General features: G+C 45.4%; 54 protein-coding genes and 1 rRNA gene. 33 read left to right on the top strand and 22 right to left on the bottom strand.

Annotation, left to right across the window (positions count from 1 at the left end; translation table 11 throughout):
- Positions 1–7: 7 nt before the first annotated feature.
- The gene (locus AAA938_RS06510) at positions 8–562 is read left to right on the top strand and encodes a gluconate 2-dehydrogenase subunit 3 family protein (RefSeq protein ID WP_338227830.1); all 555 of its coding nucleotides are present in this window, start codon (positions 8–10) and stop codon (positions 560–562) included.
- Between the two features lie 96 nt (positions 563–658).
- On the opposite strand, the gene AAA938_RS06505 is transcribed toward AAA938_RS06510, so the two are convergent.
- Entirely contained in the window at positions 659–1,309 is a 651-nt protein-coding gene (locus AAA938_RS06505) for an MCP four helix bundle domain-containing protein (protein ID WP_338227829.1), read from the bottom strand.
- A gap of 96 nt (positions 1,310–1,405) precedes the next feature.
- Complete coding sequence (locus AAA938_RS06500; protein WP_338227828.1) at positions 1,406–2,272, bottom strand: glycoside hydrolase family 16 protein; 867 nt, start codon at positions 2,270–2,272, stop codon at positions 1,406–1,408.
- A gap of 68 nt (positions 2,273–2,340) precedes the next feature.
- On the opposite strand from AAA938_RS06500, the gene AAA938_RS06495 reads away from it, so the two are divergent.
- A complete protein-coding gene (locus AAA938_RS06495; protein ID WP_338227827.1) occupies positions 2,341–3,504 on the top strand; it encodes a homogentisate 1,2-dioxygenase in 1,164 nt (387 codons plus the stop codon).
- 41 nt (positions 3,505–3,545) lie between these two features.
- Here the strand turns inward: AAA938_RS06495 and AAA938_RS06490 are convergent, their stop codons facing one another.
- Together AAA938_RS06490 and pafA are read right to left on the bottom strand one after the other, a co-directional pair.
- A complete protein-coding gene (locus AAA938_RS06490) occupies positions 3,546–3,956 on the bottom strand; it encodes a transposase (RefSeq protein ID WP_338227826.1) in 411 nt (136 codons plus the stop codon).
- 217 nt (positions 3,957–4,173) lie between these two features.
- Positions 4,174–5,811: an alkaline phosphatase PafA gene (gene pafA, locus AAA938_RS06485; protein WP_338227825.1), complete on the bottom strand. Its 1,638-nt coding sequence runs from the start codon at positions 5,809–5,811 to the stop codon at positions 4,174–4,176.
- Between the two features lie 113 nt (positions 5,812–5,924).
- On the opposite strand from pafA, the gene AAA938_RS06480 reads away from it, so the two are divergent.
- From AAA938_RS06480 to AAA938_RS06430, 11 genes are all read left to right on the top strand, one after another.
- The gene (locus AAA938_RS06480; RefSeq protein ID WP_338227824.1) at positions 5,925–7,655 is read left to right on the top strand and encodes a hypothetical protein; all 1,731 of its coding nucleotides are present in this window, start codon (positions 5,925–5,927) and stop codon (positions 7,653–7,655) included.
- 112 nt (positions 7,656–7,767) lie between these two features.
- On the top strand, positions 7,768–9,600 hold the full coding sequence (locus tag AAA938_RS06475; RefSeq protein ID WP_338227823.1) for an ABC transporter ATP-binding protein: 1,833 nt from the start codon (positions 7,768–7,770) through the stop codon (positions 9,598–9,600).
- Between the two features lie 28 nt (positions 9,601–9,628).
- Positions 9,629–9,997 (top strand): hypothetical protein, encoded by a 369-nt coding sequence (locus AAA938_RS06470; RefSeq protein WP_338227822.1) that lies wholly within the window; start codon positions 9,629–9,631, stop codon positions 9,995–9,997.
- 68 nt (positions 9,998–10,065) lie between these two features.
- Positions 10,066–11,604, top strand: coding sequence for a YifB family Mg chelatase-like AAA ATPase (locus AAA938_RS06465; RefSeq protein WP_338227821.1), 1,539 nt, complete (start codon positions 10,066–10,068; stop codon positions 11,602–11,604).
- A gap of 45 nt (positions 11,605–11,649) precedes the next feature.
- Positions 11,650–11,856, top strand: coding sequence for a hypothetical protein (locus tag AAA938_RS06460; protein WP_338227820.1), 207 nt, complete (start codon positions 11,650–11,652; stop codon positions 11,854–11,856).
- 8 nt (positions 11,857–11,864) lie between these two features.
- A complete protein-coding gene (locus tag AAA938_RS06455; protein WP_338228133.1) occupies positions 11,865–12,014 on the top strand; it encodes an ORF6N domain-containing protein in 150 nt (49 codons plus the stop codon).
- 269 nt (positions 12,015–12,283) lie between these two features.
- Entirely contained in the window at positions 12,284–12,427 is a 144-nt protein-coding gene (locus AAA938_RS06450) for a type II toxin-antitoxin system RelE/ParE family toxin (RefSeq protein ID WP_338228132.1), read from the top strand.
- 1 nt (position 12,428) lies between these two features.
- A complete protein-coding gene (locus tag AAA938_RS06445) occupies positions 12,429–12,728 on the top strand; it encodes a helix-turn-helix domain-containing protein (protein WP_338227819.1) in 300 nt (99 codons plus the stop codon).
- Between the two features lie 14 nt (positions 12,729–12,742).
- Positions 12,743–13,423: a hypothetical protein gene (locus tag AAA938_RS06440; protein ID WP_338227818.1), complete on the top strand. Its 681-nt coding sequence runs from the start codon at positions 12,743–12,745 to the stop codon at positions 13,421–13,423.
- A 156-nt stretch (positions 13,424–13,579) separates the two neighbouring features.
- Positions 13,580–14,908 carry a Zn-dependent hydrolase gene (locus AAA938_RS06435; protein WP_338227817.1) on the top strand — a complete coding sequence of 443 codons (1,329 nt, stop codon included), beginning with the start codon at positions 13,580–13,582 and terminating at the stop codon, positions 14,906–14,908.
- Positions 14,909–14,975: 67 nt separating this feature from the next.
- Positions 14,976–15,719 (top strand): MBL fold metallo-hydrolase, encoded by a 744-nt coding sequence (locus AAA938_RS06430; protein ID WP_338227816.1) that lies wholly within the window; start codon positions 14,976–14,978, stop codon positions 15,717–15,719.
- 28 nt (positions 15,720–15,747) lie between these two features.
- Here the strand turns inward: AAA938_RS06430 and AAA938_RS06425 are convergent, their stop codons facing one another.
- Entirely contained in the window at positions 15,748–16,146 is a 399-nt protein-coding gene (locus AAA938_RS06425; RefSeq protein WP_338227815.1) for a DUF2784 domain-containing protein, read from the bottom strand.
- 232 nt (positions 16,147–16,378) lie between these two features.
- On the opposite strand from AAA938_RS06425, the gene AAA938_RS06420 reads away from it, so the two are divergent.
- A complete protein-coding gene (locus AAA938_RS06420) occupies positions 16,379–17,167 on the top strand; it encodes a DUF3050 domain-containing protein (RefSeq protein ID WP_338227814.1) in 789 nt (262 codons plus the stop codon).
- Between the two features lie 26 nt (positions 17,168–17,193).
- Here the strand turns inward: AAA938_RS06420 and AAA938_RS06415 are convergent, their stop codons facing one another.
- Both AAA938_RS06415 and AAA938_RS06410 read right to left on the bottom strand, forming a co-directional pair.
- A complete protein-coding gene (locus AAA938_RS06415) occupies positions 17,194–18,384 on the bottom strand; it encodes a GTP-binding protein (protein WP_338227813.1) in 1,191 nt (396 codons plus the stop codon).
- A gap of 6 nt (positions 18,385–18,390) precedes the next feature.
- A complete protein-coding gene (locus AAA938_RS06410; protein ID WP_338227812.1) occupies positions 18,391–18,843 on the bottom strand; it encodes a hypothetical protein in 453 nt (150 codons plus the stop codon).
- A gap of 104 nt (positions 18,844–18,947) precedes the next feature.
- Between AAA938_RS06410 and AAA938_RS06405 the strand changes: the two genes are divergently transcribed.
- The 6 genes from AAA938_RS06405 (at position 18,948) to AAA938_RS06380 (ending at position 27,774) form a co-directional block, all read left to right on the top strand.
- A complete protein-coding gene (locus tag AAA938_RS06405) occupies positions 18,948–19,646 on the top strand; it encodes an ABC transporter ATP-binding protein (protein ID WP_338227811.1) in 699 nt (232 codons plus the stop codon).
- Positions 19,647–19,714: 68 nt separating this feature from the next.
- Positions 19,715–21,118: a DUF3526 domain-containing protein gene (locus tag AAA938_RS06400; RefSeq protein ID WP_338227810.1), complete on the top strand. Its 1,404-nt coding sequence runs from the start codon at positions 19,715–19,717 to the stop codon at positions 21,116–21,118.
- A complete protein-coding gene (locus tag AAA938_RS06395) occupies positions 21,115–22,425 on the top strand; it encodes a DUF3526 domain-containing protein (protein ID WP_338227809.1) in 1,311 nt (436 codons plus the stop codon). Before AAA938_RS06400 ends, AAA938_RS06395 begins: the two co-directional genes overlap by 4 nt.
- A 266-nt stretch (positions 22,426–22,691) precedes the next feature.
- Positions 22,692–23,423, top strand: a complete 732-nt coding sequence (locus AAA938_RS06390; RefSeq protein WP_338227808.1) for an MORN repeat-containing protein — start codon at positions 22,692–22,694, stop codon at positions 23,421–23,423.
- Between the two features lie 2 nt (positions 23,424–23,425).
- Positions 23,426–24,904, top strand: coding sequence for a hypothetical protein (locus AAA938_RS06385; RefSeq protein ID WP_338227807.1), 1,479 nt, complete (start codon positions 23,426–23,428; stop codon positions 24,902–24,904).
- Between the two features lie 11 nt (positions 24,905–24,915).
- A complete protein-coding gene (locus AAA938_RS06380; protein ID WP_338227806.1) occupies positions 24,916–27,774 on the top strand; it encodes a CHAT domain-containing protein in 2,859 nt (952 codons plus the stop codon).
- A gap of 67 nt (positions 27,775–27,841) precedes the next feature.
- Here the strand turns inward: AAA938_RS06380 and AAA938_RS06375 are convergent, their stop codons facing one another.
- The 4 genes from AAA938_RS06375 to AAA938_RS06360 form a co-directional block, all read right to left on the bottom strand.
- A complete protein-coding gene (locus tag AAA938_RS06375) occupies positions 27,842–28,675 on the bottom strand; it encodes an MBL fold metallo-hydrolase (protein WP_338227805.1) in 834 nt (277 codons plus the stop codon).
- Positions 28,672–29,067, bottom strand: coding sequence for a PAS domain-containing protein (locus AAA938_RS06370; protein WP_338227804.1), 396 nt, complete (start codon positions 29,065–29,067; stop codon positions 28,672–28,674). Before AAA938_RS06370 ends, AAA938_RS06375 begins: the two co-directional genes overlap by 4 nt.
- Positions 29,068–29,242: 175 nt before the next feature.
- Complete coding sequence (locus AAA938_RS06365; protein ID WP_338227803.1) at positions 29,243–30,568, bottom strand: acetylxylan esterase; 1,326 nt, start codon at positions 30,566–30,568, stop codon at positions 29,243–29,245.
- A 34-nt stretch (positions 30,569–30,602) separates the two neighbouring features.
- Positions 30,603–31,694: a 6-phosphofructokinase gene (locus tag AAA938_RS06360; protein ID WP_338227802.1), complete on the bottom strand. Its 1,092-nt coding sequence runs from the start codon at positions 31,692–31,694 to the stop codon at positions 30,603–30,605.
- A gap of 191 nt (positions 31,695–31,885) precedes the next feature.
- Between AAA938_RS06360 and AAA938_RS06355 the strand changes: the two genes are divergently transcribed.
- Positions 31,886–32,836, top strand: coding sequence for a polyphosphate kinase 2 family protein (locus AAA938_RS06355; RefSeq protein ID WP_338227801.1), 951 nt, complete (start codon positions 31,886–31,888; stop codon positions 32,834–32,836).
- A gap of 203 nt (positions 32,837–33,039) precedes the next feature.
- On the opposite strand, the gene amaB is transcribed toward AAA938_RS06355, so the two are convergent.
- The gene (gene amaB / locus AAA938_RS06350) at positions 33,040–34,584 is read right to left on the bottom strand and encodes an L-piperidine-6-carboxylate dehydrogenase (protein ID WP_338227800.1); all 1,545 of its coding nucleotides are present in this window, start codon (positions 34,582–34,584) and stop codon (positions 33,040–33,042) included.
- A 53-nt stretch (positions 34,585–34,637) separates the two neighbouring features.
- Positions 34,638–35,594: a DUF4421 domain-containing protein gene (locus AAA938_RS06345; RefSeq protein ID WP_338227799.1), complete on the bottom strand. Its 957-nt coding sequence runs from the start codon at positions 35,592–35,594 to the stop codon at positions 34,638–34,640.
- A gap of 335 nt (positions 35,595–35,929) precedes the next feature.
- Here AAA938_RS06345 and AAA938_RS06340 point away from each other — a divergent pair, with 335 nt between their 5' ends.
- Positions 35,930–36,727: a glycosyltransferase family 2 protein gene (locus AAA938_RS06340; protein WP_338227798.1), complete on the top strand. Its 798-nt coding sequence runs from the start codon at positions 35,930–35,932 to the stop codon at positions 36,725–36,727.
- Between the two features lie 71 nt (positions 36,728–36,798).
- Positions 36,799–37,614 (top strand): FkbM family methyltransferase, encoded by an 816-nt coding sequence (locus tag AAA938_RS06335; protein ID WP_338227797.1) that lies wholly within the window; start codon positions 36,799–36,801, stop codon positions 37,612–37,614.
- 6 nt (positions 37,615–37,620) lie between these two features.
- Here the strand turns inward: AAA938_RS06335 and AAA938_RS06330 are convergent, their stop codons facing one another.
- Entirely contained in the window at positions 37,621–38,331 is a 711-nt protein-coding gene (locus AAA938_RS06330; RefSeq protein ID WP_338227796.1) for a glycosyltransferase, read from the bottom strand.
- Between the two features lie 439 nt (positions 38,332–38,770).
- A complete protein-coding gene (locus tag AAA938_RS06325) occupies positions 38,771–39,973 on the bottom strand; it encodes a pyridoxal phosphate-dependent aminotransferase (protein WP_338227795.1) in 1,203 nt (400 codons plus the stop codon).
- 132 nt (positions 39,974–40,105) lie between these two features.
- Here AAA938_RS06325 and AAA938_RS06320 point away from each other — a divergent pair, with 132 nt between their 5' ends.
- Entirely contained in the window at positions 40,106–40,966 is an 861-nt protein-coding gene (locus tag AAA938_RS06320; protein WP_338227794.1) for a toxin-antitoxin system YwqK family antitoxin, read from the top strand.
- Here the strand turns inward: AAA938_RS06320 and AAA938_RS06315 are convergent.
- Positions 40,963–41,490 (bottom strand): lipid-binding SYLF domain-containing protein, encoded by a 528-nt coding sequence (locus AAA938_RS06315; protein ID WP_338227793.1) that lies wholly within the window; start codon positions 41,488–41,490, stop codon positions 40,963–40,965. The two genes, AAA938_RS06320 and AAA938_RS06315, sit on opposite strands and share 4 nt — an antisense overlap.
- A 16-nt stretch (positions 41,491–41,506) precedes the next feature.
- Positions 41,507–41,863, bottom strand: a complete 357-nt coding sequence (locus AAA938_RS06310) for a YraN family protein (RefSeq protein ID WP_338227792.1) — start codon at positions 41,861–41,863, stop codon at positions 41,507–41,509.
- A gap of 83 nt (positions 41,864–41,946) precedes the next feature.
- On the opposite strand from AAA938_RS06310, the gene lipB reads away from it, so the two are divergent.
- From lipB to AAA938_RS06280, 6 genes are all read left to right on the top strand, one after another.
- Positions 41,947–42,672 carry a lipoyl(octanoyl) transferase LipB gene (lipB, locus tag AAA938_RS06305; protein WP_338227791.1) on the top strand — a complete coding sequence of 242 codons (726 nt, stop codon included), beginning with the start codon at positions 41,947–41,949 and terminating at the stop codon, positions 42,670–42,672.
- 140 nt (positions 42,673–42,812) lie between these two features.
- Positions 42,813–43,214, top strand: coding sequence for a hypothetical protein (locus AAA938_RS06300; protein ID WP_338227790.1), 402 nt, complete (start codon positions 42,813–42,815; stop codon positions 43,212–43,214).
- A gap of 11 nt (positions 43,215–43,225) precedes the next feature.
- Entirely contained in the window at positions 43,226–43,975 is a 750-nt protein-coding gene (locus AAA938_RS06295; protein ID WP_338227789.1) for a 3'-5' exonuclease, read from the top strand.
- 48 nt (positions 43,976–44,023) lie between these two features.
- The gene (gene rnr / locus AAA938_RS06290) at positions 44,024–46,231 is read left to right on the top strand and encodes a ribonuclease R (RefSeq protein ID WP_338227788.1); all 2,208 of its coding nucleotides are present in this window, start codon (positions 44,024–44,026) and stop codon (positions 46,229–46,231) included.
- Positions 46,194–47,180 carry a polyprenyl synthetase family protein gene (locus AAA938_RS06285; RefSeq protein ID WP_338227787.1) on the top strand — a complete coding sequence of 329 codons (987 nt, stop codon included), beginning with the start codon at positions 46,194–46,196 and terminating at the stop codon, positions 47,178–47,180. The genes rnr and AAA938_RS06285 overlap by 38 nt, the downstream gene beginning before the upstream one ends.
- A gap of 3 nt (positions 47,181–47,183) precedes the next feature.
- Entirely contained in the window at positions 47,184–47,813 is a 630-nt protein-coding gene (locus AAA938_RS06280) for a rhomboid family intramembrane serine protease (RefSeq protein ID WP_338227786.1), read from the top strand.
- A gap of 66 nt (positions 47,814–47,879) precedes the next feature.
- Here AAA938_RS06280 and AAA938_RS06275 read toward each other — a convergent pair whose 3' ends face one another.
- The 4 genes from AAA938_RS06275 to rplU form a co-directional block, all read right to left on the bottom strand.
- Positions 47,880–48,623, bottom strand: a complete 744-nt coding sequence (locus tag AAA938_RS06275) for a hypothetical protein (protein WP_338227785.1) — start codon at positions 48,621–48,623, stop codon at positions 47,880–47,882.
- A gap of 267 nt (positions 48,624–48,890) precedes the next feature.
- Positions 48,891–51,947, bottom strand: a complete 3,057-nt coding sequence (locus AAA938_RS06270) for a WD40/YVTN/BNR-like repeat-containing protein (RefSeq protein ID WP_420915732.1) — start codon at positions 51,945–51,947, stop codon at positions 48,891–48,893.
- Between the two features lie 153 nt (positions 51,948–52,100).
- Positions 52,101–52,361: a 50S ribosomal protein L27 gene (gene rpmA, locus AAA938_RS06265; RefSeq protein ID WP_338227783.1), complete on the bottom strand. Its 261-nt coding sequence runs from the start codon at positions 52,359–52,361 to the stop codon at positions 52,101–52,103.
- Between the two features lie 36 nt (positions 52,362–52,397).
- On the bottom strand, positions 52,398–52,709 hold the full coding sequence (rplU, locus tag AAA938_RS06260) for a 50S ribosomal protein L21 (RefSeq protein ID WP_338227782.1): 312 nt from the start codon (positions 52,707–52,709) through the stop codon (positions 52,398–52,400).
- 699 nt (positions 52,710–53,408) lie between these two features.
- On the opposite strand from rplU, the gene AAA938_RS06255 reads away from it, so the two are divergent.
- From AAA938_RS06255 to AAA938_RS06245, 3 genes are all read left to right on the top strand, one after another.
- Complete coding sequence (locus AAA938_RS06255; protein WP_338227781.1) at positions 53,409–54,389, top strand: ribonucleoside-diphosphate reductase small subunit; 981 nt, start codon at positions 53,409–53,411, stop codon at positions 54,387–54,389.
- Positions 54,390–54,432: 43 nt separating this feature from the next.
- Positions 54,433–56,829 (top strand): ribonucleoside-diphosphate reductase subunit alpha, encoded by a 2,397-nt coding sequence (locus AAA938_RS06250; protein WP_338227780.1) that lies wholly within the window; start codon positions 54,433–54,435, stop codon positions 56,827–56,829.
- 144 nt (positions 56,830–56,973) lie between these two features.
- On the top strand, positions 56,974–57,345 hold the full coding sequence (locus AAA938_RS06245) for a DinB family protein (RefSeq protein ID WP_338227779.1): 372 nt from the start codon (positions 56,974–56,976) through the stop codon (positions 57,343–57,345).
- Positions 57,346–57,504: 159 nt separating this feature from the next.
- On the opposite strand, the gene rrf is transcribed toward AAA938_RS06245, so the two are convergent.
- Positions 57,505–57,616: ribosomal RNA gene (gene rrf / locus AAA938_RS06240) — 5S ribosomal RNA — on the bottom strand.
- Positions 57,617–57,671: the final 55 nt, after the last annotated feature.

The following is a 57,671-nucleotide window of genomic DNA, read 5'->3' as shown; positions in this document are numbered from 1 at the left end:
GACAGTAATGAACAGAAGAGATGCACTGAAAAGCGTCGCACTGATGATGGGAGGTACGATGATCGGTGCCACCGCTATCTTGACCGGATGTGCTCCCGAGAATCAAATCAAAGACCTAAACTTCAGCCCGGAAGACTTAGCCTTCTTGGATGAAATCGGAGAGACGATCATCCCGACCACAGACACTCCTGGGGCTAAAGCCACCAAAATCGGTGAGTTTATGCAGATGATGGTCAAGGACACCTACGATGCCGAGCAGCAGCAGGCCTTTATCGATGGACTGAACATGATCCGGAAGGAATTCAAAGCTGAAAAAGGAAGTGACTTTATTCAAGCTAGTGCAGAAGATCGCTTGGCTTACCTAAATGGACTTCAGGAACAATTCAAAAACAGTGGAGAAGAGCGCAAGCCGATCATTATCAATATGCTTCGCGACCTGACTGTCCTGGGATATTTCACATCAGAAATCGGAGCAACCCAAGCGCTGCGCTACGTGGAAGTACCCGGCCGGTACGACGGCTGCTTAGACTATCAGAAAGGTGACAAAGCCTGGGCGATTTAATCTCAAAAACAAAAAACCTGCTCCGAAAGAGCAGGTTTTTTTATATAAACTCAATTTGTTAAGAAAAGCAAGAAAAGCCTTGGGATTGGATTAAGGTTAGATCATCCCTTCATTTCTCCTGATGGGTCGGAAAAGGAACAAAAACATGACCACCACAAGAATGATCAAAATAGCCACCTCAAACTGGGCCCATATCTGGGAGCGATTGATCAGGGTCTTGGCTTTGGTAATGATTCTTTCCCCTTCCTGAAGCTGAATATTGCTCAGGTTGTCCAGATCCTTTCGGGCATCACTGATCTTTTTGTCATAGATTCTGACCTGAGCTCTATTTACACCCGATGAATCAGAATAAAGCAACTCATAGCTTTTGATGTTCAGGTCTTGGGTGATGATTTTTTTGAAATCATTCAGATAAGTGGCCTCTTCCGGTGTCAATTTGGTTTGTTCAAACTCTGTCACCACTTCCAAAATCTGAGCTTCAAAGGTGGAAATTTCATTGATGACCTTTGAGTAGTCGTACTCAATATCACAATGGTCTATCAACTTTTGGATTTGGAAGAGCTTTTCGGAAATATCAAAAATGTAGCTTTCTACTACCAAACGATCATTGTACACCTCTGTAAAGGTGGTGCTGATGTTTTTGAAGGACTGTCTTTCCAGAAGGTTTTTGGCATAAAGCATCAAGAGCAGAACGCTGATGATGATAAAGGCTCTGATTTTTCTTCTTTTGGTATAGGAATCTTGCATGAGGTAAGTAATGCTAACAATGGAACTTGGTCTAATTAACGGACAAAAGGAAACATTCCAAAAAATTCCGGACAAATACCACTAAGAGTCCAAGCTTTATTGCCCTGTAGGCATCTTGTCGTAGACTCTCACATAATCAATTTCCATACGCTGAGGCCAGATATCGGGATCTATGCCTTTTTGTCCACCCCAATTTCCCCCAACTGCAATATTCAAGACCAGATGGAAAGGTTGGTCAAAAGGCCACTCCTGATAATCCCCTCCTGTATTTTCAAAAGTAAAGTACCGCTCTCCATCCATGTAGAAGTCGATTTTTTCGGAAGTCCAATCAATAGCATACAGATGAAACTCCGAATTAAAATCAGGAACATTCACTTGAGCTCCTTTGTGGGTGTTTTTGGTGTGATTAAATGCTGCGGTATGGACGGTGCCATGAACCGTCCCCGGATCGTAGCCTACATGCTCCATGATGTCAATCTCTCCGTTTTTAGGCCAGCCACCGTGTCGGTTTTCTTCTGCCAGCATCCAGATAGCCGGCCAAGTGCCTACCCCTTCGGGAAGTTTTGCCCTGACTTCAATATACCCAAATTGCCAAGCAGCCTTGCCTTTAGTGACTAAGCGAGCAGAGCTATACCCTTTGGGATAGTCGGCATCTTTTTTGGCTTCGATGATCAATAGTCCGTTTTCCACTCTGGCATTGTCAAGGTTGCCTTCGGTGTAAAACTGCAACTCATTATTTCCCCATCCATGGTCTCCTACATTGTAGCCCCACTTTTCAGGGTCTGGAAGTCCATTTTGATCAAATTCGTCCGACCAAAGCAGAGTAGCCTTGGTCTGGGAGAAGGCAGGGAAAAAGGCAGTCGAAAACAGCGAAATGAGGATTAGAAAACAGGATTTTTGAAAAGCGGAGGTTGGCACTATAAAACTTTCCAAGCCAGAGCCCAGTTGATCAAAAGAGTACATGATAAGATGAATAGGTCTTTGAGATAAGTGTTAAATTAGCAAGCAAAAGCGAATATAAACCCAAAATCATGGCATACTACTTCAGATTAGGAAAAATACCCCCCAAGCGCCACACCCAATTCAGGCAACCTGACGGCAGTCTTTACAAAGAAGAATTGGTGAGTTCCAAGGGCTTCTCCGGAATCTATTCCAACCTATACCATATCTATAATCCCAACGAGGTCAAATCCATAGGCACTCCAAAGCCCTACAAGTGGGAGCCTGCGGAAGCTTATGGACTCAATCAGACTCACCTCAAGACTTCCGGGGTAGAGACTACCGGCGAAGACTATCTCAGTGCCCGAAGGATGCTGATGATGAACAATGACGTGATGATGGGAATCTGCTCTCCCAAGAATCGAAAAATGGATTACTATTTTAAAAATGCGGATGGAGACGAACTGATTTACATTCATGATGGCGAGGGCATACTGTATTCCCAATTTGGAAAGCTCGAGGTCAAAAAAGGCGACTATGTGGTCATTCCAAGGACTACCATTTACCGCTTTGAGTTTGCAGAAGAGGGACCTCTGCGCTTATTGGTCATTGAGTCCCACGGCCCTATCGAGACGGTAAAACGCTACAGAAACGAAGTTGGGCAGCTCTTGGAGCACTCTCCCTATTGCGAGCGGGACATCAGACCCCCGCATGAGTTGCATATCGAAGATCAAAAGGGCGATTACTTAGTCCAGATCAAAAAGCAGGGCATGCTTCACCAATACCACTACGGGCACAGTCCTTTGGATATCGTGGGTTGGGATGGATACCTCTACCCCTACGCGCTTTCCATCCATGATTTTGAGCCAATTACCGGGCGCATTCATCAGCCACCTCCGGTGCATCAGACATTTCAGGCTTGGGGATTTGTGATTTGTTCCTTTGTGCCTCGCTTGTTTGACTATCATCCTTTGGCTATTCCGGCTCCATATAATCACAGCAATATCGATTCGGATGAGGTTCTTTATTACGCAGAGGGAGAATTTATGAGCCGCAAAGGGATTGACCGGGGATCTTTCACGATCCACATGGGTGGGCTACCTCACGGACCCCATCCGGGAACAGTCGAAAAATCCATCGGAGCAAAGGAAACCAAAGAATATGCAGTCATGCTTGATACCTTTAGGCCCCTGATGCTGACCAAGGACGCCTTGAGCTTTGTGGATGAAAATTACCCCATGAGCTGGACCGAATAATAGCTAGAAAGCCTCTGGATCACCTCCGGAGGCTTTTTTAATTACATACCCAGAAACTTCATCTCCTCTTCCAAGGAAAGCTCCTGATGGATCAATTCCTGGCGCATAATTCCGCTTTTCTCAGTGGAAAGTCGAGTGGCACTCACCGAATGCACATGAAACTCTTCCTCCCAATCCAGATTCACTTCCATTTTACTTTCTTTCAAAGAGTCCTGAATTTTGGATTGAATCTTTTTTAAAATTTCCCTTGCAGATAGAGAATCCGATAAATTGATCAAAAGGTGAATGTGCTCAGGCAAAATATGGTAAGCACAGGGTTGATCGCAGTTTTCTGATAAAAACTCCTCCAATCCATTCTTGATGTCTTTCTTCAATTTCCCCACCAAAAGAGGTGCTTTCAGGCGAGTATAAAAAACAAGATGAATCCAGATTTTCGAGGATGAATAGCTCATAATTAAAAATGAATAGCTCAAATTAATCAACTTCCTGAAAAAAATCCAAGCGCAAAAACCACCGAATGCAAAGAAAACCTAAGTTTTATTCAATAGAAAGTGAGTCTTAAAACAAGTTCAGGAATCAATACCAATTCAAGATGATTTGAAGGCTTGTTGAACGATCGCCAAAAAAAAATCCCGGGCTTTGTACCCGGGATCAAATACTTCTCTTCACTTATTTTCCATCGACAATCTCCTTGATCGGCTGCCCTATAGCCCCATTCGGAAACTTGATTTTCAACAATACCGACAAGGTGGGTGCAATATCCGTTACCGTGGTGTAGGTGGAGCTTGTTCCCGGCTTGATTCCCCAACCATAGAACGCAATCGGCACATGGGTGTCATAGGTATAGCCCGAACCATGAGTGGTTCCTCTTTGTCCTCCCGCAAGCCAAGCCGGCTCCAAGACGAATAGCACATCTCCGGAAGCTTTGTGATTGAATCCCATCTGCAGCAAGTGCTTGCTGCCGAAATTATACTCCATCTTCTTGAGATCGGCAGCTGTATAAGCTTCCTTCACCCCCTTGAATCTCAGCGAATAGTCGGCGATTTCTCGCTGCATGAGTTCGAAATCCATATTTTTCTCTCTGGCCAAATCTTTATTGACGAAAACTTGCTCATTGGAAAAATTCAGGATCCAATTGCCATCCCCATATTTGGCCTGAGCAAAACCACGCAACTGCCCCAAAATCAACCCGGTATTGAAGTTCCCTGCAGGTACTCTTTCACTGACCATATAGCTCGGTACTTCAGCCACAGCATGATCTGCGGAGATAAAGACCAAATATTGTCCTTTGCCGATTTTTTGATCTAGGTAGTCAAAGAAGGCAGCCAAATCCTTGTCCAATCTCAGGTAGTTATCCTCCACTTCGATGGAGGATGGGCCGAATCGATGGCCAATGTAATCCGGGCTGGAGAAGCTCACTGCCAACAAATCAGTGACTCCCCTTTGTCCCAACTTTTCCCCTTCAATGGCTGCATAGGCAAAATCCAAAGTCAGGCTATTGCCATAAGGGGTAGATGCGATGAGTCCATAGTCTCCATTGTTTTTTCTCAGGGAATCAAGCACATACGGAAAAGTAGGCGTGCTTTTTCCAATAAATGGAGCCTCATAATCATTGTTGTCCGGCAGGGAATTGACATAAGACTCGATCGGATACAGAGTATTCCAAGTTTGTCCCAAATAGTAATCCGGTCTCTTTTTGGTATTGAAATCGGCCGCCCATTGAGGCAAGGCCTGGTGATAATAAGTGGAAGTCATCCACTCTCCATTATCACTGTCGTACCAATAAGCATCTCCGGTATGACCGGCCGGAAGACTTGCTCCACGGTCTTTAATAGCTATTCCGACCACTTTGGATCTTTTTGCGGTAGAAAAGCGGAGTTCGTCTGAAATCGTGGTAGAAAGCAGATTTCGGGGACTGATATTTCCATTTCCCGGCGTACCTCCCACATTGGTGACCGTGCTATCCTCTGCGCAGTAAATCGCCCGATTTAGCTGTCTGACATACCAGTTGTTGGCGATGATCCCGTGAGTTGCCGGAGTAGTACCGGTATAAACCGATGCGTGGCCCGGTCCGGTGTAAGTTGGGATGTAATTGTAATGCCCGTTGGTCATCATAAATCCCTGCTCGGTGAACCTCTTGAATCCTCCTTCCCCAAATCGGTCACCAAATCTGTACAGGTATTCCTGTCTCATTTGGTCTACAATGATTCCAACCACTAATTTGGGTTGATCATTCGTTTGTTGGGCTGAAGCAGAAAGTGCAAATAGACTCACAGCAAAAAATACCGCCAAGATCTTGCTTACCATTTCTTGTTGTTTTTTGCCAAAGATAAAGATATCTCCATTTTGGAAGGGTTAAAACTTTGTTAAGGTGATTTTAGCAATGGGGAAAAGGCAAAATAAGGGGTTGATAAAAAATCTTGGGATTCTTTTTTAGCTTTAAGGCGATGCATACTCCAGTCACCTATCGATTGCTTTGCCGAAGTGCATTGGCATTCAGTTTCAGTTTGATTTCCGTTTTTGCTTATTCTCAGGGCTCCTACGTCCCCTACGATCGGGATTACTACCACAAAATCGAACGATACGAAATTCTTCAGGGTCAAAATAATCCCTTTTTCAACACGGGATTCAAACCCTACCGAAGGGATATCATTGCAGGATTTCTGGATAGCTTAGCAGCCAATCCTGAAGTCATTCGGTCCAAAGCCGATCAATTCAATCTGGACTATTTGAGTCAGGACAATTGGGAGTTTTCAGAGCGGGATATCCCCGAATCGAGAAAGCCCTTTCTGAAGAAATTATACCGACGCCCCGGTGATTTTGCCCATTACAATTCGGAGGAATTTGACATTCATCTCAGCCCGGTGATTTACCTGAGCGGAGGTACTGAGACAGACAACAATCAAAATCCGGCCCGGCTTGCCCGAGGGGTAGTTTTGAGGGGTTCTGTAGACAAAAAAGTAGGGTTTTATACCTATTTCACCACTTCGGAAGTATTTTTTCCCTCTTGGGTCAAAGAATACACGGAATACAACGGGGCTGTTCCCGGAGAGGGTTTTTGGAAAGAATATCAGGATAATGGCTACAGCTATTTTTCTGCCTTGGGCCATGTATCCTTTCAGATCACCAAGCATATCGAAGTGCAAGTGGGGCATGACCGGAATTTTGCCGGGGAAGGATACCGCTCCTTCCAGATTTCGGACTTTTCCAATCCCTACATGTTTGTCAAGTTCAATACCAAGGTCTGGAAATTTCAGTTGACCAATGTCTGGTCTCAAATGACTGCGGATGTGTTTTATGACCGTGGCAGACCCACGGATGGAAGATATCCCCAAAAGTATTTTTCCTACAACCGCATGGGCTTCAATGTAGGCAAAAAGATCAATCTGGGCTGGTTTGCCTCGGTGATGACAGACAAGATCAACTTCAACTACTTCAACCCTCTGGTCATGGTCCGCTGGGTGGAGCAGCAGCTTGGCACTCCGGACAAAGTCATGCTCGGAATAGACGGCAAATGGATGGTCACCCCGGGGCTTCAACTCTATGGACAGTTTGCCTTGGATGAGTTTGTCTTTACGGAGTTTTTTGAAATTGATGGAGATGGCTCAAAAAGAAACAAATACGGTGCTCAGGCAGGCTTGAAATACATCAATGCCTTAACTATCAGCAACCTGGATTTTCAGCTGGAATGGAATCAGGCAAGGCCCTACACTTTTCAGGAAAAAGTGGACTACCAGTCCTACTCCAACTGGAGAACTCCCCTCACCCATCCCCGAGGCGCCAATTTCAGGGAGTTTGTCGGAATCATCCGCTACCAACCCCTTCCCCGGCTAGACCTGAATCTTACCGGAATGTATCAGCTATTTGGTGCGGATGAATCCGCAGAGGTCAATTGGGGAGGAGATGTCCTGAAAAACCGGCTGGAAGGAAGCCCTACCGGACTCTTCGGGAATTTTATCGGTCAGGGGGTGGAAAATCAAGTTATCCAGACCAATTTCAATGCCTCCTACATGCTAAAGCACAACTTCTTTGTGGACTTTTCCCACACCTACAGAAGAAGGGCAGCCCAAGACCTCAATGCACCTCAAGCCAGCAATTTCCTGCAGTTTGCTTTCAGATGGAATTTTACAAGGCCTGATTTCAATTACTGATAAGCAATTGAAAGCTTTCAAGAATTAAGCATCCTAAGCCTGAAAGAACCTGAGCAATCATCGCTCCGCTAATTTTCCGTAACTTGCGGCCCAAATAATTTCGGCCTTTTTGATGAACACCTACTTTCGGATCCTTTCCTATGCCCGGCCCTTTGGCAGGTTTGTTCCGATTTACATCTTCTACGCCTTTTTGGCGATAGTCTTTGGCCTGCTCAATTTCACCCTGCTCAAGCCTCTGTTCGACGTCATTTTTGAGCAGGTAGAGCCTCAGTCTCTCGAAAAATACCGCAGCCTTGACTCCTTCAACCTATCCGTAGAGTATTTCACTTCCCTGTTTTACCATAGGTTTTTATTGGTGCAGGATGCCTATGGCAAATTCGGTACACTCGTTTTTGTCTGCATCATCATCGTCATATCGGTATTCCTTTCCAATCTCTTCACCTACCTCTCCGGAGTGGTTTTGGCCAAGGTCAGAGCGACCGTGATTCGGGGCATGCGCATGGACATCTTCCAAAAAGTCAACCGCCTCCACTTGGGCTACTTTTCCAATGAGCGCAAAGGAGACCTGATGTCCAAAATGACCAATGATGTGCAGGAGGTAGAAAACACGATCGTGCAGTCCCTGAGGGTGGTTTTCCGTGAACCGGCCACGATCATTCTCTACTTCGCCGTGTTGTTTTTTATGTCAGTCAAGCTGACCTTGTTTACGATTCTGATCATTCCTATTTCCGGAGCGATTATCGGTGGAATCACCAAAAGGCTGAAAAAGCGAGCTATACAAAGCCAGCAATCTCTGGGCAGAATTGTGAATATCCTCGACGAAACTCTCGGTGGAATGCGGGTGATCAAAGCCTTCAATGCTGAGCGATTTACCGAGGAGAAGTTTGACGGAGAAAATGACTACTACTCCCGGGTCAATGTGAGTATGGCCCGAAAAAACGAGCTGGCCTCTCCCATTTCCCAATTTCTCGGAGTCAGCGTGGTAGCAGGGATTCTGGTCTATGGAGGCAGTCTTGTCCTGAGCGGGGAATCCAGCCTGAGTGCATCGGACTTTATTACCTACATCATCATCTTCACTCAAGTACTCAACCCTGCCAAGGAGATTTCCCGAGCAGTCAGCAGCATCCAAAGGGGAATAGCCTCGGCTGAGCGGATCTTTGAAGTGGTAGATACCCCCGAGCAAATCAACTCCCCGGCTAATCCCAAACCGCTCAGCGCTTTCGAAAAAGAGATTGAATTTCATGGGGTCAGCTTTGCCTATCAGGATCAATTGGTGCTTCAGGATATCAGTTTCCGTTTGGAAAAAGGCAAAACCATCGCTCTGGTAGGTCCATCGGGAGGAGGAAAATCCACTTTGGCTGACTTGGTGCCACGATTCTATGATCCTAGCTCGGGAAGCATCGCGCTGGACGGAACGGATATACGGGATTTTTCTACTTCTCAACTGAGAAACCTCATGGGGATCGTGACCCAGGAATCCATCCTGTTCAATGACACAGTCTTCAACAATATCGCTTTTGGAATTGAGGACGTCACTGAGGAGCAGGTCATCGCCGCAGCCCAAATCGCCAATGCCCATTCTTTCATATCCCAGTTGGAAAACGGCTACCAAACCAATATCGGAGACCGGGGCTCTAAGCTTTCCGGAGGACAAAGACAGAGACTCAGTATCGCTCGTGCCGTATTGAAGAATCCACCTATTCTGATTTTGGATGAAGCCACCTCAGCCTTGGACTCAGAGTCAGAGCAATTGGTACAGGAGGCTTTGACCAAGTTGATGACCAATCGTACTACCCTGGTCATCGCCCATAGACTGAGTACGATCCAGCATGCGGATGAAATTCTGGTCATCGAAAAAGGGAAGATCGTCCAAAAAGGAACCCACTCCGAATTGATGCAAAGAGAAGGCCTCTACCAAAAGCTTTCCAGTATTCAATCCGTTTGAGTAAATTAGAAAAATTTAATTTTGACTTATGAAAAAGCTTTCACTATATCTTCAACTGGCTCTGCTGGTTTATTTCCTGATTTTCTTACTCTTTTTTATATTCTTCGATACGCTGGGAGCCACTTTCAATATGGATCCGATCACACCTCAGTCCATGGTAAAGGTGTTTTTGACCGGGCTGATTGTCTTTTTGGCTGTTTGGGGAGCTACTGCCATGCATGCAAGCAGTCAGGACTCTACCATCAAAAAGATGCAAAATGAAATGAATGGATTGAAGGCCAAGATCTACGATTTTGAACATCCCAAGACCGAGGAACCCAAGAAAACCATTCCTCAAAAGAATCAGGAAGACCCCAGCGGGACGATCAAACCCCGCCAAAATTTTACGGATCAATAAAGATTTAATTTTCGCAAAGTTCTATATTCAGGAAGCCAAATCGGTTTCCTTTTTTATTTGAAAAAGCTATGGTTGCAAAAACTTTTGGAAGCGCAGTCTCAGGCGTAGATGCCAATCTGATCACCATCGAGGTCAATGTGGGACAGGGTACCAGCTTTTTTATGGTAGGCTTACCCGATTCTGCAGTCAAAGAATCCCAGCAGCGAGTAGAATCTGCCCTGAAGTACTTCAATTACCGCATGCCAAGGCAAAAGGTCGTCATCAACTTGGCTCCTGCAGATATTCGAAAAGAGGGATCCGCCTACGATCTCCCTATCGCCATGGGAATCCTTCAAGCCTCCGAGCAGGTCAGTTTCCCGGAATTGGACCGCTACGTGATCATGGGTGAGCTTTCGCTAGACGGCAATCTTCGCCCAATCAAAGGGGTCCTTCCCATCGCTATCGAAGCCCGAAAGCGGGGATTCAAGGGCTTTATCCTTCCGCTGGAAAATGCCAAAGAGGCCTCCATCGTGAACAACATCGACATCATCGGAGTGGAGACCTTGGACCAAGCGGTGGAGTTTCTGCAAGGCAATTTGGACATTGAGCCCTTGGTTACTGATACCCGGGAGATCTTTTATCATTCTTTGGATGAAAATGAATTTGACTTTGCCGATGTGCAGGGTCAGGAAAATATCAAACGGGCCATGGAGATCGCTGCAGCCGGAGGTCACAATGTGATCATGATCGGTCCTCCCGGAGCCGGGAAAACCATGCTCGCCAAGCGATTGCCTTCCATTCTTCCTCCCCTTTCCTTGCAGGAAGCTTTGGAGACCACCAAGATCCATTCCGTAGCCGGAAAATTGGGACGAAATGCCTCTCTACTGGCTCAAAGGCCTTTTCGAAGTCCACACCATACCATCTCTGACGTAGCCTTGGTCGGTGGCGGCGGCAACCCTCAACCCGGAGAAATCTCCTTGGCCCACAATGGGGTATTGTTTCTGGACGAACTTCCGGAGTTCAAGCGGACTGTCCTGGAAGTGATGCGCCAACCCTTGGAAGAAAGGAAAGTGACCATCTCCCGTGCTAAAGTCTCCGTGGACTATCCGGCCAACTTTATGCTGATCGCCAGCATGAATCCCTGCCCTTGTGGCTACTACAACCATCCCGAAAAGGAATGCGTCTGCGGACCAGGCATCGTACAGCGCTACCTCAACAAGGTCAGCGGTCCCCTACTCGACCGGATCGACCTGCATGTGGAAGTGACTCCAGTCAAATTCGACGAAATGACCTCCACCCGCAAGGCCGAATCCAGCAAAGCCATCCGCGAGCGGGTGATTCAGGGTCGGGAAAAGCAAAAAGAACGTTTTCAAAACAACCCCGAAGTCTACTGCAATGCCATGATGCCCTCTCACATGGTCAAGGAAGTCTGCCAGATCAATGAAGCTGGAAAAGCCCTGCTCAAAACCGCCATGGAGCGACTCGGCTTATCTGCCCGAGCCTACGACCGCATCTTGAAGGTCGCCCGAACCATCGCAGATATCGCGGGAAGCGAGGCTATCAAAGTGGAGCATCTGGCCGAGGCAATTCAATACAGAAGCCTGGATCGAGAAGGATGGGCTGGTTAGGAAGTTTTAAAATGGAAAATTTAAGAATCTTAAAATTGTAAAAATATGAACAAAGGTGGATTTTCATGGAAAAGGCTTTCTGGTATTTCAGGAGCAAAAGCAAACGTCTCAAGGAAAATTGGAATACCTTTAACAAAGAGTGGTAGAGATCAAAAAATTGGAAGAGCTGTATCAAAAGGTTGTATGGGTAGCTTGACAATATTCCTAATCTCAATTACAACCTTAATATTTTACATAATTAAAAATTTTTAAGGTTCCAAATTGGAACCTCAAGTTCTTATGGAGGCAGGAGAACTCTACCTCTAGTATTCACTGAACAAGGAATCGCCATGCTTTCAGCCGTTCTCAAAACGGAAGCAAACTCAAAGTATCTACTTAAAAATCAATTGCTAGTACCAGCTGATTTTTAAAAAATAACCTCTCTTTTTAGATTCAACCCATCCTTTTGTACCATTATTCGTTAACTTTACTGCGTGGAGAAAAAAAGAAGGCTGATTTTCTATAAGAACTATTTCGAGGACTTTTTCACCGAACTTCCCGAAAAAGTACAAGGCAAGGTGGATGAAGTACTTTATATGGTTATGGTATTGGATAGAATCCCAGCAAAGTTCTTTTCTCAAATGACTTCCTATGATGGGCTTTACGAAATAAGAATCGAATACAGCAGTAATATTTTAGGATTTTCTGCTGTTTTGATGAAGGTAACCTCATCATTCTCTTCAATGGTTTTCAAAAAAAGTCTCAAAAAACACCTCAAAAAGAAATAGAAAAAGCATTAAGGATAAAAGCTGACTACTTCCGAGAGAAAAATAAACAACGGTAAAATGAAAGAAAAGGAATCAATCAAAACATTTGAACAACACCTTGATAAAAGGTATGGTCATGTTGGGGAAGAAAAAAGGATGGCTTTTGAAGCAAAAGCGAAAGCATTTGCCATTGGAGAGCTTATCAAAGAAGAACGAAGGCTTTCGAAAATGACCCAAGAAGAACTTGCTAAAAAAACAGGAACTAAAAAAAGCTTTATTTCTAGAATTGAAAACGGGAAAAGTGATATACAACTTTCCACCCTATACCGAATTCTTGAACTGGGTCTTGGTAAAAAAATCTCATTAACGATCGAATAGTAACTCAAAAGAAATTGCCCCACCCCACCGAATTTTTTTCCAAGGAATTTATCCTAAAACTTTACCGAGAGCTTCGGGATGCAGATACGCAGACCAAAGTCCAATTCACACTGGATTACATAGATACTGTAAGAGAGGATTTTGCTCCTGAGTTAGTTGAGTATATGACAAAGACCCAACTTGCAACTATCTATTTTGACCATCAGGAATACGAAAAGGCTCTACCGATTTTGGAAGAAATCAATCAGCTGGAAATTCCAGAAAACACGAACGGGAGTCACCTCTATTCCCTATTGCTCATTCAAACTCACCGTCTTCTCAAAAATTTTTCACAAGCATTTATCTTGTTAGAAGAGAACCTCATTTCCAAAAATGAAGAAATTCATGCCTTTGAGACATTGGATTTTTTAAAGGAATATGCCCAACTATGCAAAGATGCAAATTGGACTTTTGACCCCACTTTTGAAGCTTTTCTGACTAAAGTAATCCTCCATTTAGGCTTCCCGGATAAACCCCTAAAGCCAATGGAAAAGATTGCCTATTTAGCTGAAACCAACCGAATTTGGAATATCCGTTTGGGTCAAATTCAAGCAAATACCACCATTTCTGAAGAATCAAGAGTTGAGTTGCTGAAAATTTTTCAGCGAGATTGCCCGATAAGGTGGTATAGAGAATTGACAGAAAGCTGGATTTGAAACCTACTTTGCCTTTCTGCCCGCTGATTCATTTCTTTCCTGTTTCATTTGCTTTCAGAGGATTGGTTTGCCTTCCATTTTGAAGGATGCAATAGGAAGACAGATTTCATTTTCTTCAAAAATCCCTACCTTCTCTATTCATCCACTACCGAAGCTATGATCCGAAGAGAATTTTTAAAGAAATCGGCCCTAAGTGCACTTGGTTTGACAGCCTTGGGTTTGCCGATGATTCAAGCTCATCCTTTTTTCAAAAACCTTCCCAAAGTCAACCGGCAACGAATCGTTGACCGGATCGCTGAGCTGGCAAAATTCGGGCAGGATGAACGAGGACACGGATTTCGTGTAGCCTATACACCCGGAGATATCGAAGGGAGAAGATGGTTTATGGGTTTGATGGAAAAAGCCGGCTTAAACCCCCGAATTGATGCCGGAGGGAATATCATCGGAACTCGGAAGGGTAAAAATCCCAATCTCAAACCTATTGCTTTTGGTTCGCACATCGACATGGTTCCCGATGGAGGCAATTACGACGGGACCTTGGGAAGTTTGGCTGCGCTCGAAGTAATCGAAATCCTCAATGAGCAAAATCTGGTTACCGAGCACCCTCTGGAAGTTATCATCTTTGCCAACGAAGAAGGCGGATTGATCGGCAGCAAAGCGATGGTAGGAAAACTAACCCCTGAAGGATTGCAGCAAATCAGCCAAAGCGGGCTCAGTATGGCAGAAGGAATTCGGGGAATCGGAGGAAATCCCGAGGCCATCAAAAGTGCGGAACGAAAGAAAGGTGAGGTTCATGCCTGGCTTGAGCTGCATATTGAGCAAGGTGGAATCTTAGATGCAGAAGGTTTGCAAATCGGTGTGGTGGAAGGAATTGTGGGTATTTTGGATGTGGAAGTGACCGTGGAAGGCTTTGCCAATCACGCCGGGACTACGCCTATGAAGCTGAGAAAAGACGCCATGCTCGCCGCTTCCAAACTGACCGTGGCAGTAAATGAAATCGTCACCAGCATGCCCGGAAATCAGGTGGGAACCGTCGGGAAAGTGGAAGCCCATCCAGGAGCCTACAATGTAGTGCCCGGCAAAGTGAATCTGGGACTGGAGATTCGGGATTTGTCTTTTGATAAAATCGAAGAGATCCTAGGCCTGATCGAAAAACGGGCAGAAGAGATAGCGACCGAGACCCAAACCAGCATTTATTTCCGCAGAGAACCCAGTTTCAACCTTCCAGCCTTGACCGATTCCAGCCTTCAGCAAAAAATCAATGCTGCAGCCCTTGCTTTGGGCTTATCCACCAAGCCGATGCAAAGCGGGGCTGGTCATGACTCCCAACAAATGGCCCTGATTGCTCCGGTGGGGATGATTTTTGTCCCTAGTGTGGGTGGAATCAGCCATTCCTTCAACGAATTCACCAAAGCGGAAGACATGGAAAACGGGGCCAATGTACTTCTACATACTATTTTAGCTGTGGATAAAAACGAAAGCTGAAATAGTCCAAGACCCAATAAAACCAAACACCCTGCTTTATTTCAGGTTATTCCTAAAAACAATCCTCATGAGACTACTGCTTTCCTTGTTTCTTGTTTTGGTATCTGTTCAGGCTTTCGCCCAAGACCAAATCCCAGCCGAAAAAGGCCCGATCACAATTCAGCCCATTTTGCACGGTACAGTGGTAGTGAGCTATCAGGATTTGACGATTTATGTGGATCCTTACGGTGGTGCTGAGAGGTTTGCAGGACAAAAACCCGCTGATCTCGTGCTGATCACCGATATCCACGGAGATCACCACAATCAGGAAACATTGGACGGATTGGATTTGAGTGGAGCGGTGATTGTAGCTCCTCAGGCAGTGGCTGAGAAGCTCCCAAAGGACAAATACAAAGCCATCGAAGTAATTGGAAACGGAACCTCCTCCACCCTTTTGAACACCCAAATCACGGCACTTCCCATGTATAATCTCCCTGAGATAGCCGACAGTCGACATCCCAAAGGTCGAGGTAATGGTTATGTTGTAGAACTGGGAGGAAAGCATCTTTATTTCTCCGGAGATACAGAAGATATCCCAGAAATGCGTGCATTAAAGGGAATCGATGTGGCTTTTGTCTGCATGAATTTGCCCTATACCATGGATGTGGATCAAGCGGCGAATGGTGTGGCGGAATTCCAGCCAAAGATGGTGTATCCTTATCACTACCGAGGAACTGAAGGCTTGAGTGACGTGGAAAAATTTAAATCCCTGGTCAATGCATCCGCTCCTGAAGTAGAGGTACGCTTGAGAAATTGGTATCCGGAAAACTGATTTTCTGGAAGCAAGCCTAGAGGGTTGATTAGCTCTTCTTGGGAGTTTTCCAATTGGTCCATATCGACATCCCAAATGCCAAAAGCGTAAAGCTGAGCGTACCGATATCCACCCATTCTTCTGGGGGATTCCAACCAAAAACTCTGTCCAGCAGATAGCTGATATATGAATTGGGCAGGTCGTGAATCCCCAGATTTCTCAACACCTCCCAGTGCCAATCCGTCAGCGGACAATAACCCCAGCCGTACCAAATACCCAAGAATCCCCAGGAAAGAAGCGTGAGACTGATAGTGATGAGATGGGCTTTCCTTGTTTTTCTCCAAACCCAACCAAAAAGGTTAAAGACAATCAATGCGGAATGAAAAACAAGGAAAAACCAATCTGCGAGGATCAGCCTAAACTCAAGAAAAATTACGGCAAGCTCCATGGGTTGATTTTTCCCTAAGATAGAAAAGTCCCTGATCCACATAAAAGTATCCGGATAAGCTTTGAAAAAGAGGGGGGCAGTAGGGAAAAAGAAAAGATCGCTGGACATCAACTAAGCAAAGCCTTAGAACAACCTGGCCCTAAAGTCTGTTTGACTCAAAATATATCCAAATGCCAATCCGAGAAGGGGGCATTTGTCGTAAATCATCACCCAAAACAAGAGTAAGTAACCCATGAATCAGATCGAGTTCATCGAAAAGGAAATCCTTGACCAAAGAAACCAACTCAGAAATCACCCGCTGTATGACCAACTCCGGCAACTAGCAGATGTCCGGACTTTCATGGAAAACCACGTCTATGCAGTTTGGGACTTCATGTCCTTGCTGAAGGCACTCCAGCTAAAAATCACCACAGTACAAATTCCTTGGGTACCGGCTCCTGATGCCAGCCTGGCAAGATTTATCAATGAAATCGTCCATGGAGAAGAGAGTGACCTCAATGAATTGGGAGAGGCAAAAAGCCACTTCGAAATGTACTTGGAGGCCATGGACCAGTTGGAAGCGGACACCAGCGAGATCAGAAAATTGATCCACGAGATCAAAAATGGAATGCAAGTGGCACCTGCCTTGGACAGCTTGGCCATTGACGACAAGGTCAAGGATTTTGTACGGTACACATTTTCAGTTATTGAAACAGGACATGCACACCGAATCGCCTCTGCATTCACGTTTGGGAGAGAGGACTTGATTCCGGATATGTTTTTGGAGATTTTGAAAAAATCGGATGCGGAAAATACCCGCTACACCAAGCTAAACTACTATCTGCAGCGACACATCGAGCTGGATGGAGATGAGCATGGACCGCTTTCCCTGCAGTTGATCGCAACACTATGTGGAAATGACCAGGAAAAGTGGAGGGAAGTCCTTGACGTTGCCAAAGAGTCTTTGGAGAAAAGAATTGGTCTTTGGGATGCCATCCATGAATTGATTTTGGAGAAAAATACCCAAATGGCTGACTTTTAAGGGTCAGCCATTTTTCTCTTTTCAAATCAAAAAGGCCAGGGATCCTGGATTTTGGCACCTTTTTCCAACAAATCCATTTCCCTATCTGTCATCAGGCAGGCCGTCAACTCGAAGGTGATCTTGCCTATCTCAGGAAACTGACCGATCAAAACCAATTCATTCATGCGGTCTCCGAATCGCTTATCCCATCTGGACTCGATCCATTTCTGATTGTCCAAGTAAGATGCATAGCGAATCCGCTGCTGAAAAGGCATGGAAGCCCACCAAACTCCCGCTGGTTCAGCTTTCAAGCTACCTCCAGCCTGCGACCAGGAAATCGCTTCATCCATTCGTGAACCGATATAAAACAGCCCCTTACTCCGGATAATTGAAGCCGGCCATTCTGACTGAATATAATTCCAAAAGCGCTGAGGGTGGAAGGGTCTTTTGTCCCGAAACACAAAACTCCTGATGCCATATTCCTCAGTTTCCGGAGTATGCTCTTTTTCCAACTCTTCCATCCATGCGGCTGATGCGGACTCCAAGGCCTCGTCATAAAGCCCCGTGTTTAGGATTTTGTCCAAAGGAGCCTTCCCCTTTTCGGTACGAATGACCTGTGCACGGGGATTGAGCTTACGGAGAATCGCCTCCAGTTCCTCGGCCTGTTCGGCCGCTACCAAGTCACATTTATTCAGTAAAATCACATTGGCAAACTCAATTTGATCCGTGAGTAGATTGACAATGGAACGGGTATCCTCGGGATCGTCATTCATCTTTCGGGTCCATACGGTATCCCCGCTTCCAAAATCCTTCGGAAAATTGTACGCATCGACCACGGTCACCAAGGTATCCAACTCACTGACCTCTCCCAAAATTGATTTTCCGTTTTCATCCACAAAGGTAAAAGTCTGGGCTACCGGAAGCGGTTCGGAAATACCCGAGCTTTCGATCAGCAGGTAATCAAACCTTCCCTCTCGGGCCAGCTTACCGACCTCTTCCATCAAATCCTCCCTCAGCGTACAGCAAATGCAGCCATTGCTCATTTCTACCAGCTTTTCCTCAGTACGGGAGAGCGTATTACCCTGCTGAATCAGCTGGGCATCCACATTGATTTCTCCCATATCATTGACGATGACGGCGACCTTCATTCCTTCTTTATTGTGCAGGACATGATTGAGAAGGGTGGTTTTTCCGGCTCCCAAGAAGCCACTCAAAACGGTTACGGGCAGTTTTTTCATAGTCGATTAGATGATTGTTGCATTTCGGATGATGAAAGTCATTTCCTCCACATCGCTGGCATTCAAGTCCAGAATTCCCCGGACTTCCACGATTTGGTCCACTTTCATTCGGGGAGGTTTGGACTGGAGGTAGATGACTGCTACGGATTCAGGGCCTGCTGCTCCGCAGAAAAAGCACTCGGCCATGGGGTATTTGGAGAGGATGAGTGTCTGACTGGATTGGAGGTCAAGAGGAATAAAAAAACCTTTTAAAGTGACTTGCTTCCCTTTCAAAGCCTTGAGCTCTTCGGTGAATTCGGGATAGAAAAAATAGAGGCCAAAGTCCCGATTTAGTTTTTCCTTGAAGGGAACCCGCTGAAAAAGTGTCCAAAGATCCTCCTTGGGCTGACTCTGTCCATGCCCATTCCAAATCCCTAAAAAGAGAAAAACGCAAACAAGCAGAGCGGCAGAAAACTTCATGGCGTGTTTTTTTTGCAACAAAGTTGCTATTTTCTGGGTACACATTCTATTTGTTATTGATTTTTTTGCAACTTTATTGCAATTATTCTCTTTCCCCCTTTCTTATGCTTGAAATTCAAGGAGTAACGAAAAAATTCAAACAGCATACAGCCGTTGATCGGCTTTCACTTATTGTGCCGGATGGTGAGGTTTTTGCTCTCCTAGGTCCTAATGGCGCAGGCAAGACCACCACACTAAATCTCATTCTCGGATTTGAAAAAGCCGATCAAGGAACCATTCTGGTCGATGGATTTGATGTCAGCAAAGACCTGATGGAGGTACGGAAACGTCTGGCTTTTATTCCCGAGAATGTCCAGCTCTATCCGCACCTATCCGGTAAGGAAAACCTCGCCTATTTCTCCCAATTAGCCGGAGCCAACTATAGCCAAGATCAACTGAAGGAACTCCTGCTGGAAGCGGGCCTTCAGGAAAAAGCTCATCATTCTCCCATATCCACCTATTCCAAGGGAATGAGGCAGAAAGTGGGAGTAGCTATTGCTTACTCCAAAAAAGCCAAGCTACTTCTCCTTGACGAACCGGCAAGTGGACTTGATCCGCTTTCCAGTGCCGAACTCTCCCAACTGGTACGAAAAGTCGCCGCACAAGGAGCCACCGTTTTGATGGTTTCTCATGATCTTTTTCGGGTAAAAGAAACGGCTGACCGGGTCGGGATTTTTAAGAATGGGGAATTAAAACAAATCGTAAAAGCCAGCGAGGTCACTGCCAATGACTTGGAACTCATCTATCAAGGAATCGTCGAATAGCCATGAAATCGAGCCCGCCTGAAGTAGGCAGGGATCCCATGTGACATTCAAAAACACTATATAAACACATGAAATCGATCTTATTTACCGAATGGAAAAATCTCCTGCGGACTCCGGGCATGCTTTGGGCGCTCTTGGTCCTATTGGGGGCACTTGTATTCACTGCTTGGGCAGGCCTGGAAGAGTATCGGGTCATTTCCAGACTGGAAGGAGAAGCCAAAACCCACCTGCGTCAGCAATGGGAATCCATGGGGCCAAGCAATCCCCATTCAGCAGCTCACTACGGGACTTACGTTTTCAAAAAAAACCATGCCCTCACGGCATTTGACGAAGGGGTCAACGGATACGTAGGCCGCACACTTTATTTGGAAGGTCACCGTCAAAATGAATTGGTTCAGAGCGATGCCGCTCAGGGCGATCTGATCTCCCGATTCGGAAAGCTCCGCCCTGCCCTGATTTTACAAATAATTGTCCCTCTTCTACTCCTTCTTTTTGCTTTCCAATCCGTACGAGGCGAGCGGGATGGAGATCGGGTTAGGCTTTTGCTGGTGCAGGGGGTTCCCTACTCCAAGATTCTCTTTGGCAAGCTCTGGAGTTTATGGATACCGGGATTGTTTTTTGCTTTGCTTACCCTGGCCGTTCAGATGACTCTTTTGGGTTTTTCTGCCCCAATTTTTGGAAGAGCAGCTTTACTGGCTTTAGGCTATGGCCTGTTTTATTGGATTGTCATCGCTTTGGCCCTTTGGCTAAGCTCCAAGACCGAAAAATCCTACACGGCACTTTCCTGGCTACTCGGAATCTGGATCGTTTGGGTGATTTTTTACCCAAAAATCACCTATTCCATCGCCGGTATTCTCTATCCTCTGCCTGATCGGGTGGAATTTTCGGCCAGTATGAAAGCTGACAGAAGTGAGCTTTTGGACGGGCACAACCCTGAAGAGGAAGCCTTGAAATCCCTGGAAGACAGCGTCCTTCAGGCGTATGGAGTCAGTACCAAGGAGGAACTCCCGATCAATTTTGACGGACTGCTGATGCAGGCCGATGAGGAATTTGGCAACCGGGTTTGGGACAAACACTTCGGGGAGCTTTACAATCAGATGCAAAAGCAAAAAAGCCTAGTCCAATGGGCATCACTCCCTAATCCATTTGGAAATCTCCAAAGCCTAAGCATGGGAGCTTCCGGCACGGATAATTTCCATCAAGTGGATTTTTTGCAGGAAGCTGAATCCTATCGGCGGGTATTCATCCGCACTCTGAATGAGCGGCATGCCTTCGGAGGATCACGCACCGGTGACTGGGGATATCAGGAGGATCAGGAGTTTTTCAATTCCATCGTTGATTTCCAATATGCTGAACCAACGTTTTTTTCTCTCATTAGGCAGCAGCTTCCTTCTCTAATTCTCCTCTTTGTCTGGATGGGAGTATTGGTAGTCGGTATCAACAAGGTCGAACCCAAAATTTCTGCACAATGAAATTCAATCAAGCACTCCGATGGGAATGGAAAAGCCTATTTTCCTCCCCATTTCTTAAGAGCATCATTTTGGTCTTTTTCCTTGCTTCGGTCTATGGGATGTTCAAAGGAAGACAGGTCTACACCCATCAAAAAGCTGTTCTAGAGCGTCTCCAAGCTGAATCAGAAACTCAGATTGCCGAAGCCCTGGAACTGTACCAATCAGGGAAGGTAAGTCCAGATGATCGTCCGTGGCTGAATGTCCGGGTTCCCTTTTATTCCTATTTGATTTATTTGCAGCCTTTGGTCGGGCTGAGTCCCAGCCCGCTGATGGTGTTTTCTGTGGGACAAGCAGAGGCTTTCCCCTTTTTCAAGCGTGTTTCTATTTTTAGTTCTCCCTATGATCATGATTTGGCTCCGGAAATCAGCAATCCCGAACGGATTTCCTTGGGAAGTCTGGACTTTGGCTTGATGTGGATTTACTTGCTTCCCTTAGTCCTTATTGCCTGCACGATGCGGATTGGAAGTTTTGAGCGGGAAGTGCAGCTTCACAAACTGATCGGCACCCTGGGAAGCGGCAAAATCTGGAAAATCCAGCGCTTCGCATCTTTGGGGCTCTTTTTCCTACTCCTTTTATTGCTGTTGCTGCTGATCGGATGGGTATTGGGAGAAATGAAAGCGACACTGGCTGAGATGGGGATCATGGGCTTCTGGGCAAGCCTTTACTTACTATTTTGGCTGGTTCTGTTGTTTTTCCTTTCCGAGTTCAAACTCCACCAAACCGGACAGGCCCTGATTTTCTTTTTGGCTTGGATCCTTTTTGCCCTGATTATCCCCGGCGCTGTGCAACAAGCTGTGGCCTTGCAGTTTCCCAATACGCTTTCACTGGAAATGATCGATGCCAAGCGCACCGGAAGGACAGAAATCTATGAGCAGGAATTTGAATCTACCAAAAAGGAAGTTTTGCAAAAATATCCGGAACTGGATCACAGCTTACCGGATAGTCTACGAACTGAGAGAGCCTTGGAGGGAATCTACATGGCAGCCTACCGAGAATACCTGAGCGAGGTCACCCAGAAGCTGGATTCAGTCCAATCCGAAAAAGTTTACCGAAGTAGAGTATGGTTTCCTGTGAATCCGGTCTCTTTCTTCCACCATCGTCTGAGTCACCTTGCAGGTACAGATTACGATGCTTATCAGCAATTCAAAAACCAAATCACCCAAAAAGCCGAGCAACTCCACTATCAGATTTTCTCTCAGGAATGGGAAGGAACAGTCGTAAATGAGGAGATTTTTCTGAAAACCAGGGAAGCGCTATCCAAAAAATAGAAAGCCATTGGTTTCAATCTTTTGAGGCTGTCTCAAAAGTAAAGTTTGTTTAATTGAGCATTTGAGAGACGAGAATCTCGAAATAGAAGGACCAAACTGACGTCGAAACAATTTACGAGACAGCCTCTAAACTTTTTTCAAGCAAATCCAAAAAGCAATAGTAAAACCCTTCCCTAGCCTCCACAACAGAGCCAAATAGGGCATTTGTCGTATGGCCTTTCATATGGTTTGGATGGATTTTTAGATCTGAAAAAACCTCCAAAACCATGACACGCCTTTTTTTACTTTTGATTTGCTGGGTCACCTTATTACCGATTCAAGCTCAGGTCTCTGAAAAAGAACTCCAAGGAGTCGAATTTCTCCAGATGGATGATGGAAATGGGGGCACCATCTATGGATTTACCCTCGGAGACAAGATGATTGGCCCAAGCTACCATATCTATCCCGATGACAAAAGATTTTACACCTATTTCAATCTGGAAGGAAAAGCCGAACAAGTCCAAATCATGGAAATCCCCTATTCCGGGCAGCTTCTTCTGGCTGAAATGGTCGATGGGGCGATGAATGGCAATGCCTTTCAGATGGTGGGAAAAAACCTGGATTGGGCCAGAGTCTACAAAGATGGAGAGCCCCGGAGGAATGCAGATACCGAATACCTTGGTAAACTTTCCAATCGCCCCAATTGCGTGGGTAACTGCATTGATGCTTTTGGAATTTATCAAACCTCCGGAAAACAGCTGGCTATGGGCTTTTTCAAAAAAGAAAGTCCAAGTACTCCGGTCATCCATACCTTCCCTGCTGGCGACATGTATTTAGGCTCCATGGATGGGTGGGAAAGGGAAGGCTTTGGAACCTACAGATTTGCTAATGATGGTTCCATCTACATAGGAATGTGGAAAAAGAACATGCGTGAAGGCTTGGGCTTTTGGTTCAACAAGGATGGGGCCTTAAGGAAAAAGGGCTATTTCAAGAAAGGTGAAGTCATCCGAAACATGTAAGTATGAAAGTCTTACTTATCACCGCCCTTTTTTGCTTTACAGCATTTGCCCTGCAGGCCCAAGACCTTCATCAATGGTATGAAAGAAACAACTTGGGTGTAGAATTCAACCCTGATCAGAGCAAAGTCCTGATTGTTGGCTATGACCGGGTGACCCTTTGGGACACCTCCACAGGTCAGGTAATGAAAAGTATCCCTATGACTTTTGATGGACAGCCTATTGCTCCAAATGATTTCAAATTCATCGATGCCGCCCCGGATTTGAGCGAGTTTATTTTTCAGGTGAAAAACTCCTACCGCCGATTTATGATGGATATCGAGGATATTGAGCTTTTCCCTGATTTTCAGGATCGTCAGGTCAAGCAAATTCTCGGTTACGATACCCGTGGCTGGATGGTCTTTTTTTCCGAGGGAGCTTATCAAGGCTTCTTTCGGGTCAAACAGGAAGGAAACGTGTCCAATATCCAATTTATCTCCAAGGAATTCATCAATAAAGCCTCTCTGAGCAACGATCACCGGTACATTTTCTTCAGCAGGGATCAGACTTTCCGATACTTGGATATCGGGGAAATGGTCCCCAAACCCGCTGTCGACACCAAACTGCCCGGCAATGCCTCCTGGAAGGACGAGCACCTACCATCGGGTATGGTCACACTCTACTCTTGGGACAACAAGGAGCCAGCTGGAAAGCAGGTGGTCTGGAGATATTTCATCGAGCTGGGGAAAAGTGAAGGCAAAAGACTGAAAGGAAACGCCGCGCAGTCCTTTTTCCCTGAAGAAAGCTATTGTGGAAATTTCCCTTATTCTACGTATGGAGCGACTAAGGACCAAGTGTGGATCATGTATTATGGGGAGAAAGATGCGGATCGGGCTCAGCCGGTTTTCCAGCATTATTTGGCAAAAAAGAACAGAGGGACCTGTGAAAAAGTCGCTCAGATTGATTTTTCTGAATCCAAATCCACTTATCTGGCCAAAAAAGATGAAAAACGAAACAATTACCTCCAAGAGGAAAAAGCCAGAAAAGAACAGGAAAAAGCGCTTAAGCCCTCCTGGTATGCCGAGTACATCTCCAAGTTTGTCAACCTGCCCTCCACTTACCAGCTGAATTACGAGACCATTTCCGGTGTGGATGTGACCAATCTGGACTTTGTTCGCTCCGAGCAGTTTCGAATCGGAAATCCTCAGGAAATGGCCATAGGAAGGGTCTGCAATTGTTCTAACGGGAACAAAGCAGTCTTGCGGGTTTCTCGATATAGGTCCAACGGGATGGATAGACAGGCCTTTTTCATCTTCACCTACGATTCATCAGGGAATGAACTCAGTCTTCAGAAAATCGCCGAAACCCAAAAGTACAACGGGGAATTCCCTGTACTCTCCTTCTTTACTCTGAAAAGTCAGGGCGACAGCTGGACGGCAGATGTCTCTGTGCGCTACCCCAACGGAAGAGAGCGAAAAGAACTGTTTAGCGGCAATTGTCAATAAAAACCCATCCAATGAAAAAGTATTTTGCATTCCTTCTTTTCATCATTTTTTCTACAGCAAAGGGACTGGCCCAAGGCAATCCACCAGATTATTTTACTTTGATCCAAAACTTCAAATCAGGAATGGAAGCCAGGAATGCCTTGGCCATGAAGACCAATTCCGAACAGCTGATCAAGTATTACAATGACGATTATGCAGGCTACGCGCTCAACGGATACTTTTTGCTCTGCAGAGGACAAAATGCAGAAGCCCAAAAGCAGCTGCAAGTGATGTATCAGCTTAATCCAACCGACGCAGCCTCCAATAGCTTACTTTCACTCTATTATTTCTTGGCAGGAAATACTACAGATGCCAAAAAACACCTGCAATGGGGATTTCAACTGGCCACTTTTCCGGAATACAAGCAGGAAGTAATCCATGATGCAGAAGTGGTCATGGAAATGGCCTCCCGGGCTGATCTACAAAACTACTTCACACTCGTCAACCAAGTGGCAATGGAAAGCCCATTGGACATTCAGACAGCTCAGGCATTTGCCGGCTGCATCGGGCCGATGATGCAGGGACAAGCTTGTCCTCAACTCGATCAGGCAGTGGGCCGATTAAACCTCAAGAAACCTTTCAATCCCAACATCGAATTGATGGCTGCTTTCCTGAAATCAGTCAATGCCTACCAAAAGGCAAACTACATCCAAGCCAGGGAGGGATTGGATCGGTTTCTGGAAAAATCTGAGGCATCCAAGCAAGAATTGGCCTTTTTCAGATCCTTGGCCTTCCAGTACAAGGGCAATCTACTTTTTGTCAACTACGACTATCAATCCGCCCTTTTGAATATCCGCAGGGCTGTGACAGAAATCAGGAATCTTTCCGTCCCCACCTCTTCGGAAGGCACCTATCTGTATTATCAGATCATGTATGAAACTCAACTGAAGCTGGAGGAAGAAAGCTTGCAAAGCTCCTACAATCTGCTTGCTCTCGCTGACCAAATCGATAACAACCTCTACCGGACCCATGCCCAAAACAACATCGGAAAGCACTTCCTCTACAGTGTCAACCCCACAGAAAGGGCCCGCGCTGCCGAATACATCCTTTCTGCTTTAAGATTGGCTGAAAGAGGAGGCTTTAAAGATCTGGAAAATACCGTCCGGGGGAATTATGTCATTGTGCTTTGGCAGCAAGGCAAAAAAGCTGAGGCCAAGGAAAATTCCGATCGGCTCTACTCGAGCTACATGAAAGCAGAGCAATACAATATGGCTGAAATCACGGCAAGCAACCTTGGCTTTTTCTACTACTATGATCAAGACTACCGGTCGGCGGCCGATTACTTTAAAAAGGCAGTGGACCTGACCGAAAGGGTTCGAAAAGGTCTCAGTCCCGAGCAAAGACTTACCCTGATGAATCAGAGAAGCGAAGCCTATATCGGATTGGTCATGGCTTATCAAAAACTGGGTGACTCCAAGGCCCTTTTTGCTGCGCAGGACGACAACCGGGGGAGATTTCTCAGGGATAGATTGAGTCCCAATGCACAACCGGCTACGATCGAAGAAGCCCAAGCCCTCCTGGGGCCTCAGGATCTACTTCTTTACTACACGCTCACCGGACCGGGAGAAATCATCATCAATGCCATCACCCAAAATTCCGCTCAGGTATTTTACAACTATCCCATCGATGACTGGATCGGGATGAAAAAGAACTTCACAGACCGGGCCAAACGAATTCCTCCCTCCTACAACAGCTTTATGCAAAGCTATACCAACGACATCGTGGATGGGAATTTTATCACCTATCCCTCCAAGGAGCAAAGTTTCAGGGAGGATGATTTCAAGACCATGGTCGAGTGGACCAGGGAATTGTTCAAGGAGGAAGATCCCAAACTGGACCCTGTCCGCAATGCCTTCCTTAGGCAATGGTATCGGTTCACCTTGGAGCCTGTAGCTCAGCTCCTTTCCTCCTACCCCAACCTAATCATTGGAGCCAGCAATGAGCTAAATTACCTGCCATTTGAGGCCTTTATCGATCGACAAAATCAGTATCTGATCGAAACACACAATGTCCGATACATCCCCTCAGTCAGTGTCTGGAAAATCCTCAAAAACAGAACTTACTCTCCCAACAGAAAGCCGGCTGTGGTCATGGGGGGAGCGATCTATCAGCCCAGCGGAAATGTAAAGGGCTCCGCACGGGGCATCAATGATTTCTATGCTATCTCAGAATCTCTAAGCGAGAAAATCTCCAGAAATGACTTCAACTTCAAAAAGGAACTTCAATTCATGGGCTTTGGTGGGGCCAACTACCTTCAGGGAACACTCGACGAGGTCACCTTCGTAGGGACACTTAGTCCGGAGGTCAAGGTGGTGACCGGAATGAACATGAAGGAAAGCTATCTCAAGCAGCTAAGCCAAAGCGGAGAACTGAAAAACTACAAAATGGTCATGCTATCCACGCATGGATTTACTGTGGATATTATCCCCGAACTCAGTGGAGTGATGATGAGTCAGCCCAGTGAGGGAGATGGAAACGAGGACACCTTCCTCCTTTCCCCTGAAATAGCCCGCCTTCAGCTTCAGGCCGATTTGGCTATTCTCAGTGCCTGTGATACCGGACTTGGGGCCTTGATAGGAGGAGAAGGAATCAATGGACTCAACTCCTCCTTTCTGCTTGCAGGTGCCAATAGGACTTTACTTTCGCTTTGGCCGGTAAATGACTTCAGTACTTCCCTGACTATTAAAAACCTATTCAAGAGAGTAATTGTAGATGGGGAAGATCCCTTTATTTCTCTCAATTTGATCAAAAGAGCCTTGGCCAAGGGAGAAGGCGGGGAGGTCTTTAAGCACCCTAAGTATTGGGCTCCTTTTCTCCTTAATGGAATTTAGACTCTTGGGGACTTGCGAAAAGGCATTGATAAAAAACCGAGCGAATGATTAAAAAATACGTCCTTTTCTAAATTTCAAATTCATCACCCTCTGTGCATAGGAATACTTCAAAATCCAGATCTTGATTTCTCAATGAAGTATGGAGAATATGCTCCAGCTGATGATCTGAATGCATCGGTTCATGGTGAAAAATGGCTAGTTTTTTGACTTTGCACATTTTTCCAAAAGCCACCGCATCTCTCACCGAACTATGCCCCCAACCGATTTTAGTCGCATATTCCTTGGCATTGTAAGAGCCATCATGAAGAAGCAAGTCAGCAGAATTGGCTATTTCAAATCCACTGGTCCATTCCGGATCATTGGGAAAATTGGCTGAGCCCAAGCTCAACTCATGGTCTGGCATATAAGCCAATACCCCCTTTCCATCAGATATCCGATACCCAAGAGTAGGTCCGGGATGACAGACGTACTCACTGTGGATTTTTAGAGCCCCAAGCTCAAAATTGTCGTAGCCCAATTCATGGATAATGGGATGGTTGGGTAGCTCACTGAACATCACCGGAAATAGCGGAGGAGAAAAATATCTCCTCAGCCGATTGAGCAGAGACTCTTTGCCTGAGCTAGGTCCCCAGATATGAACTGTCACATCCGGATTATACAGCGGTTGAAAAAAACCCAATCCCATCATGTGATCAATGTGCAAATGGGTAAGCAGAATATGAATCTCCCTCACTTTAGGATTCAAGTATTTTCCCAAGCGCTGTATACCCGATCCCGCATCCAAAATGATGAAGGTATCCCCATGGGTCACTTGAACACAAGATGTATTACCTCCATAGATCACCGTCTCCGGTCCCGGAGCAGGAAGTGAACCCCTACAGCCCCATATTTTGATCTTCATTGCAATTGGGTTTTCCAGAATATTGCCATTGCCCCTGAGTACCTATCGGATCGACCAATGACCGGTACAGCCGTCACTGATATCAAAATGCGCTCTCCTCTGAGATTATTGATATAAAAAGAACCGCTCGCCGGAATCTGAGTGGTCAATGTCTTGACCAGAGGCAATCCCTCCGGGGGTAGCAGATTGCCTTCTTCGTCTAGTGGAGTGAAGATAGTGGCCCATTCTTCTAATCGCATCCCTCCTGTCTCGCTAAATCTCAGTCCGAAAATCTCCTCTGCGGGTTCGTTATAAAACAGAAGATTACCTTCCGTATCTACAATGAAAACAGGCATACTTAAGCTGTCACCAAATTGCCGAGCCAAAATCAATTCTAAGGGTTGTGCAGGCATATAAGAAAAAGTTGTAGGGTTTATTGAACCTTTTAATTTAAAAAATAAAATAGCAGGATTTTCATTTTTTTTGGCCTAAAATTCTCCGATTTTATCCGATTCTGTATTTTTTCAAGATAAATCATTCGAATTCAAGAAAAAGGAATCGAATGGATTCCTTTTTCCCAATTACAGATTATCGATTTTTGAGCTTTTCAAAAAGCCAATTGTCAGCCTTGATTAGCTGTTCGGGATAGGTCCAATGACCTGTTTCAGGAATTACAAAAACTTCTTTGGGTGATTGGATTTGATTGTAGGCTGAATAGTAGGAAGTCGGCGGGCAGGTATCGTCATTGTATCCCCAAGAATAGAAGCCGGGTGTTTTCAAAATCCGGGCAAAATTGACCACGTCATAGTAAGACAAAGTTTCGATTGCCTTTGGAAAATTATAATACTTCTGATAAGCAGGGGCCAATATGTGTGGCCATCCCCCTGCCCTTCCTTCCAGATAACCGGTCATATCGCTCAAAGCCGGGTAGAAAGAAACCAAATATTTGATTCTGGCATCCAATGCAGCAGTGATGATAGCCAATGCACCTCCCTGACTTCCACCCTGAACGGCAAGGTTTTCCCCATCGTATTGAGGAAGTGAAACCAAGAAATCAACTGCTCGAATACTTCCCAGATAGACCCTTCGGTAATAATAAATATCCCGGTCTTGCACATTGAAATTCCAATAGCCATTCAAAGCCCCACTTCCCAGATTGGAGTAAACCTCCGGGGCCATATCCACAGGAATTCCATGGATTCCGATCTGTAAAATAACGGCTCCTCGGGCAGCTCGAGCCACATCCCCATTGTATGGCCGGATGCCTGCCCCGGGTACCTGCAGTATCGCAGGATATTTACCCTCTGCTTTAGGAACTGTCAAAATCCCATAAATGCGGCTGTTTTTTATATTTTGAAAATTCACATGGTAGACATCCACTTCAGAAGTGCTTCTTTCGGGAAGATGGATCATTTCTGGATCGATAGGAATTTGGGCCAGCTCCTCTTTCCCAGCCGCCCAAAAGGCTTCAAAATCATCCGGCATCGCTACGGTAGGCTGGATTTTTTCCGGTTCAAATGCGGCCGTTCCCAGCCCTCGGTATTCTTTTCCATCCAGTGTGGCAAAGACTTCACATCGTAAAAATCCCGGTTTATTCATCCCTTCCACAGAAATCAAAGCCTGTCCATCCTCCAGTCTCAGGCTGCCTTCCAGAATTGGGTCCATCTTTTCCTCTTTGACAAAAAAACGGACATTCTCTACCGGTACAGGTCTTCCGGATTGGGTGACACTGACCACAAAATCCACTTTTTCCCCGACTTGGTATTGCCAGTTTTCCCGACTTGGGGAGACGGAAATATCCAAGTATTGCCGTGCTATTTGGGCAATGCCTTCAGGAGCTAAAAGAAGAAAAAGCAGGAGAAACGGAACCCAGTTGAACTGGTGTCTGGTCCGGAAGGGAGGAAATTGATTCATGGGGAAGAATTTTGATTTTTAGGAATATAGAAATTTAGTCTCCAAAGGAAATACCGAGCCCTTTGGCGGCCTGAACAAGGGTACCTTTTGGGTTGACAAAATTGTAATCGCTGATGGCTTCCTTGATAGGAACCGAAGTGAAATCATTGTTTTGGAGGACCACCAAGTGGCCAAACTTCCCTTCCAAAGCCAATTCCATCGCTTTCACTCCAAAGACAGAGGCGATAACCCGGTCAAAAGCTACCGGCGTTCCACCTCTTTGGGTATGACCCAATACAGTCTCTCTGACATCGGCTTCCAGTCCGGCTTCCTTCAGCTGCTCACTTAAGGTGAAACAAACGCCTCCCAATCGAACGGCATGACGACCCAACTCGCCCTTCGTTGCTGTCACGGTGCCGTCTTTGGCAACGGCACCTTCAGCGATGACGATATTGACGAAGCCCCGTCCGTTGTTGTATCTACTTTTTATCTTTTCCAACACCTTATTGAGATCATAGGGGATCTCGGGAATCAGACAGATTTCCGCTCCTCCGGCTATGGCGGTGTATAGCGCGATCCAGCCGGCATTTCTCCCCATCACTTCCATGATCATCACACGATGATGGCTATTTGCTGTGGTCACCAAACGGTCAAAGGAGTCTGTGGCCGTCTGCACTGCAGTCTGAAATCCAAAAGTAAAATCTGTACTGGATAGGTCATTATCGATGGTTTTGGGAACTCCCACCACCGGCATTCCCTGCTCAAACATCGCCTGAGAAATCGCCTGCGAGCCATCTCCCCCGATATTAATTACCACATCGAAGCCTTTGGATTTGAGTCGATCCACCAGCCAGGGGATTCTATTGACCGTTCGGATGGATCCGTCCGGCTGTTTCTCAGGAAAGCTCATGGGATTACCCTTGTTGGTAGTCCCCAAGATGGTCCCCCCGGTGACATGAATTCCAGAAACAGTCTTTTCATCCAGCCGGATCAACCGGGTAGGCTCCTCCATCAGTCCATTGAGAGCTTCATAGCTTCCCCAGACCTCCCAGTCTTTCTCTTGAGATGCTCTTTTCACTATACCCCGGATTACTGCATTCAGTCCCGGACAATCTCCACCTCCTGTGGCAACTAAAATCTTTTTCATTTTTGTTTGTTTTACCTTCAAAAATCTAATCGATAAGAAAGAGAAAGGGTTGCAATCCTCACCGAATATTGGATATCGGCTTTTCTTGATGTAATTTATCCTTATTCCAAAAAGATAAAAATCATTGAAGGACAAACCTTGGATATGAAAACTCAGAATATAAATGGGGAATCCTTCTTTTTTAAGAAACTATGATACAAGAGGAAAAACTAACCGCAGAGGCACTCAAAAAAATGAGTGATGAGGAAATCATCAAAAGAGCCAAAAAATTGGCTAAAAGATATCACGTAGGAAATGGTAAGGACTTTAAGCTGAAGGATTATTCCACCCAGCCTAAAATGGAATTAGGGCCTGAGGATAAGCCCCTGGTCAAAGAAGCATTGGAACAGGGCATTCAGGAGCTGACTCGATTGCAGGAAGTGCTGTATGCACAGGATAGATGGTCCTTGTTGGTGATTTTCCAGGCCATGGATGCAGCAGGAAAAGACGGAGCGATCAAGCATGTCCTTTCTGGCGTGAACCCGCAAGGATGCCAAGTGACTTCTTTCAAAGCTCCAAGTGCGGAAGAACTAGATCATGATTTCCTCTGGAGATGCCTCAAAGAACTTCCCGAACGAGGCCGCATCGGTATTTTCAATCGCTCCTACTACGAAGAAGTGCTTGTGGTACGAGTTCACGAGGCCATTTTGAAAAGTCAGAAACTCCCACAAAAACTCATCACCAAAAAAATCTGGGATCAAAGACTGGAAGACATCCGGAATTTTGAAACATATCTGAACCGTAATGGTACCAAAGTCATTAAAATCTTCCTTCATGTCTCTCCAGAGGAGCAAAAACAGCGGTTTTTGGACAGAATTGAGGACAAAAACAAAAACTGGAAATTCAGCACCAGTGACATCAAGGAAAGAGGACATTGGGATGACTACATGAAAGCTTACGAAAAAGCAATCCGGGAAACCTCTACCAAAGACTCCCCTTGGTACGTGATTCCCGCAGATAATAAGTCTTATGCGAGAATTGCCGTGGCATCAGCCATCATTTCGGCCTTGGATGGGCTGGACCTTCAGTACCCCTCAGTAAGTGAAGAAAAAGTGGCCGAACTTCAGGAAATCAAAAGCAAATTGCTTTCGGGAGAAAGCTGATTCTCCATTTAAGCCTAAAAAAACTTGCTCTTCCATATAGAAAGAGCAAGTTTTTGATTTTTAAACTTGTATTGCGGCTTCCAATCTTTAGGAAGGACGACCTTTCAAGCTCTCAGGTAATGTTCAAATTTGGAACTCATCGGACTTCGGTCATCCGACTTCCGACCCTATAATTTGGTTTGGAAGGCAAAGCAGACAATACTTTAAATATCAAACTTGATTCCCTGTGCCAAAGGCAATGAGGTGGAATAGTTGATCGTATTGGTCTGACGGCGCATGTAGGCTTTCCAAGAATCTGACCCTGACTCACGGCCTCCACCGGTTTCCTTTTCTCCTCCAAAAGCCCCTCCGATCTCAGCACCAGAAGTACCGATATTCACATTGGCAATCCCACAGTCTGAACCTGCAGCTGAAAGGAATGCTTCTGCTTCCCTCATATTCGTGGTCATGATGGCCGAAGACAGTCCCTGAGGCACTCCGTTGTGCAAGGCTATCGCTTCTGGCAAGGTCTTATATTGAATCAGATAAAGTATCGGAGCAAAAGTCTCGTGCTGCACGATTTCGTAATGATTCTCCGCTTCGTAGATCGCAGGCTTTACATAGCAGCCGGATTCGTATCCCTCTCCTTGCAATACTCCACCTTCTACTACTGCTTTTCCACCTTCGGCTTTTACTTTTTCTATAGCTGCCAGGTAGTTTTTGACCGAGTCTTGATCGATCAGCGGACCGACATGATTTTTTTCGTCCAGCGGATTGCCAATCACCAGTTTGGAATAGGCTGAGGCCAGTCTGGATTTGACTTCCTCGTAGACATTTTCATGAATGATCAATCTTCTGGTGGTGGTACATCGTTGCCCGGCTGTACCCACAGCACCGAATAAAGCACCTCGAATAGCCATATCCAAGTCTGCATTTTCGGTGATGATGATGGCATTGTTTCCTCCCAATTCGAGAAGAGACCTTCCGAGTCGTTCTGCCACAGTTTTTCCTACAATTTTCCCCATTCGGGTAGATCCTGTCGCAGAAATCAAAGGAACCCGGGTGTCCTGAGTCATCCACTCTCCTACCTGGTAGTCACCTACAATAAGGTTGGAAATCCCTTCCGGCATTCCGTGCTTTTCAAAGATATCCGCCACGATCTTTTGGCAGGCTATACCGGAAAGAGGCGCTTTTTCCGAAGGCTTCCACACGCACACATCCCCACAAACCCAAGCGATAGCGGCATTCCATGACCAAACGGCTACAGGAAAATTAAAGGCAGAAATAATTCCAACGATACCCAGAGGGTGCCACTGCTCATACATGCGGTGACCGGGGCGTTCCGAATGCATGGTCAGCCCATACAATTGCCTGGATAAGCCAACGGCAAAATCACAGATATCGATCATCTCCTGCACCTCTCCCAATCCTTCCTGATAGGATTTTCCCATTTCATAAGAAACGAGTTTACCCAGATCTGCTTTGACTTCTCTCAGTGCATTTCCGATTTCGCGTACGATTTCTCCCCGATGAGGAGCTGGGATAGTTCTCCACTTTTCAAAGGCAATTTGTGCCTGAGTGATGACTTTCTCATAATCCTCAGAGGAAGTTACCTGGACTTTGCCGATTAGTTCTCCATCTGCAGGTGAATAAGAGGAAATAGAAGATTCCCCGGAATCCATCCAGACCTTACCGGTGGAGGTTCCCAAATTGGTTTCTATTAGTCCGAGATTGCGGAGAGCCTGGGATACGCCAAATGATTCTTGCATAGCAAAAGGTTGATTGATCAGAGCCCAAAGCTAAAAAAATCTATCGGGGGAGCTTAGTTTTTTTTGAATATGGATTCCAAAATCCGGACTGGGTTAAACTTATTGTAAGTTTTCTTGAATTTGGGACCGGGTTGTATTTTGTATCCAATATTAAATCGATAGTTACCTGTATTGGCAGAAGGGTTAAGCCCGACATGCTCCGCTAGGTTCAGATGCTTATACACATAATTGATATTGGCAGTAAACCGCCGGTTATTATAGCCTAAAAAGCCCCTGAAAAAATATCCGGTGACAATCTCCCATTCTCTGGACTCCTTGATCTGGTCAGATTGAGAGTAACCCAATCCAACATTGTAGGAGAAATCCCCAGTGAGAAAAAAGCCCTTTCCAAAAACCAAAGTCCCCAAAACTCCGACGTTTGGCCCAATTTGAAAAAAATCACCTCTCAAATAATTGGTCTCGACCCCGATTGGGCCGGGAACTACCAATGAGTCCCCCTGGATTTTAACTCGGTAGGCCTCCAAACCTGCCGTTGGGGAAATGGCAGATTTCTTTTGAATCTGAGATTGGTCCTTTGCGGCCGCCATGGATACCCTGTCGCCTAGAAAGACATAATTTGCATTCACTCCAAACTTCCGAACTCTGACATCCTCCCTAAGGTATTTTTGATCCGGTTCTTCAAAATCCGGGATAACATACCCATTGTAAAACTGGGCAAACAGATCGAAAATCCACTTTTGTGGATAGTAATGCACCTGTAAGTCCAAAAAACCTGGCCAGTCTTTTTCTCGGGTTGGGTTTAAAAAAGATGGTGGAGCAGCAAGGTTCAGGGTGAATTTTTGGTAGGTAAACCCGACTCCAAGGTTTAGCCCCGAATTTGGCTCATAAACAGGCAAATCCGGCCCAAAATTGAATTCGGTAAATTTCCTGGAAAGATAGAGCCTGAGAACCATGGTCTCAGGGAGGTTTTCTACGTAAGCGGTATCATAGGCAGGTTGTGTTTGTGCCATTGAAAACCCCGAAATCAAGAAAACCGAGAAAAGGACAGCGAAGTGCTTCTTCAATTCAGACAAATATTTTTTGAATATAAACAAAAAGAACCTTGGCTTTCACCAAGGTCCTTATAAACTGTGAGAGTTCGAAAAATGGATTCTCAAGAATCACATTTTTACAAAAGTATTTTTGAGAAAAGTTGTTAATCACCATTTCTAAATTAATTGAAAATCAAGTCCTAGCAAACTTTTCGAAAGATTTTTTCAGGATGAATTTTTGAACTTTACTCACTTCTCCTCGGAGATGGCCCAGAAAAATATCTTTAAATTTGATTAAAGCTTACAATTACTTCATGTCCAATCCATTAGTATCCATCATTATCCCTTGCTATAATCAGGCTCGATATCTTCAGGAAACTGTTGAAAACGCTTTAAAATCGAGTTACAGACCGGTCGAACTATTGATCGTAAATGATGGCTCCGCAGATGAATCTCTTCAGATTGCATTGGATTTGGCGAAGCAAAACTCAGAGATACGGGTCATTGACCAGCCCAACGGAGGGGTTTCCAAAGCGCGTAACCGAGGTATTCAGGAAGCAAAAGGGGAAATTCTCCTGCCTTTGGATGGAGATGACTTGATTTCTTCCAATTACATCGAAGAAGGGGTAAAAGTACTGATCTCCCGACCTGAGGTAAAGGTGGTTTACTGTCAGGCGGTGAAATTCAATGAATCAGGCCAAAAAGCATGGAAATTGAAACCCTTCAGCCGATACCAATTAGCCCGTGACAACATGATTTTTTCTGCCGCCCTGTTTTGGAAAAAGGATGCGATGGAGGTAGGTGGTTTTTCTGAGGACATGAAGATGGGCCGTGAGGATTGGGAATTTTGGATCAAAATGCTCAAAAACGGAGGAGAAGTTGTGCAGCTTCCTTTTACGGGCTTTTTCTACAGACTCACTCCTAGCAGTAAGCGAAAAAAAACCGGAACCCAAGCCAAAAAAAGAGAGCGAATTGATTACCTCAATCAAAAGCATGCAGATTTTTTTGAAAGGGAATTAAATGGCCCTTTGAGGTATCAGAGAACCTATTCCAAAGCCTATAATAATTTGCTGAAGTTTTTGGGATGGAAGGAAGAAGGGAAAAAGAAATGAAATCCTGCCGCATATTTTGCGGATTAAGTCTGTTATTTTGGCCCTAAATATCCCCATCAACCTCCAATCGAATGTCAATCAAAGCCGCCTTTAAAACTTGGTATAAAGACTTCAGGATTTCATTGAGTGCTGAAGAAAACCCCTTGTTTATGGGGTACTACAGGCATTGGTACAAACCCAAGCCGGGTAGTTTATCGGAGTTTTTATCAGAGTATTCCCTTGCCAAAAACGGAGACTTTACTGTCATCCAAATCGGGGCCAACGATGGAATCACCAACGATCCCATCCACAAATTCATCAAAAGAGACCGATGGAAAGGAGTCCTGCTGGAGCCACAGTCAGGGGTTTTTAACCAATACCTGAAAGACATTTACAAAAAAAATAAAGGCCTGCATCTCCTGTGTGCTGGAATCGGGGAAAAAGATGGGTATCTGCCCCTTTACAAAATCGGATTCAGCGATATGCGATGGGCGACAGGGCTTGCCTCTTTTTCAAAGGAGAAAGTAGAGGAATTGTTTGAAAATGGCATTGTAGAAAAAAACTGCCGAAAGTTTGGAATCCCCATCCCTAAGGAAGCAGAAAAGAGAATCGTAGAAGAAAAAGTGGAAATCATCAGCCCAAAAAGTCTACAGGAAAGATTTCATCTCAATACCATTGATCTACTCCAGATCGACGCTGAAGGCTTTGACTTGGAGGTCATTCGGATTTTTGATATTCCTACCTCACAGCCCAAAGCCATCATTTTCGAAAACGTAAACCACTCCAAAAAAGAGTTGGAAGAGTGCTATCAGATGCTTCGGGGAAATGGCTACCGACTCAGAGAATTCGGGAGGGACACCCTCGCCATGCTGCATCCGGATGAGAAGTTTACGAGATTTTTCAACTGAAATAGATCAGATTTTATCCCAACCCTTCCAAAACTTCAAAAAGTAGTATTTGAGGGGATTGCTGTATTTGAGCTGCTTCCAGGGACGACTGGCATGGGGCCGATGCCAAACCGGTGCATTCATCAAAACCCGGTTTTGAAAACCGAGTTCGATGGATTTTTTGGAAATAAAGGTGTCGTACCAATCTTTAGCCTCATCCAATCCTGTAAAGGAATAGCTTTCTAAAAACTCAGGAGAAAACAAGGTACAGCAAAAACTCAGGCTTCGATTCGTCAGAATTTCCGGTTCTTTGATCCCCTTGAATTTCAGGTATGGGAAATTTACCACGCCTTTTTCATCTACCGTCACCGAGCCAACCAAACCGGATTTGCCATCCTTTTTCATGGCTTGGAGAAGTTTCTCTATCGTATCCGGATGAATCACCACATCCGACTCGACTACCAGCAGAGGAAGCTTTTCCTCCAAAGCTCGCTTTTGGGCTATCTGAAGAACCAACTTATAATTTGGCGAAGGATGGTCTGTGATGTCTTCCAGATGGATAAGTTCATACCCGATTTCAGCCTTGTTTTTTTCTAAAACTGCCTTAGTCTCTTCGGTGCTGAAGTCATTAAAAATAACGTGCGTCACCTTCACACTGGAATTTCGAATGGCTTTGGCGGTATCCAGGGTGGTTTCCACCGAATTTTTGACAGGAGTGATGACGAGTACTTCAGGCATGGGAAAAGATTTGTGCCAAAATTAAGGCTTTCTGATAAGGCAAAAAAATGAAGAGTTTTCAAACTCCAGCATGGTGATTGGAATCATTTTCAAGAAAATAAAACTAAAAGGAAAAAGAATTAATAGTTGTGAGTAGGCGGTATGTATTCATTTAATTTTCCATTTTATCACAAAACATGCCACCTATAGGCGCGGGGGCGGACTCGGCAGCGGGCCAGCGTCCGGCCTTGTGCGGTTGAAGCTTTGCTGCGTCTTGACCTTTTGGTTCTTTTGGGTCAAGCCAAAAGAACTAAAAAAAGAAATAACCTTGAGAGAGATTGGCAATCAAATACTTGATCGTTTTTTATCTACAAATCGCCATTTAAATCGCATTATTTTACTTCCCAAAAAAAAATAGCCCCGATTTTCACCGGGGCCATGAGATATTTTTTTCCTGAATTTAGGCTAAATCACCCAACGCCTTCTTGATCCGCTTCAGGGCTTCCACCAATTCCTCTTCGGAGGCCGCATAAGAAATTCTCACACAGTTGGGAGCTCCAAAAGCCGCCCCGGTCACCAAGGAAACATTGGCTACCGCCAAAAGATAAAGGCAAAGGTCATCGGCATTGTTGACCGTATGGCCATAGGCTGACTTGCCAAAGAAAGCCGTCACATCAGGGAAAAAGTAAAATGCTCCCTCAGGCACATGGGTTTTGATTCCCGGAATGTCTCTCAAGAGTCCCAAAACCAGATCTCTTCTTTTAAGGTATTGCTCGGCCATTTTCTGAGAAGGCGTCTGATCTCCGGCGATTCCCGCCAAAGCAGCACGTTGAGCGATCCCTGTATTTCCGGAAGTAAATTGACCCTGCATTTTTTCCACTGCCTTGGAGATTTCCAATGGAGCGCAGATATACCCAACTCTCCAGCCTGTCATCGCATAGCCTTTGGAAAATCCGTTCACAGTTACTGTTCTTTCAAACATTCCCGGCAAAGACGCAATGCTGAAGTTCTTACCGGTAAAGTTGATCAGCTCATAGATCTCATCGGCGATTACCACCATGCTCGGATGCTTCTTTACCACTTCGGCAATCGCCTCCAGCTCCTGTTGGGAGAAAACCGACCCTGTTGGATTACACGGAGAGGAATAGATCACAGCCTTGGTTTTTGGGGTGATGGCTGCTTCCAACTGCGCTGCGGTAGCCTTGAAGTTGTTTTCCAGATTTCCCTCGATCAACACAGGAACGCCACCGCATAGCTTGATGATCTCTGCATAGCTAACCCAGTATGGGGAAAAAATCACCACTTCGTCTCCCTCGTTGATCAGGCACATGAAAGTATTGGCAATGGAATGCTTGGCACCGGTGGAAACGACGATGTTTTCAGCTTTGGCTTGAGAGATATTGTTTTCTTCCCGAAGCTTCTTTGCAATCGCTTCCCGAAGATCCTGATAGCCTGCCACGGGTGGGTAGGCAAAGTATTTTCCTTCATCGATGGCATCTTTGGCGGCATTCTGAATATGCTGTGGCGTTTTGAAATCAGGCTCACCCAAACTCAAACTGATGATATCAATGCCTTGAGATTTCAGTTCCCTGGCTTTTTTTGCCATGGCCAGAGTAGCTGATTCCTCCATACTTAAGATGCGATCCGATAGAATAGAATTCATTATTTAGGTTGTTTTTTTACAAATTCCTCAAAAATAGCCAGAAGATTATAAATAATAAACAAAACTTAGGATTTGCCTCTGAAATGTTATTTTTGGGTAAAATAGACCGCAAAAAGATCCGTTTTTTTAGGGATGAGCAAACCGTTTTCACTTGTACTTCTTCTTTTTCTTTTCGGGAGCAAAGTCAGTTTGGCCCAAAAAACCGACGATAGCAAGAAATCCGATCCGGATTCTTCCGGCGTGGTGGCTTCTGCGCTTTTACCCTCGGTAGCCCCGCTTTTGCTTTTTGATGAAGAAAAAGAAAAAGAAGCCAAAAAGGAGAAAAAGAAAAAGGCCCGGAAGAATATCTGGTTTGATGTGAAGACCCAAAGGGGATTTATCCGAAAAGAACTTCGGGGGCAGTATTACTTTGAATACTTTAATTATACCGATGCCGAGCGAAACCCTGACCCTTATATTCGGGATGTGTATTGGTATGACCCCAAAGAAAAAGCAATCAAGACAGAGGGCTATTCCAAAACCCAAGGCTATTTACTTCATGGACCCTATGAACGCTTGGTGAATGACGTAGTGGTAGAAAGCGGGATGTTTTACTACGGAATGAAACACAAAACCTGGATGCTATTCGACTCCAAAAATGTGCTTCAAGACAAAAGCCATTTCTCCGAAGGATGGCCCAAAGAATCCCGGATTAGCTACTATAATCGGGCGTCCAACTCCATAGAAGAGATCATCCCAGTACAATATGGACTGGAGGAAGGCAACTATTTCCACTTTCACGAAAACCAGCAGATCGCAGTCACCGGGGAATATAAGTACGGAGAAAAAGTGGGCCTGTGGACTGAATATTGGGACACCCAAAACACCAAAGCCATCCGGAAGCGTGAAATCCAGTATCAGGAAGAGCCCTATACAAAAAGTTTCCGCCCTTACATCCGCGCAGAATGGGACAAGGACGGAAACCTACTTTATCGAAAAGAAAACCTGAACTAGTTTTCAGAGAATTTGAACTGCTGTCCTCCTACGGAAGCTTCATACATCAAGCCGCCTTTGGTACGGGTGAAAACCATCACCCCGTCCACATACTTGGCATTGAGTGAGGCCCCTGAAGCTGCCGCTACAGCCGATACTTGAGCAGACATCTCAATTTTGTTTTCCTTGAACCGGTCAAACGCTTCTTTGTCTTCAAAAAATACTACTTCGCTGTAAGCCTGTCCACCTGCCTGGAATCCGATTGTGACCTGCGTCATTCGGGCAAAACCTATTCTGCTTCCCCCCTGATAAGCGACGCCATTACCGGAAGCCCCTCCTACTCCTAGACCTCCTTTTCCAACATTGGGAAGAATGATATACCCATAGGCTGATGAAAATAGCTTTGCCATATCAGGATCATCTTCTAAGAAGGCCGCCTTAGCTTCCTGAGAATCTTCAATGATTTTCTGGCTTTTTTTGTCTGATTGAGCATGGGCTACCAGGGCCCAGCCTACTACTAGTAGCAGAAGAGATAATTTTTTCATATGGAATTCAATTGGGTTAGTAAAATGCATCTTCAAAATGCCGGAATCTGACCGTACCCTCCCTGTCCTTATACACCCCTACTATATCAAATCGGATGTCTTTCTTCCAGTCATTTTCATAAATATACTGATCTGCAGCCTTCACGATCAGCTTTTTCTTCACCGAGTCCACAAATTCCTCGGCATAGCCAAAGCCCGTACCCGAGCGAAACTTCACCTCCACAAAAATCAACAGCCCCCTATGCTCCAAAATCAGATCAATCTCAGCATAGCCGTGCCGATAATTGGTCTCTTTCAATTCATACCCTTTGCTGACCAGCCAGTCTGCCGCCAATTGCTCGGCAAGCCTCCCGGCCTCATTGTGCTCTGCCATGGGAAATAATGGTTAATTTTGAAAAATCTAAGAACGAACTCGCCCTAAGGCCTGTTACCAAAAGAATTCCGAAGGGAAAACTAATGAATGAAATTATCAATAAAACGGTAGAATTCCGAGACTTAGGCCGGATGGACTACCAAGAAGCCTGGGACTATCAGGAAAAGATTTTTGCAGAAATCGTCGCTCTCAAAATCAAAAACAGAAACCTTCCCGCTGAGCAGCAGGTGGCCACTCCAAACTACCTCCTTTTTGTTGAGCATCCCCATGTCTACACCTTGGGGAAAAGCGGAAAGCCTGAAAACCTGCTTTTGGATGAAAATGGCCTAAAATCCCACCAAGCCAGCTACTACAAAATCAATCGGGGCGGTGATATCACCTACCATGGCCCGGGGCAATTGGTCGGGTATCCGATACTGGACTTGGACAATTTCTTCACCGATATCCACAAATACCTAAGACTGCTCGAAGAAGCGATCATATTGACTTTGGCGGATTACGGGATCGAAGCAGGGAGAATCGACGGGCTGACAGGCGTATGGCTGGATCATTTAGAGCAAAAGAACCCGAGGAAAATCTGCGCCATGGGAGTCAAATCCAGCCGCTGGGTGACCATGCATGGTTTTGCCTTCAACTTGAATGCCGACCTTTCCTATTTTGGACACATCATCCCCTGCGGCATCGACGACAAGGCGGTGACCTCCCTTCATCTGGAACTGGGAAGACCGGTGGATGAAATGGAAGCCAAAAACAAAGTCAAAAAGCATCTGGTTGAGCTTTTTGAGATGAACCTGATCGAAGCGAAATAGATCTAAATTAAAAATCCCTTCAAATTCTAGGATTTAGGGCTGAGGTCCAAATCAAGGCAACTCCCCCTTGTCAAGGGGGCAGGGGGATTTAAGAAGTTTAATTCAAGAAATAAACAGTTCCTAAATATTCAAGTAGGAAAATGAAAAAAGACATCGACTTCTCTCCCGTGACGGGAGTCAAACTAGCCATCGTCAAAGAAGAAAAACCCACCGGTACCGAATGGGCCGTTTACATCATCAACCTCAACCTGATCGAACTGAACACAGTGATGATCACCTCCAAAGGCTATGGGGAAATCGACGGAGAAAAAAGGCAAACCTCCACACTTCGCCACCTCATCAAAGAATTAGGGGCCGAGTCCGTGGCCAAAATCGAACCCATCGACCCTGCCGTCTTTATCCTGACTAACGAATTCTGGGTGAGCTACTACATTCTGGATCAGATTTTTGACAAAAAGTTTATCTTTACTCCGGGTAGTTTCGACCCGGTAAATCTCCGGCTCATCCCGGAGCTAGGCCTGGTGGGAATCCTTCACGGCTAAAACAGATGACTATGGCAGATTTTTTTGACCATCTGGGAGAAATCCTCTTTTTGGATATTGAAACCGCCTCCCAAACGGAATCTTTGGAAGAACTCAATCCCCGGATGCAGGAAGAGTGGCTAAAAAAAGAAAAACTCATCCGCACCGAAAATCCCGATCGGGAACCGGGTTCGCTTTATTTTGACCGGGCTGGAATCCATGCCGAATTTGGGCAGATCATCTGTGTGGGAGTTGGTTTTTTTCAGGTAAAAAAGAAAGAAAACAAGCTGCAATTCCGAACCAAGGTCTTTTCCCATCCGGACGAAAAGGAACTTCTTTCCGAATTCCACGCTTTGCTAAGTAAGAAAAAATGGATCCTCTGCGCTCATAACGGAAAGGAATTTGATTTTCCCTACCTCTGCAGAAGAATGCTCATCCAGGGAATCGCCCTTCCCGAACCTCTTCAGATTTCCGGAAGAAAGCCCTGGGAAGTCAGGCATCTGGACACCATGGACCTGTGGAGATTTGGGGATTACAAATATTACACCCGATTGGAGCTTTTGGCGGCGGTTTTTAATATTCCCACTTCCAAGGAAGGAATTGACGGCAGCGAGGTAAACACCACCTTTTACAAAGAAAAAGATCTCGGCAAAATCGAAAAATACTGCCTGAGAGATGTAGAAGTCACTGCTCGGATCTTTTTGGCCATGCACCCTCAGCCCGAAGAAATGGAACTGGAAATCATCACCACGGAAGATTCCAAAAAAGAACCAAAAGAATGAGCCCAGCCGATTCATTATCTTTTTACCTTAGAATAAATTAACCCACACATGGGAAGAAAATCAGACAGAAAAAAATCGAAAAAAACAAAAGGAGGATTCCGGGAAGGTAACGACTCCGGGACACTCTCCAAAAGAATCTTACAATTTTTAGACGCGCACTACGGCGAGGAATTTAACGCCAAGCAAATCATCAAACGACTGGAAATTCGCGACGCCATCCAAAAAGGAGGCGTGGAACCCGCCCTCTTCCGATTGGTGGAGGCTGGGAAAATCTCCAAAACTCCTAGAAACTACTTTTCCTCCAACCAAGACCCCGACTTCATCACCGGCACGGTGGACTATGTCAATCCAAGATTCGCATTTGTGATTCCGGATGATCCTGCTGCTACTATAGGAGATATTTTGGTCAAAGAGGCCGATCTCAAGCAGGCCCTGGATGGGGACAAAGTCCGCGTGATGGTATTTCCCCTCAAAGGAAAAACAGGGAGAACTGAAGGCCGTGTCTTGGAAATCCTAGAGCGGAACCGGGACGAATTTGTGGGTAGAGTGGAAATCTCTCCCCGCTTTGCCTTTGTGGTGCCCGATTTCAAAAAGATGCACAAGGACATCTTTGTCCATCGCGGGGACCTGATGGGTGCCGAGCACAACGAAAAAGTCATCGTCAAACTCACCGAATGGCGGGAAGATGACAAAAACCCAACGGGAAAAGTCATCCGGGTACTTGGCAAGGCCGGTTTGCACGAAGTGGAAATCCACTCCATCATGGCCGAATTTGGATTGCCATTCGAATACCCAAAAGAAGCCGATGAAGAGGCCAATGCCATTCCTGAAAAAATCTCTTCCAACGAAATCAAGGCCCGAAAAGACTTCCGGGATGTGCTCACCTTTACCATCGACCCGGTTGATGCCAAGGACTTTGACGATGCGATTTCTTATCGGGAACTGGAAAACGGCAACCTGGAAATCGGGGTGCATATCGCCGATGTGACCCACTATGTGAAGCAAAAAACGGCTTTGGAAAAAGAAGCCTACAATCGAGCCACCTCGGTTTACCTCGTGGACCGAACCATCCCAATGCTTCCCGAGCGATTGAGTAACGGGCTTTGCTCTCTCCGTCCAAATGAGGATAAGCTGACTTTTGCCTGCGTCTTTGAAATGGACCGAAATGCGCGGGTGGTCAATCACTGGATTGGTCGCACGATCATCCACTCCAACCGGCGCTATGCCTACGAGGAGGCGCAGGAATGCATCGATACCCAATCAGGGGACTATTTCCAGGAGTTGACCTTGCTCAATGAACTGGCCAAGAAGATCCGGAAGCAGCGATTTGACAAAGGTGCAGTAAACTTTGAGACCGTTGAGGTGAAGTTTAAGCTGGATGAAAAAGGAACGCCACTTGGGCTTTTTGTCAAGGAGCGAAAAGACATCCACAAGCTCATCGAGGAGTTTATGCTCCTAGCCAATAAGTATGTGGCCGAATTCATTTTCCGAAAAAATCAGGGTGCCGACACTTTTGTGTACCGAACTCACGACAGTCCGGATTTGGACCGATTGGAGACTTTCTCCGGCTTTGCGAAGCGATTTGGCCATCAGATGGACGTGACCAATGTGCAGAAAATCTCTGCCGCACTCAATAAGCTCATGGACGAAATTCAGGGCAAACCCGAACAAAATGTCCTAGAGCAACTCGCAATCCGCAGTATGGCCAAAGCCAAGTACACCACCGAACCGAAAGGGCACTTTGGCTTGGCTTTCCAGCATTATACCCACTTCACTTCCCCAATCCGCCGATACCCGGACATGATGGTGCACCGATTGCTGGAGCATTACTTGGAGGGAGGAAAATCTCAGGATGCGGAGCCTTGGGAGCAGAAATGTGTGCATTCCTCTGAGCGGGAAAAGCGAGCCGCCGATGCCGAGCGTGCCTCCATCAAATACAAGCAGGTGGAATACATGTCCCTTGCCGAGCAGAAGGATTACGAGGGCATTGTCAGTGGTGTGACCGAGTGGGGAGTTTTCGTAGAAATCACCGAAACCAAGTGTGAGGGCATGATCCGTGTCCAGGATATGGATGACGATTACTACGAATTTGACGAAAGAAACATGCGTCTGATTGGGACGAGAAGTAAAAAAATGATCACTTTGGGTGACAAAGTCGTGGTCCGTGTAGTTAATACGGATATCGACCGTCGAACCATCGATTTGGAATTTGCAGATAATGACAGAAAAAAGTCTCGCCCACGCGCTTTTAACTAAGCTGGAACAACACATCAGCACCCACTCTTTCGGAGAATCCCCCACCGAACTTTACGAACCGATCACCTACATTATGAGCCTGGGAGGCAAACGGATACGTCCGCTTCTTTCGCTTTTGGCGTATGGGATCTATGGGAAAAATCCGGAAGAAATCTTATCTCAGGCCGCTGCGGTGGAGGTTTTTCACAACTTCACCCTGATGCATGACGACATCATGGACAATGCCCCGCTGCGAAGAGGAAAGGCTACCGTCCATGAAAAGTGGAATGCAAACATCGCCATTCTTTCCGGAGATGTGATGCTCGTGAGAGCTTATGATTTGCTTTTGGGCACAGACCCAAAGTTGCTAACTGAGGTGATCAGATTGTTCAACAAAACCGCGGCGGAAGTCTGCGAAGGACAGCAGTTTGACATGAACTTTGAGGCCTACGAGACCGTCCACGAAGACGAATACCTCAACATGATCCGTCTCAAAACAGCTGTATTGCTGGGTTTTGCCCTTCAGCTTGGGGCGGTTTTGGCTGGGGCTGAAAGGGAAGATGCGCAAAAGCTGTATGAGTTTGGAGTCAATATCGGTGTGGGATTTCAGTTGAAAGACGACCTGCTCGATGTCTATGCCGATCAGGCTAAGTTTGGCAAGCAGGTGGGCGGAGATATCATTTCAAACAAAAAGACCTTTCTCTTGATCAAAGCCTTGGAACTTGCCCAAGGAGAGGATTTGGCAGCATTGAATCATTGGCTTTCGCTGAAAGAATTTGACAAAGTCGAGAAGGTAAACGCTGTGAAAGCGATCTATGAAAAACTCGGCATCCGCAGCCTGACCGAAGCCAAGATGCAATCCTACTTTGAAGCAGGCTTCAGCCAATTTGAAGGTCTGCACTTCAAAAACGAGGAATACTATCAGGCTTTGTACGCCATAACCCAAGACCTGATTCATCGGGAGAAATAAGCCATGGAATTGACTTTGACCACCGCAATCATCGGGATCACAGCGATTACCAGCATTCTTGGGTTCAACCGGCCCGAACTGCTTGACCGGTGGATGTTTACCCCCTATCGGATCAAAAACCGAAACCAATGGGATAGGTTTATCCTTTCCGGATTCATCCACAAGGACTACATCCACCTACTCTTCAACATGTTTACCTTCTACTTCTTTGGAGGAGTGGTGGAAATGTTTTTGAGGTATCAGTTTGGGAAAGGTATGGGTGGATTCCTGTTTGTAGCCTTCTACCTCTTGGGAATTATCATTTCGGATATCCCAACCTATTTGAAAAATCAGGACAACAGTTACTATCGGGCTTTGGGCGCTTCGGGAGGAACAGCCGCAACGGTATTTGCCAGCATCGTGATCATGCCTTTATCTGACATTTGCCTGTTTGGAATTATCTGCCTTCCCGGATTTATCCTTGGAGGCTTATTTTTGATCTATTCCTATGTCAAGGGCAAGCAGGACAGCGACGGCATCAACCACGACGCCCACCTGTACGGAGCGATTTTCGGGATTCTTTTTATCCTAATTCTATCCCCTTCAAGTGCGGGGATGTTTTTAGAGCAGATTAAGGGGTTTAGGGTGTTTTAGAAAGGAAAATCTTAGCTCTCATTGTTGGCCCTGCTTTTAGTCAAGGGCTTTACACTCAGGATTCTATCATTTCCTGACATAGTATTGAGTCGAACCAATATCAGTGATAAGTTTTAGGGAATCCGAGGACACTTCATACTGATACTCAATGGCTGTCCCGTCAACGGTTATTGTTAAAATACTATTGCTTAAAGTAGACCAAGTTGCTTTTGGGATTTGTGTGTAGTCCAAGGGCTTCGTATATCCGTTCTCTTTAAATACATCTCGGATCATTTGTAAATCATACACTACCAACCCATTTTTCATGAATGAGGTGACATAAGCCTTTTTGGTAAGAATATTATCCTTTTCGGCTTTTCCTGTGCTATCCTTGGAAAGGTAACAAACCCAATTACCTATAATTCTCGGATCCAATGAATCCGTATTAGCTTCTTTAAAAAAAGTTTGGACTATATTCCGCTTAGGAGAGGCTATTCTCTCGAAAAGGGTGCTGTAGCTTTTCCCATCCAATTCAAAGGAAATAGTCAAATGATTGGAATCCTCTAAAAGTTCGGCACAAACAGTAAGATCCTCTCCCTCATTTTGAGGGAGAGGAAATGTTAATTTTCCAGTTGAAATTTGGCCAATAACCTGAATAGATTCTTTTTCGGAATAAAATAGTTTTATGAGCGTATTGCCTTTTTGCTCCTCGATAATTAGCAAGTTTTTATCAGTCACCAAACTCCCTTGATAAGCTCCATTGAAGCCTTGACCAAAGGAATTAGCTATCAGTAAAAAAAATAATCCGAAAAAGAATATCAGAGGTTTCATGGGCTAAGTTTTTATATACAGGTAAGTTACTTTCACCTTAATAAACATAATAAACAACTATTAGTCTACCTAATCTTTAAAAGATAGAAATAGATTTACATCGCCTTTATTATCATTAATTTATTTCTCCGTCTTATCCGATGATATTTTTGGAGCAGATAAAGGGGTTTAGGGTGTTTTAGAAACAAAGACCTGGCAGGTTTTCGAATCCTGCCAGGTCTGATTATCAAAAAAATGGCCTCCAGATCACTCTAGAGGCCTTTTTCATTACTTTTTGATTTCTAACTTGGTTTTCATTTCCTCGATATTGAGCAGTCGGGAAATCTGCTCCCGCTCCAGTTTTCGGAATCGGGCGAGCTGCACATCAATTTGCTCGGTGAGCTCTTTTCTCACCGCCTCAGACTGATCCGTTGGCTTGTAATCTCCATTACCAACCACACTGCTCAGGTGAGCCAGTTTGTTATTGAGCCGAATCGGATAGTTAAGCGGATCTTGACCACTTCGGTTTTTGGTCTGATAGAGGGTCTCCTCGATTTCCTGCATTTCAGCTTTGATTTGGTCTAGATTATCGGGTTTGGTAGAAAGCGAATCCAGCTCGGATCGATAGGCCCGAATCAGCTTGATGGTCTGATGGGTTTCGGTGATTTTGTCCCGAACAGCCATCAAGAACGCGAATTGCTCTTCCAATTCTGCCTGAGTGGATTCATAGCGAGGATCAGCCAATACTTTGAAGATTTGCTCCTGCGCCTGACCATCTACGGTCATTTTCACTTTGTAAGTTCCCGGAACCACCTTGGGACCGCGAAGGTTGGCTGCCCACATAATCAATCCGTCAAAGCCTTCTGCATTTTCCACTCTCAGGTTCCAGTTGAATTCACCTGCTCCGGGCTTCACTTTGAGTGTATCCCCATTTACACCTTTGGTAGAGAACCAGCGGATACGCTCATTTTTGTCATTGAAGAATTCGATTTTCAGCTCATCAGCAGGTTTTTCCTTCAGGAAGTAATACACCAAAACCCCTCCCGGACGATTGGTTCCATTGGTCAGACTGCTTCTTTTCATGCCATCCATTCGGTAGGAATCCTGAGGCTTGTAGAGATGGAAAGCCTTGTTTTCGATTCCCGGTTCGGCTTGATGCAATACCGTCAGATCATCTATGATCCAGAAAGACCGGCCCTGAGTAGCTGCGATCAGATTATTTTCTTTGATAGTCAGATCTGTGATCGGCACGATCGGCAGATTCAATTGCAGCGAATGCCAACTCGCTCCGTCGTCCTTGGAGTAATACATGGCGGTTTCGGTACCGGCATAGAGCATTCCTCTTTTGACCGGATCGGCTCTCACCACTCGGGTGAAATGCTCCGGATCGATTCCGGAAACGATCTTTGTCCAGGTTTTTCCATAATCGGTAGTCTTGTAGAGATAAGGCTGGTAATTCCCCATTTTGTATCCAGTAGCTGCGAAATATGCTTCTCCAGCATCGAATGGACTGGCTTCGATGGAGTTGATCTGAAGCCACTCGGGCATGTCTTTCGGAGTTACATTTTGCCAGGTTACACCATTGTCAGTAGTCACGTGAACGAGTCCATCATCCGAACCCGCCCAGATCACTCCTTGCTTTAAAGGAGACTCAGCGGCAGTGAATATGGTCGCATAGTATTCTACCGAGGTATTGTCTTTGGTGATCGGACCACCTGAGGGACCGAGTTTGCTTTTATCATTTCGGGTCAGGTCAGGAGAAAATACTTCCCAGCTTTGTCCATAATCCGTAGATCGGTGAAACTGATTACTTGTGGTGTAGAGGAGTTTGGGATTGTGAGGGGAAAAGAAGATCGGGAAATTCCACTGGAATCGGTACTTCATACCTTCTGCACCATGACCCATCGGGTTATCCGGCCAAACGTTGACTGTACGCGAAGTTCCGTTTCTGTGATTTTCCCAGGTCAATAGACCTCCATAAGACCCTCCAAAAACTATGTCATTATCCAAGGGATCAGGAGCAATCCATCCGGATTCCCCACCGGCAGTAGGCTGCCAATCATCTTCTGTAATCGCTCCTCCATCATTTCGGTGACGGATTCGGACGGTAGAGTTGTCCTGCTGTGCACCATAAATGCGGTAAGGAAAGCTATTGTCGGTGGTCACCCGGTAAAACTGAGAAGTTGGCTGATTCATATAGGTAGTCCAGTTGGCACCTCCGTCCTCGGACACCTGAGCCCCACCGTCATCGGCGATGATCATTCGCTGATTGTTGGCAGGATCGATCCACAAGTCATGATGGTCTCCATGAGGAGCGTTAGCGCCTTTGAAGGTTTTGCCCCCATCGGTGGATTTGTGATAGCTCACATTGAGTACGTAGACAGTTTCCTCATCCTGAGTATCTGCATAGATTCGGGAATAGTACCAAGCTCGCTGACGAAGGCTTCGGTCTTCGTTGACTTTCTCCCAGGTTTGTCCTGCGTCTTTGGAGGTAAATACCCCACCATTGTCATTTTCGATGATGGCGTAGAGTCGGTTAGAGTTTTTGGGAGAAACGGTAATTCCCATGATTCCCAGGACTCCTTGAGGGAAGGTTTCCTTTGCGGATAGTTCCTCCCAGTTTTTACCACCATCAGTGGATTTGAACATTTTGGAACCCGGGCCACCACTTTCCAGACTGTAGGGAGTTCGTTTGATTTCCCAAGTGGTGGCATAGATGGTCTCTGGATTATTTGGATCGAGGATTAAATCCACAGCACCGGCTTGTTCATTCGTGTATAGGATTTTCTCCCAGTTTTTCCCTCCATCAGTGGTTTTGTAAACCCCTCGCATCTCGGTAGGCTGAAAGATATCTCCCAAAACCGCGGCATAGACCACGTCAGGGTTGGTAGGATGAATCCGAAGTCTGGAAATAAATCGGCTTTTCTCAAGCCCGGCCTGAGACCAGGTTTTTCCGGCATCGGTACTTTTCCACATCCCGTAACCAAAAGAGACATTGCCTCGGACGGTTTTCTCTCCTCCTCCGGCATAGACAATGGAGGTGTCACTCTCGGCTACAGCCACGGCACCCATGGAGCCACCGAAAAAGCCGTCGGAAACAGATTTCCAGGTTTGTCCTGCATTGGTGGTTTTCCAGATTCCGCCTCCGGTGGAAGCAAAGTAATAGGTCTTGTCACTGCCATTTACTCCGGTCACCCCATCGGCTCTTCCTCCCCGGAAGGGACCAATCAGGCGCCACTGGACGGCATCATACACTTTGGGATCGGGGACTTGCTGCGCAAAGAGCAGATTCCCGGCAAGAGTCAGGAGCAAGACAAGCCCTGACCAGGAAAATCTAGTGATCATCTTCATCTAATGTTGGTTGGTGTTGATTCAATTCAAAAGTTAGGAGGAATCATGGAAAAATCACTTTTTTCTTGACCAATGGTGGAAAAATTCGGGTAGGCACAAAAAAAACCTCTTCGTTGGAAGAGGTTTAGCGTTTCATTGAGGTAGGTCTTAGGCCTGAACAGGCTCTACACTTACGTAAGACTTGCCGTCTGCTTTCTTCTTGAATGCTACCACTCCGTCAGAAAGTGCAAACAAGGTGTGGTCTTTGCCAACACCTACATTGAGTCCAGCATGATGCTTGGTGCCTCTTTGTCTTACGATGATATTACCGGCGATTACTACTTCACCGCCAAATTTTTTCACACCCAATCTTTTGGAATGTGATTCACGACCGTTTTTGGAACTACCTACACCTTTTTTGTGTGCCATGGTTTTGTACGTTTATGAATTTCCGGATGGAAAATTTCAGAGTGAAATGTTTTCGATCAATACTTTGGTGAAGTCTTGTCTGTGACCGTTCTTCTTTTTGTAGCCTTTTCTTCGCTTCTTTTTGAAGATAATCACTTTGTCACCTTTGACATGATCCAGGATTTTCCCGGATACCTTTGCTCCAGCTAGAGTAGGAGCGCCTACAGACACAGCGCCGTCAGCTTCTGCCAACAAGACCTGGTCGAATTCCACGGAAGCGCCAGCTTCGCCATCCAGCTTGGGAGCGTAGACGAACTGATCTTTTGTTACTTTGAACTGCTTTCCTGCGATGTTTACAATTGCGTACATTGAGAATTGATTTATCGAAATCGGAGTGCAAATATAGGGAATACATTTGGAACAAAAAACCAAAGTCCAAAAATGAAAAGGGAATCTCTGTGCAGAAAAGTAAAGAAAACGAATATAACCTAGGTTGGGATCCTTCATCCTTTATATAATAGTGGAACCAAAAAGATATCCCTCCTCCAATTTCCACATAATGAGGGGTGAGAAGTTCAACTATCCTTGACAAAAAGCAGATTAAAAACACCATCTTTCCCTCCTGTCAATCATGGGGTATATTCACTATTCCCAAGCGGAATCTGGCATTTACCCTGAAAATGAACAGCTTGAAAAAGCCAAGCTATTGGCGAACCACTTGGTAAAACAGGGCAATTCTTTTTGACTTAAGTTCAAAATTTTAGTCACATTTTCTTGTGGAAAACTTTTTTGAATTTGTTGAAAATATTTCAAACGTCGGATATGGGCCTATTTGATTGATTTTTAACTTGACTTAAGAACACATAAAATACTGATTTAATGATCTATATACATTTTCTGACTTAAGGTCAAAAAAGTGATTAAAGTACCTGTTTAGGGATTTTTTTTTTATCATTTTGCTTTACATATTTGTTCATAGGCTGTTCTGAAAAGGCAGCCTTTGCTATCAGCAGCCCAGCCAAAGGAGAGTTTGAAGCCCATTTGTTTACATTAAAACCAGAGAGAAAGATGCAGCAAGAACCCATTTTACAAGAGAACAAAAACAGATTTGTCCTATTCCCAATTCAGCATGCCGACATATGGCAGTTTTATAAAAAGGCTGAAGCAAGTTTTTGGACAGCAGAGGAGATTGATTTGAGTCAGGACTTGACCGACTGGAAAAACCTGAACGACGGAGAGCGACACTTTATTTCTCATGTCTTGGCCTTCTTCGCAGCTTCCGACGGAATCGTCAACGAAAACCTAGCAGAGCATTTCGTAGCTGAGGTTCAGTACACCGAGGCCAAGTTTTTCTACGGCTTCCAGATTGCCATGGAAAACATCCACTCCGAGACCTACTCCTTATTGATCGATACTTATATCAAAGATGCTGCAGAAAGAGACAAGCTCCTCAATGCCATTGAGCATATTGATTGTGTAAAGAAAAAAGCAGACTGGGCACTGCGATGGATCGATAATGGCAACTTCCAGGAAAGATTAATTGCCTTTGCTGCGGTAGAAGGAATCTTCTTTTCCGGCTCTTTCTGCTCCATCTTCTGGCTGAAGAAAAGAGGCTTGATGCCTGGCTTGACCTTCTCCAATGAATTGATCTCAAGAGATGAGGGATTGCACTGCGACTTTGCCTGCCATCTCTATACCAAGCATGTGATCAATCAGCTACCAAAAGACACCGTACGGGAAATCATCATGGACGCAGTGGCCATCGAAAAAGAATTTGTAACCGATGCTCTTCCTGTACGATTGATCGGAATGAATGCAGACCTGATGTGTCAATACATCGAGTTTGTGGCTGATCGCTTGTTGATGGAATTGGGCTGCGAAAAAGTCTGGAACAGCACCAATCCATTTGACTTCATGGAAATGATCTCCCTGCAGGGTAAGACTAACTTCTTTGAGAAAAGAGTTGGAGATTATCAGAAAGCAGGAGTCATGAAATCCACAGAGCCTGCCGAGAGCGCTGCACGATTCTCCATTGAGGAGGACTTTTAATACCCCACTTTTCTACCACCAACCATCCTAAAATCGCCTGCATATGTTAGTAATCAAAAGAGACGGAAGAAGAGAATCAGTAAGATTCGACAAAATCACAGCAAGGATTGAAAACCTTTGCTACGAATTAGACCCAAAATTCATTCAGCCAATTGAAGTGGCAAAAAAGGTCATCGACGGCCTTTATGATGGGGTGACCACATCAGAATTGGATAATCTGGCAGCGGAGGTTTGTGCTTCCCTGACGGTACGCCATCCGGACTATGCGATTTTGGCTGCCCGTATAGCTATATCCAACCTTCATAAGACAACCAGTCAGTCCTTTTCCAATACCATGAAAAGGCTATATACCTACATCAATCCCAAAACAGGAGAAAATGCTCAATTGATCGATACCGAAGTCTACGGAATCATCAAGAAGAATGCAGCCCGACTGGATGATGCAATTGATTACAAAAGGGATTTTGGGTACGATTACTTTGGCTACAAGACGCTAGAAAGAAGCTATCTGATCCGCTTGGATGGTAAGGTGGTCGAAAGACCTCAGCACATGTTGATGAGAGTCGCTGTGGGTATCCACAGAGAGGATATTGAGTCTGCCATTGAGACCTACAACCTGCTTTCTGAAAAGTGGTTTACCCATGCCACTCCTACCCTCTTCAACGCCGGTACTCCAAAACCTCAGCTTTCCTCTTGCTTCCTTCTCACGATGAAGGACGACAGTATCGATGGGATTTATGATACGCTTAAGCAATGTGCCAAAATCTCCCAATCAGCTGGAGGTATCGGGCTATCCATTCACCATGTAAGAGCCAAAGGAAGCTATATCAAAGGCACCAATGGCGTATCGAATGGAATTGTGCCGATGCTGAGAAACTTTGACATGACTGCACGCTACGTAGATCAGGGAGGAGGAAAAAGAAAAGGCAGCTTTGCCATCTACTTAGAGCCTTGGCATGCCGATATCAAAGACTTCCTGGAGCTAAAGAGAAATCACGGGAAAGAAGAGATGCGTGCAAGAGATCTTTTCTATGCGCTGTGGATTCCGGATTTGTTCATGAAGCGAGTGGAGAAAAACGAAGAATGGTCTCTATTCTGCCCCAATGAAGCCCCTGGTCTTTCAGATTGTCACGGAGAAGAATTTGAGCGACTGTATGAAAAGTATGAGAAGGAGGGCATGGCAAGAGAAACCATCAAAGCGCAGGAACTTTGGTTTGAAGTTTTGGAATCTCAGATTGAGACAGGAACTCCTTACATGCTCTACAAGGATGCAGCAAACAGCAAATCCAATCAGCAGAATCTGGGAACCATCAAGTCTTCCAACCTTTGTACCGAAATCATAGAATATACAGCACCGGATGAAGTAGCTGTATGTAACCTGGCTTCCATTGCTTTACCAAAATTTGTGACAGCAGGACCGGATGGCAAGTTATTCTTCGACCACTCCAAGCTGTATGAAATCACCAAAGTGGCTACCAAAAACCTGAACAAGGTAATTGACATCAATTACTATCCGGTGGAAGAAGCAAGAAGATCCAACTTCCGACACAGACCCATCGGATTGGGTATTCAGGGCTTGGCTGATGCCTTCATCATGCTCAAAATGCCATTTGATTCGGTAGAAGCCCGAGGCCTCAATGAGGATATCTTTGAAACCATTTATTATGCGGCCGTGGAGACTTCCATGGAGTTGGCTAGAGTACAAGGCACGTATGAGACCTATGATGGTAGTCCTGCTTCCAAAGGAGTTCTTCAGTTTGACATGTGGGGAGTGACTCCTAAGTCCGGAAGATGGAATTGGGATCAGCTGAAAGAGAAAGTGAAGAAATACGGCTTGAGAAACTCTCTGCTTGTGGCACCAATGCCTACTGCTTCTACTTCTCAGATTCTTGGTAACAATGAGTGCTTTGAGCCTTATACCACCAACATCTACACCAGAAGAACTCTATCTGGAGAGTTTATCGTGGTTAATAAGCACCTGATGAAAGACTTGATCAATCTAGGCTTGTGGAATGACACCATGAGAAACCGATTGATTTCTACCAATGGCTCTGTTCAAAATATTCCGAATATCCCACAGAATATCAAGGATCTGTATAAGACAGTGTGGGAAATATCTCAAAAAGTAATCATTGACATGGCTGCTGATCGAGGCGCCTATATCTGCCAGTCACAGAGTATGAACATCTTCATGCAAGATCCAAACTTCGGTAAGCTCACCTCTATGCATTTCTATGCTTGGAAAAAAGGCCTAAAGACAGGTATGTACTACCTGAGATCTCAAGCAGCTGCTTCGGCGATTAAGTTTACATTGGATAAGTCGGCCCTTGAGCCCAAAGTGGAAAAAGCCAATGAAGTAGAAGCCATTAAAACACAAAAGCAAGACGCCATCGCGTGCTCACTGGATGATCCGGAAGGCTGCGAAATGTGCGGAAGTTAAATTTTCTAGAGTTCGTAAAATGGATAAAAGGCGTTTGATAGTATCAAGCGCTTTTTTGTTTCCCTATATTGTAAAATGGATTTAGAAAAAATTGAGCACCGTCTTCAGGCTTTAAAAAGTGATTCCCTGGCTAAGTTTGGTATAATGACCCCACAGCATATGGTTGAGCATTTGATTTTGACTATCAAGCTTTCTTATGGTCGGGTCAAAATCCCCGATTTCATCCCAAATGAAAAGCAGTTAAATGCCAAACAAGCCCTTTTGTACACCGATATGGAATTTCCGGAAGGCGTGCGGGCTCCCGGATTACCGGCAGAGTTATTGGACTTACGGTATCCAGACTTGGACACCGCAAAAGGAGAATTGAAAAAGGCCATACAAGCCTATCAAGAGACTTTTGAGAAAAGCCCGGAGGCAGAGTTCACCCATCCTCGATTTGGTTTGTTAACCCATAAGGAATGGGAGATTTTTCACCACAAACATATCGGGCACCATTTTCGGCAGTTTGGGATATGAATTAAAAAATAATTTGGGTTTTGAAGGTTAAATAGATCATATTAAAGAAACGAATTCTACCCTCCCACTTCTTTCTTCTTGGCTCTTGCCTCTTGTCTCCTGTATCTACTGAAGGTCCTAAAACACAAAAACCCCAGTCGTATGACTGAGGTTTGAATAATGTGGCGGCGACCTACTCTCCCGGGTGTAACCCCAGTACCATCGGCGCTGCAGGGCTTAACTTCTCTGTTCGGGATGGGAAGAGGTGGGACCCCTGCGCTAGGCCGCCTAAATTGTAAGTATGCAGTGATCAGTGATCAGCCTGCATCTAATATCTTGTGTTCTGC

The sequence above is a fragment of the Algoriphagus taiwanensis genome (assembly GCF_036245645.1).
GTDB classification, from domain to species: Bacteria; Bacteroidota; Bacteroidia; order Cytophagales; family Cyclobacteriaceae; genus Algoriphagus; species Algoriphagus taiwanensis.
The sequence above is the reverse complement of the archived record's forward strand: the minus strand, read 5'-3'. Positions and strand labels throughout refer to the sequence as shown.

Excerpts from the sequence above, each read along its gene's own strand:
- AAA938_RS06360 (WP_338227802.1), bottom strand. The coding sequence starts at position 31,694 with ATGAAAAAGATTTTAGTTGCCACAGGAGGTGGAGATTGTCCGGGACTG.
- AAA938_RS06415 (WP_338227813.1), bottom strand. The coding sequence starts at position 18,384 with ATGAAAAAACTGCCCGTAACCGTTTTGAGTGGCTTCTTGGGAGCCGGA.
- AAA938_RS06390 (WP_338227808.1), top strand. The coding sequence starts at position 22,692 with ATGACACGCCTTTTTTTACTTTTGATTTGCTGGGTCACCTTATTACCG.
- AAA938_RS06375 (WP_338227805.1), bottom strand. The coding sequence starts at position 28,675 with ATGAAGATCAAAATATGGGGCTGTAGGGGTTCACTTCCTGCTCCGGGA.
- AAA938_RS06340 (WP_338227798.1), top strand. The coding sequence starts at position 35,930 with ATGTCCAATCCATTAGTATCCATCATTATCCCTTGCTATAATCAGGCT.
- AAA938_RS06325 (WP_338227795.1), bottom strand. The coding sequence starts at position 39,973 with ATGAATTCTATTCTATCGGATCGCATCTTAAGTATGGAGGAATCAGCT.
- amaB (WP_338227800.1), bottom strand. The coding sequence starts at position 34,584 with ATGCAAGAATCATTTGGCGTATCCCAGGCTCTCCGCAATCTCGGACTA.
- AAA938_RS06400 (WP_338227810.1), top strand. The coding sequence starts at position 19,715 with ATGAAATCGATCTTATTTACCGAATGGAAAAATCTCCTGCGGACTCCG.
- AAA938_RS06380 (WP_338227806.1), top strand. The coding sequence starts at position 24,916 with ATGAAAAAGTATTTTGCATTCCTTCTTTTCATCATTTTTTCTACAGCA.
- AAA938_RS06495 (WP_338227827.1), top strand. The coding sequence starts at position 2,341 with ATGGCATACTACTTCAGATTAGGAAAAATACCCCCCAAGCGCCACACC.
- AAA938_RS06460 (WP_338227820.1), top strand. The coding sequence starts at position 11,650 with ATGAACAAAGGTGGATTTTCATGGAAAAGGCTTTCTGGTATTTCAGGA.
- rnr (WP_338227788.1), top strand. The coding sequence starts at position 44,024 with ATGGGAAGAAAATCAGACAGAAAAAAATCGAAAAAAACAAAAGGAGGA.
- AAA938_RS06345 (WP_338227799.1), bottom strand. The coding sequence starts at position 35,594 with ATGGCACAAACACAACCTGCCTATGATACCGCTTACGTAGAAAACCTC.
- AAA938_RS06255 (WP_338227781.1), top strand. The coding sequence starts at position 53,409 with ATGCAGCAAGAACCCATTTTACAAGAGAACAAAAACAGATTTGTCCTA.
- AAA938_RS06470 (WP_338227822.1), top strand. The coding sequence starts at position 9,629 with ATGAAAAAGCTTTCACTATATCTTCAACTGGCTCTGCTGGTTTATTTC.
- AAA938_RS06250 (WP_338227780.1), top strand. The coding sequence starts at position 54,433 with ATGTTAGTAATCAAAAGAGACGGAAGAAGAGAATCAGTAAGATTCGAC.
- AAA938_RS06295 (WP_338227789.1), top strand. The coding sequence starts at position 43,226 with ATGGCAGATTTTTTTGACCATCTGGGAGAAATCCTCTTTTTGGATATT.
- AAA938_RS06285 (WP_338227787.1), top strand. The coding sequence starts at position 46,194 with ATGACAGAAAAAAGTCTCGCCCACGCGCTTTTAACTAAGCTGGAACAA.
- AAA938_RS06320 (WP_338227794.1), top strand. The coding sequence starts at position 40,106 with ATGAGCAAACCGTTTTCACTTGTACTTCTTCTTTTTCTTTTCGGGAGC.
- AAA938_RS06385 (WP_338227807.1), top strand. The coding sequence starts at position 23,426 with ATGAAAGTCTTACTTATCACCGCCCTTTTTTGCTTTACAGCATTTGCC.
- AAA938_RS06490 (WP_338227826.1), bottom strand. The coding sequence starts at position 3,956 with ATGAGCTATTCATCCTCGAAAATCTGGATTCATCTTGTTTTTTATACT.
- rplU (WP_338227782.1), bottom strand. The coding sequence starts at position 52,709 with ATGTACGCAATTGTAAACATCGCAGGAAAGCAGTTCAAAGTAACAAAA.
- AAA938_RS06355 (WP_338227801.1), top strand. The coding sequence starts at position 31,886 with ATGATACAAGAGGAAAAACTAACCGCAGAGGCACTCAAAAAAATGAGT.
- AAA938_RS06505 (WP_338227829.1), bottom strand. The coding sequence starts at position 1,309 with ATGCAAGATTCCTATACCAAAAGAAGAAAAATCAGAGCCTTTATCATC.
- AAA938_RS06420 (WP_338227814.1), top strand. The coding sequence starts at position 16,379 with ATGAATCAGATCGAGTTCATCGAAAAGGAAATCCTTGACCAAAGAAAC.
- AAA938_RS06365 (WP_338227803.1), bottom strand. The coding sequence starts at position 30,568 with ATGAATCAATTTCCTCCCTTCCGGACCAGACACCAGTTCAACTGGGTT.
- AAA938_RS06435 (WP_338227817.1), top strand. The coding sequence starts at position 13,580 with ATGATCCGAAGAGAATTTTTAAAGAAATCGGCCCTAAGTGCACTTGGT.
- AAA938_RS06370 (WP_338227804.1), bottom strand. The coding sequence starts at position 29,067 with ATGCCTGCACAACCCTTAGAATTGATTTTGGCTCGGCAATTTGGTGAC.
- AAA938_RS06335 (WP_338227797.1), top strand. The coding sequence starts at position 36,799 with ATGTCAATCAAAGCCGCCTTTAAAACTTGGTATAAAGACTTCAGGATT.
- AAA938_RS06430 (WP_338227816.1), top strand. The coding sequence starts at position 14,976 with ATGAGACTACTGCTTTCCTTGTTTCTTGTTTTGGTATCTGTTCAGGCT.
- AAA938_RS06410 (WP_338227812.1), bottom strand. The coding sequence starts at position 18,843 with ATGAAGTTTTCTGCCGCTCTGCTTGTTTGCGTTTTTCTCTTTTTAGGG.
- AAA938_RS06315 (WP_338227793.1), bottom strand. The coding sequence starts at position 41,490 with ATGAAAAAATTATCTCTTCTGCTACTAGTAGTAGGCTGGGCCCTGGTA.
- AAA938_RS06500 (WP_338227828.1), bottom strand. The coding sequence starts at position 2,272 with ATGTACTCTTTTGATCAACTGGGCTCTGGCTTGGAAAGTTTTATAGTG.
- AAA938_RS06270 (WP_420915732.1), bottom strand. The coding sequence starts at position 51,947 with ATGATCACTAGATTTTCCTGGTCAGGGCTTGTCTTGCTCCTGACTCTT.
- AAA938_RS06405 (WP_338227811.1), top strand. The coding sequence starts at position 18,948 with ATGCTTGAAATTCAAGGAGTAACGAAAAAATTCAAACAGCATACAGCC.
- rpmA (WP_338227783.1), bottom strand. The coding sequence starts at position 52,361 with ATGGCACACAAAAAAGGTGTAGGTAGTTCCAAAAACGGTCGTGAATCA.
- AAA938_RS06425 (WP_338227815.1), bottom strand. The coding sequence starts at position 16,146 with ATGGAGCTTGCCGTAATTTTTCTTGAGTTTAGGCTGATCCTCGCAGAT.
- AAA938_RS06510 (WP_338227830.1), top strand. The coding sequence starts at position 8 with ATGAACAGAAGAGATGCACTGAAAAGCGTCGCACTGATGATGGGAGGT.
- pafA (WP_338227825.1), bottom strand. The coding sequence starts at position 5,811 with ATGGTAAGCAAGATCTTGGCGGTATTTTTTGCTGTGAGTCTATTTGCA.
- AAA938_RS06310 (WP_338227792.1), bottom strand. The coding sequence starts at position 41,863 with ATGGCAGAGCACAATGAGGCCGGGAGGCTTGCCGAGCAATTGGCGGCA.
- AAA938_RS06445 (WP_338227819.1), top strand. The coding sequence starts at position 12,429 with ATGAAAGAAAAGGAATCAATCAAAACATTTGAACAACACCTTGATAAA.
- AAA938_RS06245 (WP_338227779.1), top strand. The coding sequence starts at position 56,974 with ATGACCCCACAGCATATGGTTGAGCATTTGATTTTGACTATCAAGCTT.
- AAA938_RS06330 (WP_338227796.1), bottom strand. The coding sequence starts at position 38,331 with ATGCCTGAAGTACTCGTCATCACTCCTGTCAAAAATTCGGTGGAAACC.
- AAA938_RS06395 (WP_338227809.1), top strand. The coding sequence starts at position 21,115 with ATGAAATTCAATCAAGCACTCCGATGGGAATGGAAAAGCCTATTTTCC.
- AAA938_RS06280 (WP_338227786.1), top strand. The coding sequence starts at position 47,184 with ATGGAATTGACTTTGACCACCGCAATCATCGGGATCACAGCGATTACC.
- AAA938_RS06465 (WP_338227821.1), top strand. The coding sequence starts at position 10,066 with ATGGTTGCAAAAACTTTTGGAAGCGCAGTCTCAGGCGTAGATGCCAAT.
- AAA938_RS06300 (WP_338227790.1), top strand. The coding sequence starts at position 42,813 with ATGAAAAAAGACATCGACTTCTCTCCCGTGACGGGAGTCAAACTAGCC.
- AAA938_RS06275 (WP_338227785.1), bottom strand. The coding sequence starts at position 48,623 with ATGAAACCTCTGATATTCTTTTTCGGATTATTTTTTTTACTGATAGCT.
- AAA938_RS06475 (WP_338227823.1), top strand. The coding sequence starts at position 7,768 with ATGAACACCTACTTTCGGATCCTTTCCTATGCCCGGCCCTTTGGCAGG.
- lipB (WP_338227791.1), top strand. The coding sequence starts at position 41,947 with ATGAATGAAATTATCAATAAAACGGTAGAATTCCGAGACTTAGGCCGG.